At 68.0% G+C, this 56,424-nt stretch carries 52 protein-coding genes and 1 pseudogene (1 of these 53 only partly in view); 20 read left to right on the top strand and 33 right to left on the bottom strand.

Annotated features, from left to right (window positions below):
• The 11 genes from xrtA to FHR21_RS12555 form a co-directional block, all read right to left on the bottom strand.
• On the bottom strand, window positions 1–377 hold the start of the coding sequence (gene xrtA / locus FHR21_RS12605; protein WP_184098828.1) for an exosortase A. It extends 1,135 nt beyond the left edge of the window; only the first 377 of its 1,512 coding nucleotides appear in the window; the start codon lies at window positions 375–377; its stop codon lies beyond the left edge, outside the window.
• On the bottom strand, window positions 374–1,579 hold the full coding sequence (locus FHR21_RS12600; RefSeq protein ID WP_184098826.1) for a TIGR03087 family PEP-CTERM/XrtA system glycosyltransferase: 1,206 nt from the start codon (window positions 1,577–1,579) through the stop codon (window positions 374–376). The genes xrtA and FHR21_RS12600 overlap by 4 nt, the downstream gene beginning before the upstream one ends.
• The gene (locus tag FHR21_RS12595; RefSeq protein ID WP_338113148.1) at window positions 1,579–2,655 is read right to left on the bottom strand and encodes a FemAB family XrtA/PEP-CTERM system-associated protein; all 1,077 of its coding nucleotides are present in this window, start codon (window positions 2,653–2,655) and stop codon (window positions 1,579–1,581) included. The genes FHR21_RS12600 and FHR21_RS12595 overlap by 1 nt, the downstream gene beginning before the upstream one ends.
• Window positions 2,652–3,512 (bottom strand): XrtA system polysaccharide deacetylase, encoded by an 861-nt coding sequence (locus FHR21_RS12590; RefSeq protein ID WP_184098822.1) that lies wholly within the window; start codon window positions 3,510–3,512, stop codon window positions 2,652–2,654. Before FHR21_RS12590 ends, FHR21_RS12595 begins: the two co-directional genes overlap by 4 nt.
• A gap of 46 nt (window positions 3,513–3,558) precedes the next feature.
• Window positions 3,559–4,701, bottom strand: a complete 1,143-nt coding sequence (locus FHR21_RS12585) for an XrtA/PEP-CTERM system-associated ATPase (RefSeq protein WP_184098819.1) — start codon at window positions 4,699–4,701, stop codon at window positions 3,559–3,561.
• Between the two features lie 23 nt (window positions 4,702–4,724).
• Entirely contained in the window at window positions 4,725–6,437 is a 1,713-nt protein-coding gene (locus FHR21_RS12580; protein WP_184098817.1) for a hypothetical protein, read from the bottom strand.
• A complete protein-coding gene (locus FHR21_RS12575; RefSeq protein ID WP_184098815.1) occupies window positions 6,437–7,444 on the bottom strand; it encodes a P-loop NTPase in 1,008 nt (335 codons plus the stop codon). The genes FHR21_RS12580 and FHR21_RS12575 overlap by 1 nt, the downstream gene beginning before the upstream one ends.
• A gap of 12 nt (window positions 7,445–7,456) precedes the next feature.
• Window positions 7,457–9,001: an XrtA system polysaccharide chain length determinant gene (locus tag FHR21_RS12570; protein ID WP_184098813.1), complete on the bottom strand. Its 1,545-nt coding sequence runs from the start codon at window positions 8,999–9,001 to the stop codon at window positions 7,457–7,459.
• A gap of 65 nt (window positions 9,002–9,066) precedes the next feature.
• Window positions 9,067–9,720 (bottom strand): XrtA/PEP-CTERM system exopolysaccharide export protein, encoded by a 654-nt coding sequence (locus tag FHR21_RS12565; RefSeq protein WP_184098811.1) that lies wholly within the window; start codon window positions 9,718–9,720, stop codon window positions 9,067–9,069.
• Window positions 9,721–9,996: 276 nt separating this feature from the next.
• Entirely contained in the window at window positions 9,997–11,226 is a 1,230-nt protein-coding gene (locus FHR21_RS12560; protein ID WP_184098809.1) for a pyridoxal-dependent decarboxylase, exosortase A system-associated, read from the bottom strand.
• Window positions 11,223–12,755, bottom strand: coding sequence for an acyl-CoA ligase (AMP-forming), exosortase A system-associated (locus FHR21_RS12555; RefSeq protein ID WP_184098807.1), 1,533 nt, complete (start codon window positions 12,753–12,755; stop codon window positions 11,223–11,225). Before FHR21_RS12555 ends, FHR21_RS12560 begins: the two co-directional genes overlap by 4 nt.
• 35 nt (window positions 12,756–12,790) lie before the next feature.
• Here FHR21_RS12555 and FHR21_RS12550 point away from each other — a divergent pair, with 35 nt between their 5' ends.
• The 4 genes from FHR21_RS12550 (at window position 12,791) to FHR21_RS12535 (ending at window position 15,672) form a co-directional block, all read left to right on the top strand.
• Window positions 12,791–13,789 (top strand): GNAT family N-acetyltransferase, encoded by a 999-nt coding sequence (locus FHR21_RS12550; RefSeq protein WP_184098805.1) that lies wholly within the window; start codon window positions 12,791–12,793, stop codon window positions 13,787–13,789.
• Between the two features lie 5 nt (window positions 13,790–13,794).
• Window positions 13,795–14,076 carry an acyl carrier protein gene (locus FHR21_RS12545; protein WP_184099054.1) on the top strand — a complete coding sequence of 94 codons (282 nt, stop codon included), beginning with the start codon at window positions 13,795–13,797 and terminating at the stop codon, window positions 14,074–14,076.
• Between the two features lie 136 nt (window positions 14,077–14,212).
• On the top strand, window positions 14,213–14,887 hold the full coding sequence (locus FHR21_RS12540) for an alpha/beta hydrolase family protein (RefSeq protein WP_246427202.1): 675 nt from the start codon (window positions 14,213–14,215) through the stop codon (window positions 14,885–14,887).
• Window positions 14,872–15,672, top strand: a complete 801-nt coding sequence (locus tag FHR21_RS12535; protein ID WP_338113146.1) for a hydrolase 1, exosortase A system-associated — start codon at window positions 14,872–14,874, stop codon at window positions 15,670–15,672. The genes FHR21_RS12540 and FHR21_RS12535 overlap by 16 nt, the downstream gene beginning before the upstream one ends.
• 242 nt (window positions 15,673–15,914) lie before the next feature.
• On the opposite strand, the gene trxB is transcribed toward FHR21_RS12535, so the two are convergent.
• Window positions 15,915–16,880 (bottom strand): thioredoxin-disulfide reductase, encoded by a 966-nt coding sequence (gene trxB, locus FHR21_RS12530; RefSeq protein ID WP_184098801.1) that lies wholly within the window; start codon window positions 16,878–16,880, stop codon window positions 15,915–15,917.
• Window positions 16,881–17,092: 212 nt separating this feature from the next.
• Between trxB and FHR21_RS12525 the strand changes: the two genes are divergently transcribed.
• Window positions 17,093–17,719 carry a class I SAM-dependent methyltransferase gene (locus FHR21_RS12525; RefSeq protein ID WP_184098799.1) on the top strand — a complete coding sequence of 209 codons (627 nt, stop codon included), beginning with the start codon at window positions 17,093–17,095 and terminating at the stop codon, window positions 17,717–17,719.
• Here FHR21_RS12525 and trhO read toward each other — a convergent pair.
• The gene (trhO, locus tag FHR21_RS12520) at window positions 17,716–18,453 is read right to left on the bottom strand and encodes an oxygen-dependent tRNA uridine(34) hydroxylase TrhO (RefSeq protein ID WP_184098797.1); all 738 of its coding nucleotides are present in this window, start codon (window positions 18,451–18,453) and stop codon (window positions 17,716–17,718) included. The two genes, FHR21_RS12525 and trhO, sit on opposite strands and share 4 nt — an antisense overlap.
• 204 nt (window positions 18,454–18,657) lie before the next feature.
• On the opposite strand from trhO, the gene FHR21_RS12515 reads away from it, so the two are divergent.
• Complete coding sequence (locus FHR21_RS12515) at window positions 18,658–19,317, top strand: cation efflux transmembrane domain-containing protein (RefSeq protein WP_184098795.1); 660 nt, start codon at window positions 18,658–18,660, stop codon at window positions 19,315–19,317.
• Here FHR21_RS12515 and FHR21_RS12510 read toward each other — a convergent pair.
• From FHR21_RS12510 to FHR21_RS12500, 3 genes are all read right to left on the bottom strand, one after another.
• A complete protein-coding gene (locus FHR21_RS12510; RefSeq protein WP_184098793.1) occupies window positions 19,314–19,964 on the bottom strand; it encodes a DJ-1/PfpI family protein in 651 nt (216 codons plus the stop codon). The genes FHR21_RS12515 and FHR21_RS12510 overlap by 4 nt on opposite strands.
• A gap of 73 nt (window positions 19,965–20,037) precedes the next feature.
• Window positions 20,038–22,131, bottom strand: a complete 2,094-nt coding sequence (locus FHR21_RS12505) for a malate synthase G (RefSeq protein WP_184098791.1) — start codon at window positions 22,129–22,131, stop codon at window positions 20,038–20,040.
• A gap of 632 nt (window positions 22,132–22,763) precedes the next feature.
• Window positions 22,764–24,530 carry a chloride channel protein gene (locus FHR21_RS12500; RefSeq protein WP_246427201.1) on the bottom strand — a complete coding sequence of 589 codons (1,767 nt, stop codon included), beginning with the start codon at window positions 24,528–24,530 and terminating at the stop codon, window positions 22,764–22,766.
• Between the two features lie 344 nt (window positions 24,531–24,874).
• On the opposite strand from FHR21_RS12500, the gene FHR21_RS12495 reads away from it, so the two are divergent.
• Window positions 24,875–25,294, top strand: a complete 420-nt coding sequence (locus FHR21_RS12495) for a MarR family winged helix-turn-helix transcriptional regulator (protein WP_184098789.1) — start codon at window positions 24,875–24,877, stop codon at window positions 25,292–25,294.
• A 6-nt stretch (window positions 25,295–25,300) separates the two neighbouring features.
• Here the strand turns inward: FHR21_RS12495 and FHR21_RS12490 are convergent, their stop codons facing one another.
• Window positions 25,301–26,473, bottom strand: a complete 1,173-nt coding sequence (locus FHR21_RS12490) for a GGDEF domain-containing protein (RefSeq protein WP_184098787.1) — start codon at window positions 26,471–26,473, stop codon at window positions 25,301–25,303.
• Window positions 26,474–26,821: 348 nt separating this feature from the next.
• On the opposite strand from FHR21_RS12490, the gene FHR21_RS12485 reads away from it, so the two are divergent.
• From FHR21_RS12485 to FHR21_RS12475, 3 genes are all read left to right on the top strand, one after another.
• Window positions 26,822–28,030 carry a hydrolase gene (locus FHR21_RS12485; protein ID WP_184098785.1) on the top strand — a complete coding sequence of 403 codons (1,209 nt, stop codon included), beginning with the start codon at window positions 26,822–26,824 and terminating at the stop codon, window positions 28,028–28,030.
• Complete coding sequence (locus FHR21_RS12480; protein ID WP_184098783.1) at window positions 28,027–29,028, top strand: arginine N-succinyltransferase; 1,002 nt, start codon at window positions 28,027–28,029, stop codon at window positions 29,026–29,028. The genes FHR21_RS12485 and FHR21_RS12480 overlap by 4 nt, the downstream gene beginning before the upstream one ends.
• 153 nt (window positions 29,029–29,181) lie before the next feature.
• Window positions 29,182–30,435 carry an N-succinylarginine dihydrolase gene (locus FHR21_RS12475; RefSeq protein ID WP_184099048.1) on the top strand — a complete coding sequence of 418 codons (1,254 nt, stop codon included), beginning with the start codon at window positions 29,182–29,184 and terminating at the stop codon, window positions 30,433–30,435.
• 3 nt (window positions 30,436–30,438) lie between these two features.
• Here the strand turns inward: FHR21_RS12475 and FHR21_RS12470 are convergent, their stop codons facing one another.
• On the bottom strand, window positions 30,439–31,089 hold the full coding sequence (locus FHR21_RS12470) for an MAPEG family protein (RefSeq protein ID WP_184098781.1): 651 nt from the start codon (window positions 31,087–31,089) through the stop codon (window positions 30,439–30,441).
• A gap of 168 nt (window positions 31,090–31,257) precedes the next feature.
• Here FHR21_RS12470 and FHR21_RS12465 point away from each other — a divergent pair, with 168 nt between their 5' ends.
• Window positions 31,258–31,509, top strand: a complete 252-nt coding sequence (locus FHR21_RS12465) for a hypothetical protein (RefSeq protein WP_184098779.1) — start codon at window positions 31,258–31,260, stop codon at window positions 31,507–31,509.
• Window positions 31,510–31,558: 49 nt separating this feature from the next.
• Window positions 31,559–32,317, top strand: a complete 759-nt coding sequence (locus tag FHR21_RS12460; RefSeq protein ID WP_184098777.1) for an alpha/beta fold hydrolase — start codon at window positions 31,559–31,561, stop codon at window positions 32,315–32,317.
• Here the strand turns inward: FHR21_RS12460 and FHR21_RS12455 are convergent.
• Entirely contained in the window at window positions 32,265–33,305 is a 1,041-nt protein-coding gene (locus tag FHR21_RS12455) for an alpha/beta fold hydrolase (protein WP_184098775.1), read from the bottom strand. The two genes, FHR21_RS12460 and FHR21_RS12455, sit on opposite strands and share 53 nt — an antisense overlap.
• A 322-nt stretch (window positions 33,306–33,627) precedes the next feature.
• Between FHR21_RS12455 and acs the strand changes: the two genes are divergently transcribed.
• Window positions 33,628–35,592 carry an acetate--CoA ligase gene (acs, locus tag FHR21_RS12450; protein WP_184098774.1) on the top strand — a complete coding sequence of 655 codons (1,965 nt, stop codon included), beginning with the start codon at window positions 33,628–33,630 and terminating at the stop codon, window positions 35,590–35,592.
• 84 nt (window positions 35,593–35,676) lie between these two features.
• On the opposite strand, the gene FHR21_RS12445 is transcribed toward acs, so the two are convergent.
• The 4 genes from FHR21_RS12445 to FHR21_RS12430 all read right to left on the bottom strand — a co-directional run bounded on the left by FHR21_RS12445 (window position 35,677) and on the right by FHR21_RS12430 (window position 39,721).
• The gene (locus FHR21_RS12445; protein WP_184098772.1) at window positions 35,677–36,408 is read right to left on the bottom strand and encodes a proteasome-type protease; all 732 of its coding nucleotides are present in this window, start codon (window positions 36,406–36,408) and stop codon (window positions 35,677–35,679) included.
• A 46-nt stretch (window positions 36,409–36,454) separates the two neighbouring features.
• Window positions 36,455–37,258, bottom strand: a complete 804-nt coding sequence (locus tag FHR21_RS12440) for a transglutaminase family protein (protein ID WP_184098770.1) — start codon at window positions 37,256–37,258, stop codon at window positions 36,455–36,457.
• Window positions 37,259–37,260: 2 nt separating this feature from the next.
• Window positions 37,261–38,202, bottom strand: a complete 942-nt coding sequence (locus FHR21_RS12435; protein WP_184098768.1) for an alpha-E domain-containing protein — start codon at window positions 38,200–38,202, stop codon at window positions 37,261–37,263.
• Window positions 38,203–38,323: 121 nt separating this feature from the next.
• The gene (locus FHR21_RS12430) at window positions 38,324–39,721 is read right to left on the bottom strand and encodes a circularly permuted type 2 ATP-grasp protein (RefSeq protein ID WP_184098766.1); all 1,398 of its coding nucleotides are present in this window, start codon (window positions 39,719–39,721) and stop codon (window positions 38,324–38,326) included.
• Window positions 39,722–40,055: 334 nt separating this feature from the next.
• Here FHR21_RS12430 and FHR21_RS12425 point away from each other — a divergent pair, with 334 nt between their 5' ends.
• On the top strand, window positions 40,056–40,475 hold the full coding sequence (locus tag FHR21_RS12425) for a hypothetical protein (protein ID WP_184098764.1): 420 nt from the start codon (window positions 40,056–40,058) through the stop codon (window positions 40,473–40,475).
• A 320-nt stretch (window positions 40,476–40,795) separates the two neighbouring features.
• On the opposite strand, the gene secA is transcribed toward FHR21_RS12425, so the two are convergent.
• From secA to FHR21_RS12410, 3 genes are all read right to left on the bottom strand, one after another.
• Window positions 40,796–43,531 carry a preprotein translocase subunit SecA gene (gene secA, locus FHR21_RS12420; RefSeq protein WP_184098751.1) on the bottom strand — a complete coding sequence of 912 codons (2,736 nt, stop codon included), beginning with the start codon at window positions 43,529–43,531 and terminating at the stop codon, window positions 40,796–40,798.
• A 106-nt stretch (window positions 43,532–43,637) separates the two neighbouring features.
• The gene (locus tag FHR21_RS12415; protein ID WP_221235158.1) at window positions 43,638–43,904 is read right to left on the bottom strand and encodes a hypothetical protein; all 267 of its coding nucleotides are present in this window, start codon (window positions 43,902–43,904) and stop codon (window positions 43,638–43,640) included.
• A 107-nt stretch (window positions 43,905–44,011) separates the two neighbouring features.
• Window positions 44,012–44,524, bottom strand: a complete 513-nt coding sequence (locus FHR21_RS12410; RefSeq protein WP_184098749.1) for a hypothetical protein — start codon at window positions 44,522–44,524, stop codon at window positions 44,012–44,014.
• Window positions 44,525–44,928: 404 nt separating this feature from the next.
• Here FHR21_RS12410 and FHR21_RS12405 point away from each other — a divergent pair, with 404 nt between their 5' ends.
• Window positions 44,929–45,732, top strand: coding sequence for an SDR family oxidoreductase (locus FHR21_RS12405; RefSeq protein ID WP_184098747.1), 804 nt, complete (start codon window positions 44,929–44,931; stop codon window positions 45,730–45,732).
• A 721-nt stretch (window positions 45,733–46,453) separates the two neighbouring features.
• On the opposite strand, the gene FHR21_RS12400 is transcribed toward FHR21_RS12405, so the two are convergent.
• Together FHR21_RS12400 and FHR21_RS12395 are read right to left on the bottom strand one after the other, a co-directional pair.
• Entirely contained in the window at window positions 46,454–47,170 is a 717-nt protein-coding gene (locus tag FHR21_RS12400; RefSeq protein ID WP_184098745.1) for a head GIN domain-containing protein, read from the bottom strand.
• A 43-nt stretch (window positions 47,171–47,213) separates the two neighbouring features.
• Complete coding sequence (locus FHR21_RS12395; RefSeq protein WP_184098743.1) at window positions 47,214–47,969, bottom strand: head GIN domain-containing protein; 756 nt, start codon at window positions 47,967–47,969, stop codon at window positions 47,214–47,216.
• A gap of 147 nt (window positions 47,970–48,116) precedes the next feature.
• Between FHR21_RS12395 and FHR21_RS12390 the strand changes: the two genes are divergently transcribed.
• The 5 genes from FHR21_RS12390 (at window position 48,117) to FHR21_RS12370 (ending at window position 53,296) form a co-directional block, all read left to right on the top strand.
• Entirely contained in the window at window positions 48,117–48,593 is a 477-nt protein-coding gene (locus FHR21_RS12390; protein WP_184098741.1) for a GreA/GreB family elongation factor, read from the top strand.
• Entirely contained in the window at window positions 48,590–48,769 is a 180-nt protein-coding gene (locus FHR21_RS12385; protein ID WP_184098739.1) for a hypothetical protein, read from the top strand. Before FHR21_RS12390 ends, FHR21_RS12385 begins: the two co-directional genes overlap by 4 nt.
• A 210-nt stretch (window positions 48,770–48,979) precedes the next feature.
• Window positions 48,980–50,161 carry a BaiN/RdsA family NAD(P)/FAD-dependent oxidoreductase gene (locus FHR21_RS12380; RefSeq protein ID WP_184098737.1) on the top strand — a complete coding sequence of 394 codons (1,182 nt, stop codon included), beginning with the start codon at window positions 48,980–48,982 and terminating at the stop codon, window positions 50,159–50,161.
• A gap of 146 nt (window positions 50,162–50,307) precedes the next feature.
• Window positions 50,308–52,131 (top strand): DEAD/DEAH box helicase, encoded by a 1,824-nt coding sequence (locus tag FHR21_RS12375; protein ID WP_184098735.1) that lies wholly within the window; start codon window positions 50,308–50,310, stop codon window positions 52,129–52,131.
• Between the two features lie 187 nt (window positions 52,132–52,318).
• Entirely contained in the window at window positions 52,319–53,296 is a 978-nt protein-coding gene (locus tag FHR21_RS12370) for a quinone oxidoreductase family protein (protein WP_184098733.1), read from the top strand.
• Window positions 53,297–53,422: 126 nt separating this feature from the next.
• Here the strand turns inward: FHR21_RS12370 and fghA are convergent, their stop codons facing one another.
• The 5 genes and pseudogenes from fghA to FHR21_RS12345 form a co-directional block, all read right to left on the bottom strand.
• Complete coding sequence (gene fghA / locus FHR21_RS12365) at window positions 53,423–54,271, bottom strand: S-formylglutathione hydrolase (protein WP_184098731.1); 849 nt, start codon at window positions 54,269–54,271, stop codon at window positions 53,423–53,425.
• Window positions 54,268–54,750 carry a prolyl-tRNA synthetase associated domain-containing protein gene (locus tag FHR21_RS12360; protein ID WP_246427200.1) on the bottom strand — a complete coding sequence of 161 codons (483 nt, stop codon included), beginning with the start codon at window positions 54,748–54,750 and terminating at the stop codon, window positions 54,268–54,270. The genes fghA and FHR21_RS12360 overlap by 4 nt, the downstream gene beginning before the upstream one ends.
• Window positions 54,751–54,779: 29 nt before the next feature.
• On the bottom strand, window positions 54,780–55,157 hold the full coding sequence (locus FHR21_RS12355) for a VOC family protein (RefSeq protein WP_184098726.1): 378 nt from the start codon (window positions 55,155–55,157) through the stop codon (window positions 54,780–54,782).
• 123 nt (window positions 55,158–55,280) lie between these two features.
• Window positions 55,281–56,126, bottom strand: coding sequence for a formyltetrahydrofolate deformylase (gene purU, locus FHR21_RS12350; protein ID WP_184099044.1), 846 nt, complete (start codon window positions 56,124–56,126; stop codon window positions 55,281–55,283).
• A gap of 160 nt (window positions 56,127–56,286) precedes the next feature.
• A pseudogene (locus FHR21_RS12345) lies at window positions 56,287–56,424 on the bottom strand (S-(hydroxymethyl)glutathione dehydrogenase); the annotation flags it as partial.

The following is a 56,424-nucleotide window of genomic DNA, read 5'->3' as shown; positions in this document are numbered from 1 at the left end:
ACCAGCTTTTCGCCGAGCGCCGCGGCGACCGCGCCCTGCAGCATCAGGACCAGGCCAAGCTGGCGAAACAGCCCGACTCCCGCCGCTTCGCCCACCAGCCACACCAGCCCGCCCCCGCCGAGCCAGACGAGTGCCGGCCACCACCACGCCGGCGCCAGCGTCTTCAATTGCGGCGTCCGCTGCACCACCAGCCAGCCGATCATCGGCACCATCAGCAGGCAATGGGTGAAGGTCGAGCTGTTCCACCAGATGCCCGCCATGTCGGCGGCGTCGCGGTGAAACAGGATCAGGATCGCGGCGCAAAGCCCCATCAGCCCGGCGATATGACGCTGCCAGCGCGTCCAGCCGCGCGGATGCGAGAGCGAATGGGCGGTCATGCCGCCAGCCCCAGCAGCCGGCCGAGCGGCGCAAGCTGCGCCTCCCAGCCATAGCGCGCGATCATCCGTTCGCGCGCCGCGGCGCCCATCCGCACCGCCAGCGCACGGTCGTCGAACAGCCGGCACAGCGCGTCGGCCATCGCCGCGCCGCCTTCGGCGACGATCAGATGCTCGCCATCAACCGCGTCGATTCCGGTCGCCGCGGCGGGGCTGGCGACCACCGGGCGCGCCATCGCCATCGCTTCGAGCAGCTTGTTCTGCACCCCGCGCGCCAGCAGCAGCGGCGCCACCACGGCGTCGGCCGCGGCCAGCCAGGGCCGCACGTCGGGCACTTCGCCGGTGACGATAACGCCGGGCAGCGCGCCAAGCGCGCGCACCTCGTCCGTCGGCGCGCGTCCGACGATCGCGAAGCGTGCCTGCGGGTGGCGTCCGCGCACCTGCGGCAGGATGTCCGCCGCGAACCAGCGCACCGCGTCGATATTGGGGCGATAGTCCATCTGGCCGGTAAAGACCGCGAGCGGGCCGTCCCCCCGCCCCACCGCCTCGAACGGCTGCGCGGGGTCGAAATATCCCGTGTCGATGCCATTGCCGACCGCGTGCACCCGATCGGCATCCAGCCCGCTGCGCTCGCGGAACAGCATCGCCTCGGCCTCGCTGACAAACAGGCTGGCATCGACCGCGCGCGCCACCCGCGCTTCATAGGCGCCCAGCTTGACGGCTTCACGGGCATGAACCCAGTGGAGCGGCTGGCGTCCGTCCTGTTCGGCATAGGTCGCGAATTTCGCCGAATCGACATCGACGAAATCCATCACCACCGGCCCCGCGAAGTGCTCCGGCAGATATTGCGCCATCTGGCCCGAAAAACCGACGATATGGGTCACCGTCCCCAGCGCCAGCAGCGCGCCGACATGCTCGGCCAGCGCGGCGCTCCGGAACAGCCGGTTCGACACCGGCTCACCGCGCAGCACCGCCTGCGCCAGCGCGATCGGGCGCGACGCCCTGCGCACTTCGATGCACAGGCTCTTGCAAAGCGGCGCCATCTTGCCACGCGCCAGCGCCGCATCGGCTTCGCTGTCGGCCAGCGCCGCGACATGCACCGGCGCCAGCTTCGCCAGCGCCTCGACCATATGCCAGCTCCGGATGCGGTCGCCCCGGTCGGGCGGCCAGGGCGCGCGGTGCGCCAGAAACAAGATTTCGGCCATCAGCCCAGGCCGCGCGCGATCAGCGGCCCGATCCGGTTCGCGGCCCACAGCGGCAGCCTTTTCCACAGATCAACCTGCAGGCGGTATCGGGCGCTGTTGGGGTTGGTGTCGCGCGGCGTCTCGCCGGGCGCCAGCCAGCGCGCATAGACCAGCGGCCGCGGCTCGAACCCCCAATTCTTCTTGTAGGAAAAGGGACCGGTTCCCAGTTTCGAGCGCCCGAAATCGAAGCGCGTGCAGCCGCGCGACCGGGCATGACCCATCAGGGCGTAATACATCATCTCGTTCGCGCGCAGCCCACGCGCGGCAAAGGTCCCGCCGCCCCAATAGGGCATCACCGTGCCGCGCCAATAGAGGCTGAGCACGCTCGCCACCGGCTGCCCGCCCGCGCGCACGGTCAATATGTCGGCATCGGCGCCGAAAGCGTCCAGCACCGCATCGAACAGCGCCTTCGGAAAGACCGGGGTGCCCAGGTTGCGGACGCTTTCCGCATAGACGCGATAATGATCGCGGCGTTCCTCCACGCCACGCCCCGTGGTGACCATCAGCCCGCCCGCCAGCGCCTTGCGCACCTCGGCGCGCTGCTTGCGCGGGATGGCGAGCAGTTCGGCGTCGTCGTCGGCCGCCAGATCGCGCGCGAAGCCGGCATAGGTGGCTTCCTCGCGGTGCCAGCCCTCGCCTTCGGGCGGTTGGCCGCCGCGCAGTTCGACCGACGGCACGCCGCGCGTCCGCGCCAGCGCCGCCACTGCCTCGGCGAGCGCGTCCGCCACCGCCGGATCGTCGGCAAGAATGCCGCCGCCGACCGCGAAACCGCTCGCGACGAGCGCCTGTCCGAACAGCGGCGAGCGGACATGGTGCAGCGGCAGCAGGCCGACGACCGCACCCGCCGTGTCGAGCGCCGCTAGCGCGTGACAGCCATGCCCCGTCGCCCGGCTCACCGCCTCGCACCACGCGCGGCTGTGAAAGGGTGTCGCGTCCGGGTGCGCCGCAACGAAACCGTCCCATACCGCCGGGTCGGCGAGCGGCGCGACGCGCACCGCAGCGGCCGCCGGCACCAGATTTTGCACGGGCGCGCTCACGCCGCCGCGCGCCACGACGCCGCCCGCTGCTGCTGCGCGGGCAGCAGGGCGTCGGCGCGGGTCCATTCGAAATCGGCCAGCAACTGCTTCAGCTTGCCAGCCATGGCCGACAAGCCGCTGTAATGCCGTATCTTCGACTTGAGCGGCGCGTCCGCGACCCGCGGCTGGCCGGGGTCGATCTCCCACGGATGGAAATAGAGGATGGCGGGATGCCCCTCGGCATTCATCCGCGCAATCGCCCAGCGCGTGAAGCGATAGGGCAACAGCCGCATGAAGCCGCCGCCTCCCGCCGCCAGCGTGCGCCCGGCAAAGCGGGCGGTCGTCACCGGCCACTCGACCAGATCGCTCCCTTCGACCGGCCGCCACGCATGGCGCGGGCTTTGCGGCCAGCCATAATGATCGTGAACCACCGGAGCGACGCTCGACGAATAGGCATAGCCCTGTTCGGCCAAGACCGGATGCGCCCAGGGCGTGCGCGCGTCGATCGAAAAGCTCGGGGCGCGATAGCCGCGCACCGGCGCCCCGCCCAGATCCTCAAGGATCGCTCGCGTCTTCTGAAGGTCGGCCGCGAATTCGTCGGCGGTCAGGGTGAAGACGCGCCGATGATCATAGCCATGGCTGGCCAGTTCGTGCCCCGCCTCGACGATCCGCCGAATCAGCGCGGGATAGCGTTCGGCGACCCAACCCAGGGTGAAGAAAGTGCCGGTGGCCCCCGCTTCGGCGAACATCGCCAGCACCGCGTCGCAATTACCCTCGACCCGGCATTCGAGCGCCGGCCAGTCGGCACGGTCGATCGTGCGCTCAAAAGCGCCGACCTGAAACCAGTCCTCGACATCGACCGACAGGCCGTTCTGCATCGTCCCTCACCTCACACACCATCCATAGCCGAAACGGCGCCGGACGTCAGGCCGCCCAGACCTTTGAATTGGCGGGATTGGGGGCATTCTCCGGATCGCGCTCGACCCATTCGATCAACAGGTCGAGCACGCGACGCAGCGCCGCGTCCTGCTCGACCAGCCGCGCCTCCAGTTCGGCGATCTGCGCCTTCAGCCCGTCGATATGCGCCGCGTCGGCCCGCGGCGCGGCGGGGGCTTCGGCTGCCGGCTGCGCGAAGGGCGCGCGGTCGGGCCCGGCCGCGGCGGGAACCGCCACCGGCCATTCGGGCGATGCTTCGGCGGCCGCGGGCGCGGGCGCCTCGACCGGCGGCGGCACCAGCGTCGTCTCGTCGATGCCGCGATCGGCCTCGATCTCGCCGATCACCTCGCGGACGTGCGCCGCGGTGATCCGCGACAATTGCTCGACCGCGCCATAGAGGAGCAGCCGGCTGACCAGCACGTTGAGCTTGCGCGGCACGCCCTCGCTGTAATCGAAGATTTCCTCGAAGGCGTCGGGGCTGAACGCCGGATTGCCGGTCCAGCCCACCTTGCCGAGGCGGTGGAGAATATAAGGCTCGACTTCCTCGGGCTCCATCGGGTCCAGATGATGCGTCGCGATCACCCGCTGGCGAAGCTGCTCGAGCGTCGGCGAATGGAACAATGTCTGGCGGAATTCGGGCTGGCCGAGCAGGAATATCTGCAACAGCGAATGACCGCCGAGCTGGAAGTTCGACAGCATCCGCAACTCTTCGAGCGCCGAGATGGCCAGATTCTGCCCTTCGTCGACGATCAGCAGCGTGCGGCGCCCGGCGCGCGCCTGTTCGCGCAGATATTGTTCCATCGACCGCAGCAGTTCGGCCTTGCTTTCCCCCTCCCACGCGATGCCGAACTGTTCGGCGACCAGGCGAAGGAGATCGTCGCCCTCGACCTGCGTCGACACCAGCTTGACCGCGGTCAGGCGGTTCGGATCGATCGTGTTCATCAGATGCCCGACCAGCGTCGTCTTGCCGGTCCCGATATCGCCGGTGATGACGATGAAGCCCTCGCCCTGCGCCAGGCCATAGCCCAGATAGGACATTGCCTTCCGGTGCGTGCCGCTTTCGAAATAGAAAGCGGGATCGGGCGTCAACTGGAACGGGCGTCCGGTGAAGCCATAGAACTGATCGTACATCGGAAATTCCCTTTGGGTCTGGATCAGAAGGCGTAGCGCAAGCCGACGAAGGCCGACCCGATCAGTTGGTTGTTGAAACCATCCTGGTCGAAAGCGTTGAGCGCCGCCGAAGCATTGCCGGTGAGGTTGCGCCACAGGCGCCGCGAATAGGAAGCCGAAATGCCGGCCGACTGGACGTCGGCGGCACCCGGCGCGCCATTGTCGAAATAGTTGACGAAGCCCGAGAAGCCGAGGCTCGAATCCGCGTCGAGCTCGCGGGCCGCGGTCATGAAGAGATAATAGCTCTCGTCCTTCGTGCCATCGAGCGCCGCAATCACCGAGGTCGCGGGCACGAGCAGGCGGCGCTGGTCGTAGCCGATACCAACGCCATAGCTCCAGCGGCCATAGCGCGACGACAGCAGGGCCTGAACGCCGCGATTGCGATACTGGATGGCGGTCGTGCTGCCGAGTTGCGGAGTCAGGCAGCCGCCCCCGTCCTGGCCGAAGACGCAAGGGTCGATGCTGCCATCGATCGGGTTGCGCGTCGGGTCGAACTGGGTCGGCAGCGCCGCAAGGCCGCGCGACAGGCCCCGCCCGAAGCTCGACATCCCGTCATAGACGCCGACCTGCAGCATCGTGGCATGGTCGGGACGATAAGCGAAACTGCCGGTATAGATCGTATCGCCATAGCGTCGTCCCACCCGCGCCGTGAGCGAGGTCCGACGGCTCGGCCGCCACATCACGCCGGCGTCCCAGATCAGCCCGTCGGTATCGAAGGCAAGCTGGCGCGGCTGCGTCTTGTCGGTGACGAACCTGCCGTTCGAATCGACCACCGGCACGCCGTTCGCGTCGAGCAGGGGATCGCGCTGGCCGATCTCGATATCCTCATAACCGACGCCGCCGAGCAGCGCGACGGTCGGGCCGATCGGCACGGTCACGTCGGCGCGCGCATATTTGCCCTCGAAGCGCTGGTCGAGCTGGCTCGCATCCTCGCGCTCATAGCCGCCCGAGACCTGCCAGCCGAACGGCAGCTCGCCCGGACGCTGGCCGACGCTCGCCCAGGCAACATGGTTGGTCGAACTGTCGAAGCTGCTGCCTCGCGGAATTCCCGGCGTCACCACGTTCGGCGTGTCGATGTCGACCTTGGTATAGCCGAAGCGATAGCCTGCGCCGACGTCCAGATTGCCGATCCGCCGCGCGAACGTCGGCCCGGCATATACCGAATAGAGATCGGCGCTGTTCGTCCCGCCGCCGAAGATATTGGCGCCGCCGCCGCCATCGGCGCGGGTGCGCGTCGCGAGCGCACCGCCCTCGATATTGAAGCCCTGCGCGACCTCGATCCGGCCGCGTGCGATGCCGCTGATGGCATCGGAATCGCCCTGTCCACCCGCCTCGCTGATGCGATGTTCATAGCGCAGCGACGCCGCGACTTCGGCGCGGCGGGTCACGATCGCGGCATCGACCCCGGCGGCGAGCATCGTGTAGGTGAGCACGTCACCGCCGTTCTTGAGATCGGCGCTGAGTATCTGCCCGACCTCCAGATAGGGGCTGACCTCGATCTTGCGCTGCCTGCGATCTTCGCTGCGCCGGCTCCCGTCGCGCGGGCCGTCCTGGGCAGCGGCATCCGCCGCGCCCGGAGCGTCGGAACCGGGTCCGGCGTCCCCCGACCATTGGGCGTGCGCGACGGTCGCTGTCCCGGCGAGCAACAGCGCGGCGAGCGCCGTCGTGCGGCGCAAGGTGACGAAGCTGGTGCGCATCAGGACGCGCCTCCCTGACCATAATAGGTGCCGAAGCGGCGGCCGCCCGGTGAATATTTGACGCCGTTCAGCAGCAACTGGATGTGCGGGCAGGCCCCCATCAGCCCGATCGCGTCGCGCAGCGCCGATTCGAGCGTCTCGTCGGCGCGCACGACCATGATGAGCTGGCCGACATGCCCCGCGAGCACCGCGGCGGGCGACGCCGCGAGGACCGGCGGCGAATCGAGGATCAGGATGCGCCCCGGCGCCCCCTGTTCGAGCTGCGCGAGCAACCCCTCGGTGCGCGCCGAGGCGAGCAATTCGGTGTCGTTCATATGCTGGGTGCCCGCGGGCATCACCTTCAGCCCCGCGATGTCGGTCTGGATCAGGCAGTCGCCCAGCGGCAGGTGCGGATCGGCGAGTGCGTCCATCAGCCCCGGCCCCTCGTCGAGCCCCAGCATCGGCAGGATGCTCGGCTTGGCGATGTCGGCGTCGATCAGCAGCACGTCGTGATCGGCCTCGACCGCAAGGCTGAGCGCGAGGTTGACGGCGGAAAAGGTCTTACCCTCGCCCGGATTGGCCGAGGCGATCAGGATGCGGTGACCGCGCGGCACGACCGGGCGGTTCGCGGCCCCCGCGAAATTGCGGATCAGCTCGCGCTTCACGATGCGATATTCCTCGGAGATGCCGGTGACCGGCGCGCCGGGTACGATCATGCCGCGCGCCGCGAGGCCTTCGCGGTCGATCGTGCCCTGCCGCGTCGGCACGATGGCCGGCGCGGCGCGCACGACATCCTTGCGCGGCGAAGGCTTGATCGTCGGCGCGGCCTCGACCTCGGCGGGGGCCGGGGCGGACGCCGTTTCCTCCACGGATGGTTCGGGGCTGGCTTTCGCCTTCTTCTTCTCGGGCTCGGGCGGCAGCTTGCCGACATCGATGGTCGGCGCATGCGCGCTCGCGTCGATGCCGAACATGTCGGCCGCGCGTTCGAGCAGCGAGGGCTGGCGCTTGACGGGGCGGTGTTCGTTCATAGTCTCTTCCCCTCAGGCGACCATGCCGCGCTGGACGAATTCGGCGATCAGCAGCAGGGCATAGAGCGCCACGAGCGCGCCCCCGCCGCTCGCCAGCCAGACCAGCCTCTTCTTACGCTCGACCTGGCGCTCGGGCGTCACCACCTCGGTGATCGAACCGATCACGGGAAGGCCGCTCGCGCGCTCCAGCCGCGCCGCGGTCGGATAGCTGACCCGCACCTGCGCGAGGCCAAAGGCGGCGCCGACCCCGCCTGCCAGTCCGGCGAGCAGCACGATGCTCAGGAACAGCGGCCGGTTTGGTGCCGACGGGCTCGTCGGCTTCGAGGGCGGGTCGAGCAGTTCAATCTTGATCGCGTCGGCCTCGGTTCGCACCTCGCCGCGCAGGCGCACCTGTTCGCGCTGGGTCAGCAGCTTGTCATATTGCGCTTTCAGCGCGGTATATTCGCCGTTGATCCGGTCATATTCGGCCGCGATGCCGGGGTTCTGGATCTGCTGCGCGGTGATTTTCGCGACGTCGCCCATCAATTGGGCCTTGCGCGCCGACAGCGCGCTCACCGTCGCCTGGCGCTCGGCGCGCATCGCGGCGAGCGAGGCATAGGCGGGGTTCTGGGCATTGCCGCCGCCTCCGCCGCTGCCTTCGCGGTCGGCCTGCGCTTTCAGCGATGCGATCTGGCTCTTGATCGCGATCATGTCCGGATGGGCATCGGTCAGGCCGCGGGCCCGCATCGCCGACAGTTCGTTCTGCGCCCCGGCAAGCTGCTGCCGCGCGACGCCGGCGCCGGTCGCGGCGACGCCCGGCACGTTGATCGTCGCCGGGGTCTGCGCGAGTTGGCCGTTGGCCGCCGCCAGCGCCGCCTGCGCGGCGACGAGCTGGCTATCGATCTGGTTGATTTCGGCGCGGGCCGCGTCGACGCGCTGCGCCGGCGATCCGGTGCCGCCGGGGATCAGGCCGATATTCTGCGCCTCGAAAGCGGCGCGGCGCCCCTCGACTTCGCGCAGCGCCTTTTCGCGGTCGGCGATCTGCGCGTCGAGGAATTTCAGGCTCTGGCGCGCGTCGAGCCGGCCACCGCGAAGCTGGTCGTCGCGGAACACGGTAATCAGGCTGTCGAGCACGCCCGAGGCGAGCTTGGCATTGTCGGCATCGGACAGGCTGCCGACGCCGATCGACGAGGTGACCTCGAAGATATTGTCCTGCTGCGGCACGACCTTGATATTCTTTTGCAGCATCGCGACCGCGCCCGCCTTTTCGCGATCGCTGGCGCCTGCGGGCAGCAGGCCGGTCGTCACCGCCACCTTTTCCAGGTTGCGCGCGCTGGTCAGCGTTTCGCGGATCTGGTCGATCTGTCGCCGGTCGCCCAGACCGCCGGACCGCGCCTCGTCGGGCAGGATCTGGTTGACGTCGACAAGCAGGCGCGTGCGCGAATCATAGCGGTTGGGGATCGCGGCGATCGCCAGCCAGCCCAGGATGCAGATACCCCAGGCGATGCCCAGCACCAGCCAGCGGCGCGACCAGACGCTGTGCAACGCCACCCGGAATTCGTCGTAGAGGCTGTTCATGGTCGGCTATCGATCCTTGGCAATCGGCATCGGGGCGGCGTGGAGTCCGGGCGCGAACATCCGCGTCAGAACATGCTTTCGGGAATGATGATGACGTCGCCCGGCTGAAGGCGGACGTTCGCCTTGATGTCGCCGCGCTTGATGAGGTCGTTCAGGCGCAGCGCATATTCGTGCTGCTTGCCGCTGCCCTTGTCGAAACGGATGAGGCGCGCCTTGTTGCCCGCCGCATATTCGCCCAGGCCGCCGACCGCGATCATCGCGTCGAGCACGGTCATATTGGCGCGGAACGGGATCGACGCCGGCTTCTCGGTCGCGCCGACGACGCGCACCTGCTGGGAAAAGGTGCTGTTGAAACTGGTGACGATGACGCTGACGATCGGGTCCTTGATATATTGGCTCAGCGCCAGTTTCAGGTCCTGCTGCAACATCGTCGGGGTCTTGCCGACCGCGGGCATGTCGGTAATCAGCGGCGTGGTGATCCGGCCGTCGGGGCGCACCTGCACCTTGCCGCCCAGCTCGGGGTTGCGCCACACGAAGACCTGCAGTTCGTCGAGCGGGCCGATGATATATTCCTCGCCCGGTCCTTCCTGGTTCGCGACGAAATTGGCGCTCGGCAGTTCGGGCGCGGCGCTGCCGGTGGCGCAGCCGGTCAGCGCGGTGGCGGCGATACCGGAAACCAGCGCGGCGCGCGCGGCACGAAGCGAGGGGAAGACCGTCATTACACATCACCTTTCGACCGGCCGGGGGAGGCCGCCGCGGGCCAAAGACCTGCGGCGACAGCCATTGCGTCAGGGTCAGCCATCGCCGGAAAGGGTGAAGATACCGTTAGTATTGGGTTAGGTTCGCGCCCGGTTCGTCGCACTCTGTTCCGATGCGGGACAGCTTCTCCACCGCCGGCAAAGGTCAATCACCGTAGCCCTGAACCCGTCGAAGGGCGCTTCTCGGATAGGCGCCTTTCGACGGGCTCAGGACTACGGTGACGATCCGGTCAGCCGTTACACCAGCATCTCGCGCGCCGGCCCCTGCCCCAGAAAGGCGGCGGGGCTCGCCGTGGCGCCATAGGCCCCGGCCTGGAAGATCGCGACCAGATCGCCAACCGCGGCGCGCGGCAGCGCAACCTGGTCGCCCAGCCGGTCGAGCGGCGTGCAGAGGCAGCCGACCACCGACACCGTCTCGGCCGGCTCCGCGCCGAAGCGGTTCGCGAGTGCGATGGGATAATTGCGGCGGATGACCGTGCCGAAATTGCCGCTCGCGGCGAGCTGGTGGTGCAGGCCGCCATCGGTGACGAGGAAAGTCTCGCCATGGCTCTGCTTGCGGTCGACGATACGGGTCAGATAGACGCCGGCCTCGGCGACCAGCCAGCGGCCGAGTTCCATCGCGAAGCGGCTGTCCGCCAGCGCCGCGTCGCGCGCTTCGAGCGTCGCGGCCAGCGCATCGCCGACCGCCTTCGCATCGACCGCGGCGTCGCCCGGAAAATAGGGCACCCCCATGCCGCCGCCCAGATTGACGAGCGGCGGCGTCGCGCCGATCTCGTCCGCCAGCCGCGCCGCGAGCGCGACCGTCTGCGTCTGCGTCTCGGCGATCGCGGCGCCATCGAGCGCCTGCGATCCGGCAAAGATATGAAAGCCTTGCCAGTCGGCCCCGGCGTCCAGCAGGCGGCGGACCAGCGCCGGCACCGCCTCCGCATCGACCCCGAAGGGCTTGGCGCCGCCGCCCATCTTCATCCCCGACCCTTTCAGGTCGAAATCGGGATTGACCCGCACCGCGAGCCGCGGCGTCCTGCCCAGGCGCGCGGCGATCGCCAGCGCGCGCTCGGCTTCCCCCGCCGATTCGAGATTGAGCGTCGCGCCCGCCGAAACCGCCGCCTCCAGTTCGCGGTCGCGCTTGCCCGGACCGGCGAAGCTGATGTGCCCGGCCGCCATGCCGCTCGCCAGCGCCGCCGCCAGCTCGCCGCCCGACGCGACGTCGAACCCGTCCACAACGCCCGCCATGAAGGCAAGCAGCGGCGCAAAGGGGTTCGCCTTCATCGCATAATGAAGCTGCACCGCGTCCGGCATCGCCGCGCGCCATTCGCCGGCGCGCGCCGCGAGCATCGCGCTGTCATAGACGAATAGCGGCGTGTCTCCGGCCGTGTCGGCGAGAGCATCGGCGCGATGGCCGGCGATCAGCAGCATCCCACTCTCGTCGGCGGCGTAGCCGGGCGGAATCGGGCCGTGCGGCTTCATGCCGTCACCCTTCCGTTCCACTCGGCGGCGATCGCCACCCGGTCGAGCTTGCCATTGGGATTGCGCGGCAGCGCCTCGCGCCATTCGATCGTCTGCGGCTGCATGAAGTTCGGCAGAGTCCGGCGCAGGTGAGCCGCCAGCCCATCGGCGTCCTCCGGTCCGCTCTTGCCGCGCACGATCAATATGATAGCCGCACCCAGCCGCGCGTCGGGCACTCCGAACGCCACCGCCTCATAGATCAGTCCCGAGGCGACCGCGGCATCCTCGACCTCGGTCGGGCTGACGCGGTTGCCTGCGGTCTTGATCATCGCATCGTCGCGGCCGACGAAGGTCAGCAGCCCCTCGGCATCGCGCCGCACGGTATCGCCCGACCAGACCGCCGTGCCGCCATGGATCGACGACGGCGGCGCGGGCCGGAAGCGCTGCGCAGTGCGCTCCGCATCCTGCCAATAGCCCTGCGCCACCAGCGGCCCGCAATGGACCAGTTCGCCCGGCTCGTCGTCGGCAGCAATGCTGCCGTCGGGGCGACAGACGAGGATTTCCGCATACGGGATCGCGCGGCCCATCGAGGTCGGATGGCTGGCGACCAGCGCGGGGTCGAGATAGGTCGAGCGAAATGCCTCGGTCAGCCCGTACATCGGATAGATGTCGGCCTTCGGAAAGGTGGCGCGCATCGCGTCGATCAGCGAAGGCGTCAGCGCGCCGCCGCTGTTGGTCAGGCGCCGCAGCAGCGCAGCGGTCTCGGCCGGCCAGTCGCTTTCGACGAGTTGCACCCACAGCGGCGGCACCCCCGCAAGCGTCGTCACCCCATGCCGCGCGACCGCCTTCACCACGTCGCGCGGAGTCAGATAGTCGAGCGGCGCGACCGCAGCGCCGGCATACCAGGTCGAAAGAAGCTGATTCTGCCCGTAATCGAAACTGAGCGGCAGCACCCCGAGCACCCGGTCGTCGGGCGCGATTGTCAGATAGGAGGCAACGCTCTCCGCCCCCAGCCACAGATTGGCATGGCTCAGCATCACCCCCTTGGGCCGCCCGGTCGAACCGCTGGTATAAAGAATGGCGGCAAGATCGCCGGGCTCGGCGAGCGACGGCGGCAGCCCCTCGCCGCCCGAATCGATCGCCGCTTCGGCGACCGTCAACTCCTGCACCGCGCAGGCTTCGGGCCGCCCCTCGCCCAGCGAGTCGGCCCGCGCGCCATTGGTGACCAGCAGCTTCGCACCGCTGTCGGCCAGGATATGCGTGACCTGCGGCGCCTTGAGCAGCGGATTGACCGGCACATGGATCAGCCCCGCGCGCGCCGCGGCGAGCGGCATCAAACAGGCGAGCCGCGTTTTCGCGCTCCAGCTCGCCACCCGCTCGCCCGGCCCGCCCGCCTGTGCGAGCAGCCACGACGCAAGCCGCCCGACCCCGGCGTCGAGATCGGCGAAGCGGGCGACCCTGTCGCCGATCAGCAACGCAGGCGCATCCGGCGCGCCGCGGCGCGCAAGATGGTCGATCGGACAGGAGGGTGGATGGAGGATCTTGGTCATCGGCTGTTAGGAGAGTGGTGATAGAGCGCCCCGTCATGCAAGGGAACGGTGAACATCGGGCTAATGACAAGGCGCTGCCCGCCGCGGCGCGCGGCGTCGGCTCCGCCTCGCCCTTCGACCGCGCGGCATGGTTCGACCTGCTGGCGGCGCACGGCTTCGCGTCCGGCGGGCGCTTCGATGCGTGCGGCGCGGCTGGCGATACGACCGCGTGGCTGCCGCTTCGGGTCGAGAAGCCGGGCGAGCTGGCGGGGCTGACCAACTGGTACAGCTTCGCGATCCGGCCGCTCTATGTCGGCGAAGAGGGTAGCGCCGCGGCGCTGAAAGACCTGTTCGCGCGGCTTCGCAAACGGGCGGCGCGCCTGACGCTCTACCCCGTCCCCGATAGCGAGAAGGACGGGGTCGCCGCGGCGATGCGCGATGCAGGCTGGTGGGTTCGCACCGCGCCCAGGGGCGACCGTCACTGGCTCGACCTCGCCGGACTCGACCATGACGGCTGGTGGGAGAGCCGCCCCGGCGCGCTGCGCAATACGGTCAAGCGCAAGGCGAAAAAGGGCGTCGTCGACATCGCGCTGCTTACCGCCTTCGACCCCGATGCCTGGGCGGCCTATGAAGAGATTTACGCCGCGAGCTGGAAGCCTGAGGAAGGCGACCCCGCGCTGCTGCGCGCCTTCGCCGAGGCCGAAAGCGCGCGCGGCACCTTTCGCATGGGGCTCGCACGGATCGAGGGTGCGCCGGTCGCGGCGCAATATTGGACGGTCGAGGACGGCACCGCCTTCATCCACAAGCTCGCGCATGTCGAGGACAGTCTGAAAGCGTCGCCCGGCACCCTGCTGTCCGCCGCGCTCTTCCGCCATGTGATCGCGGTCGACCGCGTCGCGCACGTCGATTTCGGCACCGGCAACGACGCCTACAAGCGCGACTGGATGAACCGGCACGAGCCGCTGTGGCATATCGAGGCTTTCAATCCGTCGCGCATCGCGGCATGGGGGCCGGCATTCAAGGCATTTGCGCGCTCGCCGCTCGGGCGCGGTTGAAGGATATGCTCGTGACCGATACGCCCGCCACCGCCGTCGATGCCACCTTGCGGGCGCTGCTTGCCGACGTCCTCGGCCTCGGCGAGGACCGCGCCGCGGCGCTGACCGCCGACAGCGGCCTGTTCGGCGAGCTGCCCGAATTCGATTCGATGGCGGTCGCGACCGTGCTCACCGAGATGGAGGACCGGCTCGGCATCCTGATCGACGACGACGAGGTCGATGGCGAGATTTTCGAAACCTATGGCCATCTGCTCGCCTTTTCGGTGCGCAAGGTCGCGGGCGAATAGTGACCACCCCTCCTTTCCCGTTCGCCCTGAGCTTGTCGAAGGGCTGTTCTTTCGTTCGGCGTTCAAAAGAAAAGAGCGGTCCTTCGACAAGCTCGGGGCGAACGGGGACGGGTGTAAATCCCTGAGAGGCGCATCAATGTCCGCCCTCGAACATGTCCTCCGCATCGCCCCCGCCGGCCCGCCGCGCGCGACCGTCCTGATCGTTCCGCCGCTGTTCGAGGAAGCGAACCGCACCCGGCGCACGCTGGTGCTGGCGATGCGGGCGCTCGCGGCCGAGGGCCTGTCGGCGCTGCTGCCCGACCTGCCGGGACAGAATGAAAGCCCGATCCCGCTGGTCGAAGCCGACCTGACCCGCTGGCGCGTCGCGCTCGCTCGGGTCGTGGACGGTATCGGCGGCCCGGTCGTCGTCGCCTCGCTGCGCGGCGGGGCACTGATCGACCATGCAGCCAGGGCCGCGGCGTGGTGGCGGCTCGCGCCGGCGGGCGGGGCGTCGCTGCTGCGCACGCTGCTGCGCGCCCGGGTGTCCGCCGACCGCGAGGCGGGGACCGTCTCGACGCTCGGCGGATTGCAGGCCGAGGCGGCGACCGCGCCGCTGCTGCTCGCGGGCAACCTGCTGTCGCCGGCGATGATCGCCGAACTGGGCGCCGCCGAAGTGCAGCCGGTCGAGCCGCTGCGCAGCGTCGCATTGGGCGCCGACGGCCTTGCCGGCACCCCGCTGTGGCTGCGCGCCGAGCCCGGCGAGGACGCCGGCATGGCAGAGGCGATCGCCGCCGATATCGCCGCATGGAGCCGGTCGTGCGGCATCATCTGACCTTCGCCTGCGAGGGCGCGGCACTCGCCGCGACGCTCGACGAGGCGCCGGGGACGACCGGGCTGCTGATCGTGTCGGGCGGAAACGAGATCCGCAGCGGCGCGCACCGCGGCATGGCGATGCTGGCGCAGCGGATCGCCGCGGCGGGCCATCCGGTCTTCCGCTTCGACCGCCGCGGCATCGGCGACAGCGAAGGCGAAAACGGCGGCTTCGAGGCGAGCGGCCCCGACATCGCCGCCGCGATTCCCGCCTTCCGCGCCGCCGCGCCGCAGCTCACCCGCATCGTCGCCTTCGGCAATTGTGACGCGGCGAGCGCGCTGCTGCTCCACCGGCCGTTACCGCTCGACGCGCTGATCCTCGCGAACCCCTGGACCTATGAAGGGGGCGAGGACGACGAGAGCGACGCACCCGCCCTGCCCCCCGCCGCCGCGATCCGCGCCCGCTATCTCGCGCGGCTTCGCGACCCGAAAAGCCTGCTGCGGTTGCTCAAGGGCGAGGTCGACCTGAAGAAATTGCTGCGCGGCGTCGCGGCGCTGGGCCGGAAGAAGCCGCAGGCCGCACCCGACAGCCTCGCCGCGCGCCTCGACGCAGCGCTGGCATCGCTCCCCTGCCCCGCCACGATCCTGCTCGCCGCCGGCGACCGCACGGCGCAGGCGTTCATCGAGAACTGCCGTCCCGGCACGGTTCCCGTCGAGCGGCTCGACAGCCCGTCGCACAGCTTCGCCGGCGCCGATGCCGACTGGCTGGCGGGCTGGATATTACAAATCCTCCACCCTACCCTTTAAAGCGGCGTGCGTTAAATCTGGATCACCCTTTTTTCCGTTCGTGCTGAGCTTGTCGAAGCACCGTCCTTTTTCTTGCTACGCTTGAAAGAAAGAACAGCCCTTCGACAAGCTCAGGGCGAACGGGGATGAGTGATGCAGATTCTACGGCACGCCGCTCTAGTCGCAGCGGGTGGGGGCCTGCGGCCTTGCGCAACCTCGACAGCCCCACCCCAACCCCTCCCCTGAAGGGGAGGGGCTAAAGCCTACGCATCCACCGTCGCGCGATACTCGGCCTCGGCCAGGAATCGCTCGGCGTCGAGCGCCGCCATGCAGCCCATGCCCGCCGCGGTCACCGCCTGGCGATAGACTTTATCCGTCACGTCGCCCGCCGCGAACACGCCGGGGATGGCGGTCAGCGAGGTGCCCGGCGTGACCTCCAGATAGCCGTCCGCGTCGAGCGGCAACTTGCCCTGGAACAATTCGGTCGACGGACTGTGGCCGATCGCGACGAAGCCGCCGTCGGTCGGCTCGTGGCTCGTCTCGCCCGTCACCGTGTCGATCAGGTCGACCCCGACCAGCCCCGCCGTGCCGTCGCCCGCGACGAAGCGGTCGACCGTCTTGTTCCACAGCAGCTTGATCTTCGGATTGGCGAACAGGCGGTCCTGCAAAATCTTTTCGGCGCGCAGCGAATCGCGGCGGTGGATCAGCGTCACGTCGTCGCTGTGGTTGGTCAGGTAGAGCGCTTCCTCGACCGCGGTGTTGCCGCCGCCGATCACCACCACCTTCTTGCCGCGATAGAAGAAGCCGTCGCAGGTCGCGCAGGCCGACACGCCCTTGCCGCCCAGCTCCTGCTCGCCCGGAACGCCCAGCCATTTCGCCTGCGCGCCGGTCGCGATCACCAGCGTCTCGGCGACATAGACGTCGCCGCCGTCGCCGGTCAGCCGGAACGGCCGCTCGCTCAGGTCGACATCGACGATCGTGTCCCAGATCATGCTGGTCCCGACATGCACCGCCTGCGCGGTCATCTGTTCCATCAGCCACGGACCCTGGATGACCTCGGCAAAGCCGGGATAATTTTCGACATCGGTGGTGATGGTGAGCTGCCCGCCCGGCTGCAATCCCTGCACGACGATCGGCTGCATCCCCGCCCGCGCGGCATAGATGGCCGCCGACAGGCCGGCGGGGCCGGAACCGAGAATGAGCATTTTCGTGTGGTGGGTGCTGGCCATGATCGTCCTGTTGCTGATTGATTGTGGGCGTTCCGACCGTTTTCTTATCCGTTCGCATCGAGCGAAGTCGAGATGCCCTTCGGCCTTGCGCGGCGACGATGGGTGTCTCGACTTCGCTCGACACGAACGGGACAATCGAACCGTCCGGTCGAGATGGGTGTTGCCAAGCGCGCTAGCAAGGGACAGGCTGCGCGCCAAGGGGAGAGCGCGATATGGCAAGTTGGTGGGACCGTCATGGCGTGCCGCGGCTGATCCGCTGCGCCTGTTCGCAGGGACAGATCATGAAGGCGCGCAGCAAGCTCGTCCCGCTCGCGACGGGCGACGTGCTCGAACTCGGCTGCGGCGGCGGCATCAACATGGAATTTTACGCGCCGGACCGCGTGACCGGCCTGTCGGGCCTCGATCCCTCGCCCGAACTGCTCGCGATGAGCCGCGCGGCGGCGCAGGCGCGCGACATCGACGCCGACATCCGCGGCGGCGTCGGCGAGGCGATGCCCTTCGACAGCGGGCGTTTCGACACCGTCGTCACCACCTTCACCCTCTGCTCGGTCGCCGACCAGGCGGCGGTGCTTGCCGAAATCCGCCGGGTGCTGAAACCCGGCGGCACCGCGCTGTTCCTCGAACATGGCGGCGCCCCCGACGCCGGCGTCGCCCGATGGCAGCGGCGGATCGAGCCGCTGTGGAAGCGCATCGGCGGCAATTGCCACCTGACGCGCCCGATCGCCGACGCCTATGCGGCGGCCGGCTTCGCGGTCGACCGGCACGGCGCCCACTATATGCCCAAAACCCCGCGCCCGTTCGGCTGGATCGAATATGGCACGGCGCGGTTGGCGGGTTAGGACGGGTCGCGGGCGTCCCCCACCTCGACCAGACCGTGCCCGACGCTGACGCGCTCGTCGAAGACAAAGCAGCTTCCGTGCCAGCGGCTCTCCGCCTCGGGGACCTGTTCCAGATAGGCGAGGATGCCGCCTTTCAGGTGAACGACGTCGGCGACGCCCTCGCCTTTCAGGAAGGCGGTCGATTTTTCGCAGCGGATGCCGCCGGTGCAGAACATCGCGACGCGCTTGCCGGCGAATTCGGCGGCATGGTCGCGCCACCAGGCGGGGAAGTCGCCGAAGCTTTTCGTGCGCGGGTTCACCGCGCCGGCGAAGCTGCCGTAGCCGATCTCGAAATCGTTGCGGGTGTCGATGACGACGGTGCCGGGGTCGTCGACCAGCGCGTTCCAGTCGGCGGGCGCGACAGTGGCCCCCGCCTCGCGCGCCGGGTCGAGGCCCGGCACCTTCATCGTCACGATCTCCGTCTTCAGCCGCACCTTCAGCCGGCCGAAGGGCATCGCGGCGGCGGCCGAATATTTGACGTCGAGATCGGCGCAGCCGGGGAGCGCGCGGATATGGGCGATCACCGCGGCGACGGCGGCGGCGCTGCCCGCGATGGTGCCGTTGATCCCCTCGCGCGCGAGGAGCAGCGTGCCCCTGATCCCCCGCGCCGCGCACAGGTCGAGCAGCGGCGCGCGCAGCGCGGCGGGATCGTCGAAGGGTGCGAAACGATAGAGGGCGGCGACGGTGACGGTCATGGCGCGCCTTTAGGGCCTGCCGTGCGGCTTGTCGAACCGATCGCTTTGCGTGGCAGCGCCGTTCGGAAAGCAGCGCGCGACTCCCCCAGCTTCGTCACCCCGGACTTGATCCGGGGTGATGAGGCGGATGAATGCCCCTCTTGACCCCGCAGTGACGACCGGGTCCATATAGGGCACCGCATCGCGGGAATCGAAGGTGACTTTATGGCAGGTGGATGTTGCTGCGGTCCAGAAACGCCGCCCCCGGACGACCGGGCGTGGCGGCGCGTACTGTGGATCGCGCTGGCGATCAACGCGGCCATGTTCGCGGTCGAGATCGCCGCGGGGGTCGCGGCGCAGTCGGCGGCGCTGAAGGCGGACGCGCTCGATTTCCTGGGCGACAGCGCCAATTATGCGATCAGCCTGGGGGTCGCGGGGCTGGCGCTTCAGTGGCGGGCGCGGGCGGCGCTGGTCAAGGGCGCGTCGCTGCTGCTGCTCGGCGGCTGGGTGTTCGCCAGCACCGTCTGGATGGCGGCGAACGGCACGCTGCCGCACGCCGAGACGATGGGGGCGATCGGCATCCTCGCGCTTGTCGCCAACCTGCTCTGCGCGCTGATGCTGTGGCGCCACCGCGACGGCGACGCCAACCGCCGCTCGGTCTGGATCTGCTCGCGCAACGACGCGATCGGCAATATCGCCGTCGTCGCCGCGGCGCTCGGCGTGTTCGGCACCGGCACCGGCTGGCCCGACATCGTCGTGGCGGCGATCCTCGCGATGCTGGGACTCAGCGGCGGCTGGCAGATCGTGCGGCAGGCGCTGGGCGAGTTGCGCGGCGATGCGGCGGCGGAAACCGCCGCGATCCGCGCCGAGAGCACCCTGCGTTAGAGCGCGGCCGCCTGCACCGCATGGGCCTCGGGCCCTGTCGCGGGTCCGGCGGTCAGGAACGGCCGCACCGCGTCCATCGCCCGCTCGACATAGAGGGCCTTCTCGCCGACCGGCGCGACATAGTGGAGCGCCTCTTCCGCCGTGCGCGGTCCCGCGCGGCGCGCGATGATCCAGGCGGCCAGATATTGCGAGGCGAGGCAGCCGCCCGCGGTCGCGACATTGCCGTGCGCGACGAAGGGCGCGTCGAGCACCTCGACCCCCGCCTCGATCACCCAGGGTCTGGTCGTCAGGTCGGTGCAGGCGGGAAGGTCGCCGATCAGGCCCAGCCTCGCGAGCAGCAGCGTTCCCGAACATTGCGCGCCGACGAGCTGGCGCGCCGGATCGAGCCGGATGCGCCCCAGCATCGCCGCGTCGGCGGCGATCTCGCGCGTCCGGATGCCGCTGCCGATGATGACGGCATCGGCGTCGGCCGCGAATTCGAGCGGCTGCTGCCGGTCGATCGTCACGCCGTTCATCGAGGTGACCTGCGGCGTCGGCGCCGCGATCTGCGCCGACCACCCCTGCCCGCGCAGCCGGTTCAGGATGGCGGCGGCGACGAAGCTGTCGAGCTCGTTGAAGCCGTCGAAGGTCAGAACCGCGATCTGCATGGGGAGGACTCCGCCGAAGGAAAGGGACGGAGCCTTACGACGGTCGGGAGCGATTGGAAACCGCGGCCGGAACCTATCCCGCCTTCTTCGCCTGCCGGAACTGGTGCAGCAGCGGCTCGGTGTAGCCCGACGGCTGCGTCGCGCCTTCGAAGATCAGCGCCCGCGCCGCGCGCCACGCGATGCCGTCCGGCGTCAGCGTCTCGTACAGCGGATCGCCGGCGTTCTGCGCGTCGACCTTGGCCGCCATGCGCGCGAGGGCGGCGTCGACCTGTTCGGCGGTGCAGACGCCGTGGAGCAGCCAGTTGGCAAGCGCCTGCGAACTGATGCGCAGCGTCGCGCGATCTTCCATCAGGCCGACGTCGTCGATGTCGGGGACCTTCGAACAGCCGACGCCCTGGTCGATCCAGCGCACGACATAGCCCAATATGCCCTGGCAATTATTGTCGAGCTCGCGCGCGACCTCCGCCTCGGTCCAGTTGCTGCCCGGCGCGACGGGAATGGTCAGCAGGCGCGACAGCGCCGGCACCGGCTCGCCCGCGATCTCCCGCTGCCGCGCGAAGACGTCAACGGCGTGATAGTGAAGCGCGTGGAGGGTCGCGGCGGTCGGCGAGGGCACCCACGCGGTGTTGGCGCCCGACCCTGGGTGGCCGATCTTCGCCTCGAGCATCGCCTTCATCATGTCGGGCATCGCCCACATGCCCTTGCCGATCTGCGCCTTGCCGCTGAGACCGCAGGCCAGGCCGATGCGGACATTGCGATCCTCATAGGCGGCGATCCAGTCCGACGCCTTCATCTCGCCCTTGGGGATCATCGGGCCGGCGCGCATCGAGGTGTGGATCTCGTCGCCCGTGCGGTCGAGGAAGCCGGTGTTGATGAAGACGATGCGGTCCTTCACCGCTTCGATGCACGCGCCGAGGTTGGCGCTGGTGCGGCGTTCCTCGTCCATCACCCCGACCTTGATCGTGTGGCGCGCGAGGCCCAGCATGTCCTCGGCCGCGTCCATGACCCGGTCGGTGAAGGCGCATTCCTCGGGCCCGTGCTGCTTGGGCTTGACGATATAGATGCTGCCGGCGCGGCTGTTGCGAAGGCTGCCCAGCTCTTTCAGGTCGTGGAGCGCGCAGAGGCTGGTCAGCACCGTGTCGCACAACCCCTCGGGCGCCTCGCCGCCATCGGGCAGGCGGATCATCGGCGTCGTCATCAGATGGCCGACGTTGCGGACGAACATCACGCTGCGGCCATGCAGCGTGAAGGGCGCGCCGTCGGGCGCGGTCCAGTCGCGGTCGGCCTCCATCGTGCGGGTCACCGTCCGGCCGCCCTTGGCAAAGCTTTCGACCAGATCGCCGCGCATCAGGCCGAGCCAGTTGGCATAGCCGAGCGCCTTGTCCTCGCCGTCGACCGCGGCGACGCTGTCCTCGAGGTCGATGATCGTGGTCAGCGCCGCTTCGAGCACGACATCGGCGATGCCCGCGGGGTCGGTCCGGCCGATCGCGCTGGCGGGGTCGATGACGAGTTCGATATGCAGGCCGTTGTTGCGCAGCAGCAGCCCGCCGGGCTTGCGACCGACGAGCTGCGCCGGGTCGGCGAGCGCCGGGTCGCCGCCCTGCCAGTCGGCCCATTGGCCCGATGCCAGCGGCACCGCCTCGTCGAGGAAGGCCTTGGCGCGCGCGATCACCGCCGCGCCGCGTTCGGGGTCATAGCCGCCGGGCTTCGCCGCCGGCGCATCGAGCGCGTCGGTGCCATAGAGCGCATCATAGAGGCTGCCCCAGCGCGCATTGGCGGCGTTGAGCGCGAAGCGCGCGTTGAGCGCGGGAACGACAAGCTGCGGCCCCGCCATCGTCGCGATCTCCGCGTCGACGTTCGCGGTGCCGACCGCGAAAGGCGCGGGCTCGGGCACCAGATAACCGATCTCGCGCAGATAGGCTTCATAGGCCGCGACGTCGTGCGGCTGGCCGGCGCGCGCCTCGTGCCAGGCGTCGATCTTTGCCTGCAACGCCTCGCGCCTGGCGAGCAGCGCCGCATTCTCGGGCGTGAAGCGCGCGAGCAGCGCGGCGAAATCGGCCCAGAAGCGATCGGCGTCGAGCCCGGTGCCGGGAAGCGCCCGATCCTCGACGAAGCGCGCGAGACGCGAATCGACGGAAAGGCCATGGCGGTCGAGGAAATCGGTCATGCGAAACACCCTTTGGTCTGCGCGGCTGCGCCTGTGGGACCCGGGGAGGAAAGGGCTCGGCGCCCTATGGCGCGAATGATGCGCGAAGGCAATGGGCGACTGGTCCGCTCCGCATCCCACCAGCCCTTCCCCCTTGATGAGGGAGGGATACGGAGCCTTATCGCGTAGCGATTAGGCGCAGTCGGATGGGGGTGAGGGTGCGTCATCGCACCGTCGCCAAAGGCCGCCACCGCACCCCCTCCGCTGCGACGAGTCCCCTGGAACAGACGTTCATCCCATAAAGATCGTCATGCTGAACTTGTTTCAGCATCCATGGCCAAGCCTCTTCTTCTACGCTGCCCTTCTTTCAAGGGCAGGCCATGGACCCTGAAACAAGTTGGCGCTTATCGCTTTCGCATCCGTCATCCCGTCATTGCGAGCGGAGCGAAGCAATCCAGAGTGCGCGCAAACCGCTCTGGATTGCTTCGCTCCGCTCGCAATGACGAAGTAAGGAGGCTTACGGATGCCAAGGGTATAATTGCCAAACAAGTTCAGGGTGACGATTGCTAATGTCGCGAACTTCATTTCCACAATCCCTGGGCGGCAAGCCGCCAAGTCTCGCTGCCTCCCCCCGTCAAGGGGGAGGGCTGGCGTCATCCCTCCCCGGCCGGCCCCGCCGTTCGCGTGCGTTCGGTTTCGGCGCGGCGGTGGGCGCGGCGGGCCTTGAGCAGGTCGTGGCGCGACAGGATGCCGATCACGCGTCGGGTCGCGGGGTCGACGACCGGGATGCGCCCGATGCCCGATTCGACGATCATGTCGGCGACCTGCCCGACCGGGGTTTCGGCCTGCGCGACCGGCTGCGCCGCGTCCGACACCAGATCGGCGAGACTGCTGTCGGTCGGCATGTCCGACACCCGCCAGTCGAGCGCATCGCTGCGCGAGACGAGGCCGAGCAACCGCCCTTCGCCGTCGACGACCGGATAGCTGCGGTGCCGCGCCTCGTCGGCGAAATAGCGCAGCGCGTCGCCCGCCGTCATCGTCCCCGGCAGCGTCGCGGGGTCGGCGGTCATCAGGTCGCGCGCCTGCATCAAATCCATCGGATCGACGACATATTCCTGGCGGATGTGCCGCCCGCGCCGCGCGATTTTCTCGGTCAGGATCGAGCGGCGCATGAGGAGGACGCTGACCGCATAGGCCGCGCCCGCGCTGGCGACGGTCAGCGGCAGCGCCTCGAACAGACCCGTCACCTCGACCGCGAACAGCGCCCCGGTCAACGGCGCGCGCATCGCCCCGCTGAGGATGCCCGCCATGCCGACGAGTGCCCAGACGCCGGGATGGCCGAGCCAGAGCTGCCCCGCGAGCGCCCCCGCGGCGCCGCCGAGGATCAAGAGCGGCGCGAGAATGCCGCCCGACGTCCCCGACCCCAGCGCGACGAGCCACACCACGCCCTTGACCAGCAGCAGCGCAACGACGACGCGCGTCGCAAGGCCGTTGTCGAGCAGCGCCTGAATAGTGCCGTAACCGGCGCCGAGCACATGCGCGTCGATCAGCCCGCCGAGCCCGACGACGATCGCGCCGAGCGCCGGCCACCACATCCAGTGGACCGGCAGGCGGTGGAACAGGTCCTCGATCCGGTAGAGGAGGTTCGACAGTAATGTCGCCTCCAGCCCCACCGCGACCCCGAGCACGGCGGCGATGCCGAGCGCGGATTCGAGGTCGGGCAGCGCGACCGCGAGCGGGAACATCGGCCCGGCGCCGATCAGGAGCGGGCGGCAGCCCATGGCGACGAGCACCGCGACGAGCACGGGGACAAAGCTGCGCGGCTTCCATTCGAACAGCAGCACTTCGAGCGCGAGCAGGATGGCGGCAAGCGGGGTGCCGAAGATCGCGGTCATCCCCGCCCCCGCGCCCGCGACGAGCAACGTCTTGCGCTCGGCGGCGCTCAGGCGGAAACGCTGCGCGAACAGCGACCCCAGCGCGCCGCCGGTCATGATGATCGGCCCCTCGGCCCCGAACGGCCCGCCGCTGCCGATCGAGATCGCCGAAGAGATCGGCTTGAGGATCGCGACCTTCGGCGACAGGCGGCTCTGGCCATAGAGGATCGCCTCGATCGCCTCGGGGATGCCGTGGCCGCGGATCTTGTCCGACCCGAAGCGCGCCATCAGCCCGATCAGCAGCCCGCCGACCACCGGGATCGCGACGACCGCGAGCCCGACCGAGGCATCGGTGATCGCGGCATGCGCGGTCGAGAAGCGCCCGAACCAGAAGAGGTTCGTCGCCAGCGCGATCAGCTTCAGCAACGCCCACGCCCCGACCGCGCCCCCCGCGCCGACCACCAGCGCCATGGCGGCGAGCAACAGCATGCGCCGGTCGGCGCTGTGGTCGGCGAGTTTCGGGGCGGCGGCCGGGGTCGCGGGCATGTTCGGTTCCAACGCTGGTTGTCGGGGCATGATGGCTTCGGTTCGGCCCGTTCGTGTCGAGCGAAGTCGGGACACCCATCGCAGTGGCGCGAGCCCGATGGGTGTCCCGACTTCGCTCGACACGAACGGAAAGAGGTGTCAGTCCGAAATCACCATGCCCTATGGATGCGGGCGCCATTATATCGCAATGCGATATAATTCAACGGAGCTTTGCCCATGCCTCCCCCGAAAGCCGCGCCCGCCGCTGCGCCGACCCTTGCCCGGTTCCATCCGCATCATAGCCCTGAGCCCGTCGAAGGGCGCCTATCCGGGAAGCGCGCTTCGACAGGCGCAGGGCTACGGTGATGGCCGATCCCAAAACCCCGGCCGAGCTGGCCGACGCCGATTATGCCGCGCTGGCCGATTTCCGCCACGCGCTGCGCCGCTTCCAGGCGTTCAGCGAAGCGCAAGCCGCCGAGCAGGGCCTGACCCCGCAGCAGCATCAGGCGCTGCTGGCGATCCGCGGCGCGGCGCCCGGTACGCCGAGCGTCGGCGATATCGCCGAGCGTCTGATGCTGAAACCGCACAGCGCGACGGGGCTGGTCAACCGGCTCGCCGATCATGGATGGATCGAGCGGATCGCCGCCACGGAAGACCGCCGCCGCGCGCGGTTGCGGCTGACCCGCAAGGCGCATGATGCCCTGGCGGCGCTGTCGGCGACGCATCGCGACGAGATTCGGCGCGTGCGTCCGATACTGGAGGATTTGCTCGCGGCGATCGGATGAAAATGGTCAGGCGACGCCGAACGTCGTCGTCGAGGACAGATCGCCCAGCGCGACGCGAACCCGGTTCCGCCCGCCCGCCTTCGCGCGATAGAGCGCGGTGTCGGCGCGATGGAGCAGGTCGGACAGACTTTCCGGCGGCATCCACTGGGCAACGCCGAAAGACGCGCTGACGCGATAGTCGATGCCCAGGTTCGGCAGTTCGATCGCCGCAAAGGCGTTGCGGACCGCTTCCGCATAGAGCCGCCCGTCGGACAGGTGCGCCGCGGGCAGCAGCACCGCGAACTCCTCTCCGCCAACACGGCCGACGATCGCCTCGGCCGGAGCGGTGTCGGCCAGCACCGCGGCGAAACGCGCAATAACGCCATCGCCGGCGGCGTGGCCGAAATTGTCGTTGATCTGCTTGAAATGATCGAGGTCGGCGGCGATCAGCACCATATCGCCTTCCCGCGCCAGCGCGGTTTCGGCATGATGCTCGAACCCGCGCCGGTTAAAGACGCTCGACAGCGGGTCGGTTTCGGACCGGGCGACCATTTCGGCGGTCGTATCGCGCATCGTCACGAGCAACAGGACGAGCCCGGTCGCGACCAGCACCACCACGGTGCCGCTTTGCGAGATCGCGGCATAGGTCGACATGATATAGTCCTGCGGCGAGGCGGCGGGTCCCACGATCATGGCGAACAGGGGTTTCAGCAGATAGAAAATCGCCGCGGCCGCCTGCAGCACGATCAACAGCAGGTCGAGCGCCTGCCGGCGCCCCGACCGCCAGATCGCCACGCCGAACAGCCCCTGCATGGCGAAATAGGGAAGCTGATAGAGGATGGACCGCGCCGGCGAACCATAGGTCATGCTGAAGACGACCGGCACCAGCAGGATCGCGACCAGCCAGACGGCCGTCATCGCGATCCAGGGCGGTTCTGCGCGATAATGACGCGCGATCCCGATCAGGACGAAACTGAGCGCGGACAGATAGACAAGAAATATCCCGATGCTGACCGGCACCGGATCGGTCTGCTGGCGAAGCAGAAACTCCAGGCCGATGTTGACGAGGCCCATGCCGCAGCCGAGCGCCAGCCACCATGCGCCGCGCGCGCTGCGGTTCATTACCGCGAGCACGGCGAAGGCCACGGCAAAAATGCCCGCAACGGCCATATTAATGCCCAGCACGAAGGCAGCAGTCATCGGTCCACTCATCATTGCCCCGGCCGGTGGTGGCTCAGTTTGGATTTGGAAGGTATAATTCCCTGTCTCGTCACCCCGGACTTGATCCGGGGTCCCGCTTTCTCCGTCGTTTAGCGGGACCCCGGATCAAGTCCGGGGTGACGAGGAAAGAGAATCACGCTCCTGCTTTCAAACTGCGTCGCCACCCCCCGGCCGGGGTAGGAGCATGGCCGCAAACTTTCGGTTAACGCTGAAGGATTCGCGCACCGACTTGCGCGCGTGGACCGCCGGCATCGGCGACTTGCGGCGTCGCGCAGAAAATGCCGGGCGGGGGTGCAAAAGCCGCTCGCCGCCCGCTATAGCCGTGCGATGACCAGCCTTTCGACAATCGAGGCCGCGACGCTCGAACGGGCCGCCGAGGCGCCGATGCTGGCGCAGGTCGAGCGCTGGGCGGCGGTGAACAGCGGCACGGGCAATCTGGCCGGGCTCCAGACGGTCGCGGTGCTGCTCGCCGATGCCTTCGCGGTGCTGCCGGGCGACATCCGCCTCGTCGCGCCCGATCCGGTCGAGAGCGTCGATGCGGCGGGGCGCGTGCAGACCATCGAGCGCGGCGCGCATCTGCACCTGCGGGTGCGGCCCGCGGCGCCGGTGCAACTGCTGCTGACCGGCCATATGGACACGGTGTTCGCGGCCGATCACCCCTTCCAGTCGCTGCGCTGGATCGAGGACGGCGTGCTCAACGGCCCCGGCACCGCCGACATGAAGGGCGGCCTCGCGGTGATCCTCGCCGCGCTGACCGCGCTCGAAGCCTCGCCGCTCGCGCCGCGCGTCGGCTATGACGTGCTCATCAACAGCGACGAGGAGACGGGCAGCCACGCCTCGGCGGCGCTGATTGCCGAACTGGCACAGGGCAAGACGGCCGCCCTGACCTACGAACCCGCGCTGCCCGACGGGACGCTGGCGGGCGCGCGGCCGGGAAGCGGCAACTTCAGCATCACCATCCACGGCCGTTCGGCCCACGCCGGGCGCAACCCGGAGGAGGGGCGCAACGCCCTTGTCGCCGCCGCCGACCTCGCGCTGCGGCTGAATGCACTCAAGTCCTTGGAATTAAAGGTTAATCCTGCCAAAATCGACGGCGGTGGGCCGAACAATATAGTCCCCGATCAGGCGATATTGCGCGTCAATATGCGCCCCGCCACGCCCGCCGCCATGGTGGCGGCCGAAGCGACGTTGCGCGGCACTTTAGCCAACATCGAGCGCGATCACGACGTCCACTGCCATCTCCACGGCGGCTTCAACCGCCCGCCCAAGCCGATGGGTCCGGCCGCGGCGCGCCTGTTCGCGCTGGTCAGGGATTGCGGCAGCGCGCTCGGCCTCGATATCGCGTGGAAGGCGACCGGCGGCGTGTGCGACGGCAACAATATCGCGGCGTGCGGTGTGCCGGTGGTCGACACCATGGGGCCGCGCGGCGGCGCGATCCACTCGTCGGACGAATTTCTGATCGCCGACAGCCTGCCCGAACGCGCGCGGCTGTCGGCGCTGACCTTGTCGAGACTGGCAGAACGGGGGACTGTGTGAGCTATGTGATCCGGGCGGCAAAGCCGGGCGATCTCCAGAGCATCTATGAAATGGCGAAATTGACGGGCGGAGGCTTCACCAACCTGCCCCCCGACAAGAAGGCGCTGCGCGGCAAGCTGGAGCGCGCCGAGGCGAGCTTCGCGTCCACCAAGGACTATCCGGCGGACGAATTGTATCTGCTCGTCCTCGAGGACCGCGCGACCGGCGAGGTGCGCGGCACCTGCCAGATTTTCGGGCAGGTCGGGCAACGCTGGCCCTTCTATAGCTATCGCATCGGCACCGACAGCAAGCATAGCGAGCAACTGGAGCGCACCTTTCACGCGCAGATCCTGATGCTGAGCAACGACCTCAACGGCGCGAGCGAGGTCGGCGGGCTGTTCCTCCACCCTGCCGCGCGCGCCGGCGGGCTGGGGCTGCTGCTCGCGCGGTCGCGCTATTTGTTCATCGCGCGCCACCGCGCGCGCTTTGGCGACCGCATCCTCGCCGAGCTGCGCGGCGTGATCGACGAGGCGGGCGGGTCGCCCTTCTGGGACGGGGTCGCGGGCAAATTCTTCGGCATGAGCTTTCAGGAGGCCGACCAGTTCAACGCGGTCCACGGCAACCAGTTCATCGCCGACCTGATGCCCAAGCATCCGGTCTATGTCGCGATGCTGCCCGAAACCGCGCGCAGCGTCATCGGCGTCCCGCACCCGAGCGGACGCGCGGCGATGCGGATGCTGGAGAATGAAGGCTTCGCGTTCGAAAATTACATCGACATCTTCGACGGCGGCCCGACGATGACCGCGCGCACAGACCAGGTCGCGAGCATCGCGGGTGCGCAGCATATTGCGGTGGCGGGGATCGCCGACGAAGGCGAGGACGCGCTGATCGCGGCGGGGCGGCTCGCGGATTTCCGCTGCTGTTTCGGCAAGGTGGGAGCCGGCGGGACGATCGACGCCGCGAGCGCGGACCTGCTGGGAGTCGCGGATGGCGACGAGATAAGCTGGATCGGGCGGTAGAACGGGAAAAGTCCCTCCTCTTCAGAGGAGGGGTTGGGGTGGTGGCGCGCGAGAGCGCGCATGAAGCCATACACCACCCCGCTGCGACTAACGCGCAAAGCGCGTAAGTCTCGCTGCCCTCCTGTCGAAGAGGAGGGGAAGGATAGGACGGACATCATGCTCACCGAGATCAATTTCGACGGCATCATCGGCCCGACGCATAACTACGCCGGCCTCAGCCGCGGCAATATCGCGTCGGCATCGAACGCCGGCGGCGTGTCGCAGCCGCGCGCCGCGGCGCTGCAGGGCATAGAGAAGATGCGCCGCAATCTGGCGCTCGGCCTGCCGCAGGGTTTCTTCGTGCCGCTCGACCGGCCCGACGCGGCGTGGCTCGAAACGCTGGGGACGGCGCTCGACGCCGCCGAGCCGCATCTGCGCGCGCAGGCGTGGTCGGCCTCGTCGATGTGGGCGGCGAACGCCGCGACCGTCTCGCCCGCGCCTGACAGCGCCGATGGCCGCTGCCATCTGACCGTCGCCAATCTGATGACGATGCCGCATCGCAGCCACGAATGGCAGGGGACACTGGCGCAGCTTCGGCTCGCCTTCGCCGATTCCGCCTTTTCGGTGCACGGTCCCGTTCCCGCGCCCTTTGGCGACGAGGGGGCGGCGAACCATATGCGACTGTGCGACGGGCACGACGCGGCGGGGATCGAGATCTTCGTCTATGGTATCGGCGGCGGGCGCTTCCCCGCGCGCCAGCATCTCGACGCGTCGAAGGCGATCGCGCGGCGCCACCGGCTCGACCCCGCGCGCACCCTGTTCCTGCGCCAGTCGGACACGGCGATCCAGGGCGGCGCCTTTCACAACGACGTCGTCGCGGTCGCCAACGAGCGGGTGCTGTTCACCCACGAGACCGCCTTTCAAGACCGCGATGGGGCGCACGCCGAAATCCGCGCCGCCTTTCCGACGGTCGAGATCGTCGAGGTGCCGGCGAGCGCGGTAAGCCTGGCCGATGCGATCCAATCCTATCTGTTCAACGCCCAGCTCGTGACGCTACCGGGCGGCGACGGCATGGGGCTGGTGCTGCCGACCGAGGCGCGGGAAACCCCGGCGGTGTGGCGCTGGCTGGAGGGCATGATCGCCGGCAACGGGCCGATCCGCAGGCTGCTCCCCGTCGACGTGCGCCAGTCGATGGCAAACGGCGGCGGTCCGGCCTGCCTGCGGCTGCGCGTCGTCGCCGACCCGGCGCGCGTTGATCCGCGCTTCCTGGCCGACGCGGCAAGGCTCGACCGGATCGCGGCGGTGGTCGCGGCGCACTGGCCCGAAGCGATCGCGCCCGACGCGCTGGCATCGGCAGCGCTGGCGGTCGACGTGCGGCGGGCGCGCGCGGCGCTGCTGGAAGCCCTCGACCTGACCGAACTCGGCTGACGCTCAGGTCCGCGCGCGGGTGGTGCGGAACAGGACGAATTCGATGGCGACGAACAGGGCGATCGCCGCCGCCGCCGCGACCGGCCCGCCCAGATCGAAGGCGATGCGCGCGACCAGATAGATCAGGACGATCAGCACCAGCATCACCCCGGCAGCGCCCAGCCCACGCATCGCGGCGCTGCGATGATAGCCGATCCAGAAGGCGAAGCGGCAGAGGGTCCACACGATCGCGGTTGCCTGGACCGCGCGCATCGCGTCGCCGCCATCGCTGTAGAGCGCCAATCCGAACAGCGCCGCCGTGAACAGCAGAAATTGTTCGAGCGTATTCTGCAAATAGCGCAGATTGACGCGCAGGCGCCGGGTTTCATAGCCGGTGAGCGGGTCGAAGGCGGGCGACTGCAGGCGTTCGTGAGCGACCGCCTCTACCCCCATCGCGAAACAGAAGAACAGCGCGAGACACCACCATTTGAAGGCGTAGATCAGCCGGTCGGCAAGCGCTTCCATACCAGGGATGGTCGGGGCAATCCAGCGGAGCCCGAACCACAGCAGCGCGGCGATCAGGACCGATCCCGCGATCGAGATCATGCCCGCGCGGCGCCGCCGGCGCCAGTCGCCGTCGCCCGCAGGTTCGGGAAGATCGTCCATCTCCGCCATGACGCGCACTATAATCGAATCGTGCCGATTGGCCAACGACGGCAGGCCCGCCCGCGCACACGACGCCCCTTCCCTCGCCTGTCGGATTAACTTACAGTTCACCATATTGTCCGCGCGCCGGATCGCCGATTTGCGCCGCTGGCACGCCCCTTGCTTCGGATCATCGTGATGCTGAAAAAAATCGGACGGCTGTTCATCATCAAGACGCGCTTCGAGGCGTGCCTGATCATCTATGCGCTGGCGATGGGGGCGATGGCGCGGGGAACCGCCTATCTGCACGAATATCCGGGGTTGGGCGGCAAGCTGTTGATGGCCGCGTGCAGCGGGTCGGTGTTTCTGGCGGGGGCCAAGATCTTCGACTGCCTGCGCCACGAAACGGCGGCTCGCGAGGCGGAGGCGCTGTCCCGGCCCGCGACATAGCGCCCACGCGGGGTTTCGCATACCGCCGCGCTGTGGCAAGGCGTGCGCGATGAGCAGGATCGCCGGGCAGCCCCTTGTCACTACCGAGCATGTGTCGGGCCTCAGCCTGCGCGTCGCGCGCTGGCGGGCCGGGGCGCCGGGTGCGCCGCTCTTGTTCCTGAACGGCATCGGCGCTGATATCGCCGCCGCCGCGCCGCTGCTGGCGCAGGTGAGTGGGCGCGAGGTGTGGACGCTCGACATGCCGGGGGTCGGCGGCTCGCCCGACGCGCTGATGCCCTATGGCGCACCGACGATGGCGGCGAGCGTGATGGAGATCGCCGAACGGCTGGGGCACCAGCGGCTCGACCTTGCTGGTTTCAGTTGGGGCGGCGCGCTCGCGCAGCAGATCGCCGTACAGTTTCCGGGGCGCATCCGCCGCCTGATCCTGATGGCGACGACGCCGAGCGTCTCGGCACCGGGGATCGGCTGGGCGGCGCTGCTCGACGACGACATGCTGGCGAGCGGGCTCAAGCTGCCGACCGCGACCCCGCTCGGCCTCGCCTATCAGGCGGCGGCGATGGCGGGCTGGTCGAGCGCGGCGATGCTGCCGGCGCTGCGCAACGTGCCGACGCTGATCCTGATGGGCGAGCGCGACGGCGTGGTCCCGGCGTGCCACGGCCAGACGATCGCCGATCTGATCGACGGCGCCGAGTTGGAGGTCGTGCCGGGGTCGCACCTCTTCCCCTTCACCCACGCCGCGGCGGTCGCCGCGCGGATCACGGCGTTTCTGGACCGGCGGCCGGCGGCGAAGCGACAAGCCGCCGCTTGAGAAAGTCTGCGATCGCCGCGGCAGTCGCGTCGGGCGCCTCCTCCATCGGCAGATGGCCGATGCCATCGAGCAGCACGACCTCCGACCCCGCGATACGTTCGTGGAAGGTCTCTGCCGCGCTTGGGTTGATGAGGCGGTCCTGCCGGCCGAAAAGGATCAGGGTCGGCGCGGCGATGGCGCCGATGTGGTCCGCCATTTCGGGCTCGCGGTTCAGCGTCGCGCGCAGCGAGGTCGCCTCGCGGTTGCCGGGAAAGCGCAGCAACTCCCAATAGCGGTCGATCATCGCATCGTCGACGATGCCCTGCCGCGCGACCGAACCGCGAAGCGACTTCTCGACCAGCGAGCGCGGGGTAATCTGGCCCGCGAGCCAGCGACCGAACGGATATTTCAGCAGGCGGAAGCCGACGTTCGACGGCGCGGCCTTCTCGCCGGGGCGCAGCGGCATGCCCGCGGCGTCGAGCAGCAGCAACGCGTCGACCCGGTCGGGCTGGGCCAGCGCATATCGCCACGCGACCCAGCCGCCCATCGAATTGCCGCCGAGGATGAAATGATCGAGCCCCAGCTTCGCCGCGACGACGTCGACCGCTGCGATCATCCCGCTCGCGTCATAATCGCGGTCGGGCGTCGCACCGGTCAGGCCATGGCCGGGCAGGTCGAGGGTGACGATGCGGTACGCGCCGCCGAGCCGCTTCACCAGCGGCTCCCACGTCTGGAGGCTGGCATTCGAGCCGTGCAGCAGGATCATCGCCGGCCCGTCGCGGCGGCCCTGGTCGCGATAATGGATGCGCTGGCCGGCGGGACCGGCGGCGAAGGCCGCCTGCGCGCCGCCATATTTGGCGATCATCGCATCGCGGTCGGTATCGGGCGTGCGCAGCAACAGAAAGGCGACGAGGATCGCCAGCAAGACGCCGAGCGGAATCAGGACGCGCTTGCGCCGCAGCAGCGGACGCCGCGGCGGCGGCGCCTCATAATCGTCGTCGTCGATCATTCCATCCTCCCCGACCCGGCCTGCGACCCTAGCGGGCGGGGCGGCGCGGTCAATGCGCGGAACCATCCTTTGGTATCATGCCCCTGCCCGATGGTGACGCAGTTTGAAAGCAAGCGCGTGCGTTTGCCGTCTTCGTCACCCCGGCCATGATCCGGGGTCCCGCTTTTCGGGCGTCGCTGAGCGGGACCCCGGATCAAGTCCGGGGTGACGGGACAGGGAATGCCCCCTCCGAATCCAAACTGAGACCCCCCCGCCCTTGCAACTTGCGGCCCGGGGAGTATCGCAGGGAGCGAGAAACATCGAAAAGCGGGAGAATCCCCCAATGTCCGATCTGCCCCCCTCCGAACCCCTGATCCCTGTCCCCGCCGAAGCGGCGGCGAACACGCATTGCAGCGCGGCCGATTACGACCGGCTCTATGCGCAGAGCATCGCCGATCCCGACGCCTTCTGGGCCGAACAGGCGAAGCGGCTCGACTGGGTGACGCCGCCGACGACCATCGCCAACTGGTCGTTCGATCCGGTGAGCATCAAATGGTATGAGGACGGCGTCCTCAACCTCTGCCACAACGCGCTCGACCGCCATGTCGCCGCGGGGCATGGGGAGCGCACCGCGATTATCTTCGAGCCCGACGCCCCCGACGGCGAGACGCGCCATATCAGCTATGCCGCGCTGCTCGCCGACGTGATCCGCTTCGCGAACACGCTCAGGAAAATGGGCGTCCAGCGGGGCGACCGCGTCACCATCTATATGCCGATGATCCCCGAGGGCGCGGTCGCGATGCTCGCCTGCGCGCGCATCGGCGCGGTGCACAGCGTCATCTTCGGCGGTTTTTCCCCCGACGCGATAGCCGGGCGGATCGAGGATTGCGCGAGCAACTGGGTGATCTGCGCCGACGAGGGGCTGCGCGGCGGCCGCACCATCCCGCTGAAGGCCAATGTCGACAAGGCGCTGGAAAAGGTGGACGTGAAGGCGGTGCTCGTCATCGCCCATACCGGCGGCGATGTCGCGATGCAGGAAGGCCGCGACCATTGGTACGACGCGCTGTCGGCCGACGTCGATACCGATTGCCCGTGCGAGCCGATGGGCGCCGAGGACCCGCTGTTCATCCTCTATACCTCGGGCTCGACCGGCAAGCCCAAGGGGGTGCTGCACACCACCGGCGGCTATGCGGTGTGGACGGCGTCGACCTTCTTCTACGGCTTCGACTATCGCCCGGGCGAGATTTTCTGGTGCACCGCCGACATCGGCTGGGTCACGGGCCACTCCTATGTCGTCTACGGTCCGCTGATGAACGGCGCGACGACCCTGATGTTCGAGGGCATTCCCAATTACCCCGACCACGACCGCTTCTGGCGCGTCGTCGACAAGCATCGGGTCGACATCCTCTATACCGCGCCGACCGCGATCCGCGCGCTGATGCGCGAGGGCGATCATTATGTGACCCGCCATGACCTGTCGTCGCTGCGCCTGCTCGGCAGCGTCGGCGAGCCGATCAACCCCGAGGCATGGCGCTGGTATCACGACACCGTCGGCAAGGGCCGCATCCCCGTCGTCGATACCTGGTGGCAGACAGAGACCGGCGGCATCATGATCACCACCCTGCCCGGCGCGCACGCGATGCAGCCGGGAAGCGCGGGGCGCCCCTTCTTCGGCGTCCGCCCGCAGCTCGTCGATGCCGAGGGCGGGGTGCTGGCCGACGAACAGAGCGGCGGCGTGGCCGAGGGCAATCTGTGCATGACGCATAGCTGGCCGGGGCAGGCGCGCACGCTTTACGGCGACCACGACCGCTTCGTGTCGACCTATTTTTCGACCTACAAGGGCAAATATTTCACCGGCGACGGCTGCCGCCGCGACAGTGACGGTTACTGGCGGATCACCGGACGCGTCGACGACGTCATCAACGTGTCGGGCCACCGCATGGGCACCGCCGAGGTGGAAAGCGCGCTGGTGCTGCACGACTTGGTGGCCGAGGCCGCGGTGGTCGGCTTCCCACACGACATCAAGGGCCAGGGCATCTATGCTTATGTGACGCTCAACGCGGGGGTCGAGCCGACCGACGAGGTCGCCGCCGCCTTGAAGCAGCAGGTCCGCACCGAAATCGGTCCGATCGCCACCCCCGACCACATCCACCTGACCCCCGCGCTGCCCAAGACCCGCAGCGGCAAGATCATGCGCCGCATCCTGCGCAAGATCGCGGAGAACGACTTCGGGTCGCTGGGCGACACCTCGACGCTGGCCGATCCGAGCCTGGTCGACGGGCTGATCGAGGGACGGAGGAACAAGTAAACACCCGTCGCCCCCGCGAAGGCGGGGGCCGCTGGCGGCCTTTCCGAACGATAGCGGCCCCCGCCTTCGCGGGGGCGACGGTGATCAGAAATGAAAGTCCGGCAATTCGGCCAGCGCGATTCCCAGCGCTTCGGCCCAGCCGTCGGAGACGCTTTGATAATAAGCGTCATCGCGTTCGAAGCGGCGCTCGCGCACCGTGGTGAAGTCGTCGCGCGAATGGACCTTCAGGTCGATCGGCAGATCGACCCCGGCATTGGCCTGGATCGTCGAATCGAACGAGACGCAGAGCAGTTTCACCGCATCCTCGAACGACATGGCGGGGTCATAGGAGCGGACGATCATCGGGCGGCCATATTTGGTCTCGCCGATCTGGAAGAAGGGATTGTCCTCGCCCGATTCGATGAAATTCCCCTCGGGATAGATCATGAACAGCCGCGGTTCGGAGCCCTTGATCTGGCCGCCGACGATCAGCGAGGCGCGGAAGATCGATTCGGCCATCGGCCCTTCGTCGCCATGGCGCATGACGATGCCGCGCAGCGTTTCGCCGATCGTCATCGCGACCTGGAACATCGACGGCGCGGACAGGATCGACGGGTGGCGGTCCTGCGGCGCCTTGGTCCGCTCGTCGAGCAGGCTGACCACCGCCTGCGTCGTCGCGAGATTGCCCGCCGACATCAGCGTGATGACGCGCTCGCCCGGCACGTGCCAGCTCCGCATCTTGCGGACCTGCGAGATATCGTCGACGCCGGCATTGGTGCGGGTGTCCGACATGAACACCAGCCCCTTGTTCAGCCGCATTCCGACGCAATAGGTCATCGATTCCTTCTTCCCCGGCCCCAGCCCGATCCCGGCCCCGCCCCGCTTATTGCTGGACCTGCAATTGAACAACCAGATTTTCCTGCGCCGCGCCATAGCGCATGCCGCGAACCGGGGCGGCATCCCGATAGTCGAGGCCCGTCGCGACGCGGATATAGCGCTGGTCGGGCGAATGGCCGTTGCTGATGTCGAAGCCGATCCAGCCGATATGGTCGAAATGCGCCTCCGCCCACGCATGGGTCGCATCCTGCTGCGTCCGGTCGTTCATCATCAGATAGCCCGAGACATAGCGCGCCGGATGGCCGAGGTGACGCATCGCGGCGACGAAGATATGGGCATGGTCCTGGCAGACCCCGCCCTCGCCCGCCAGCGCCTGCTCGACCGTTGTGTCGGCATCGGTGATCCCGGCGCGCCACGGCAGCCGGTCGAGGATCAGCGCCGACAGCGCGTGCGCGCGCTCGATATCGGAGGCGAAGTCGCGGCCGAGATTCGCGGCCAGCGAGCGGACCTGCCGTCCGGCGCGGGTCAGCGGGGTCGGGCGCAGGAAGGTCCACAGCGGCATCGCCCCGCGGTGCGCGCCGATCACGCCGTCCCACGTCACCAGTTCGACCTCTCCGGTGCAATGGATGACCAGTTCCGGCGCGCCGCTGTCGACCGACACCAGATCGACGCCATTGCCGTGATGGTCCGTATAGTGGAGCTGCCGCGACCCGCCCTCGACCTCAACCGTCCAGTCGTGGATCACCTGCTGCCCCGGCCGCTCCTTCGGCGTCAGGCGAAGCTGTTGCAGCGCATAGGCGACATGGCCGTCGAAATGATAATGGGTGCTATGGTCGACGGTCAGGCGCATGGTCACTCCACGAAGCGGTAATCGCGCTCGACCTGCCGGGCGAGCGCGGCATTGGCGGTCAGGAAGCCGCGCAGATATTCGTGCAGCCCGCCGTCGAAGATCGACTGGATCGGCCCGGCGAGCCGCTCGCGGCACAGCGCCGCGGCCATCCGCCCCGCCTCCGTCTCCTCGGCATAGATATGCTGAATCTGCCCCAGATGCTCCGCCATCCGCTCGCAGCAGAAGGCGAGGCTGCGCGGCATCTGCGCATAGAGGATCAGGAATTCGGCGATCTTGAGCGCGCTGATCTCCGCGCCATAGAGCCAGCGATAGGCGCGGTGCGCCGAGACCGAGCGCAAAATCGTCTCCCACTGCACATTGTCGATCGAACTGCCGATGTGCGCGACCGAAGGCAGCAGCAGATAATATTTGACGTCGAGGATGCGCGCGGTGTTGTCGGCGCGCTCGAGGAAGGTGCCGAGCTGCGCGAAATGAAAGCCGTCGCCGCGCAGCATCGTACCGGTCAGCGCGCCGCGCACCTGCCCGTTCTGGCGCCGGATCGTCGCCAGCACGTCGGGCAGGTCGTCCTCGCGCACCGGACGCTTGAGCAACGCGACAAGCGTCATCCAGCCGGTATTCACCGCCTCCCACACCTCGCGGGTCAGATAGGTGCGCGCGGTGCGGGCATTGTCGCGCGCCTGCTTGACGATCGACAAGATGCTCGACGGGTTGGCGGGATCGCGCAGCAGAAAATCGACGACATGCGCCGAGGTGAAATCGGCGTTCGCAGCGATATAGGCGTTCGCCACCCCGGCGGTTTCGAGCACCGACTTCCATTCGGCGGGCGCGGTCGCCGAACGGGTAAGCGCGATGTGGAACCCCGCGTCGATCAGCCGGGCGGTATTCTCGCTGCGCTCAAGATAGCGCGCCATCCAGAAGAGCGAACCGGCGGTCTTTCCTAGCATGACCGCTCGCAGAAATATCCTTCGTCATTGCGAGCGCAGCGAAGCAATCCAGAGCGGTTTACGCTACTCTGGATTGCTTCGCTGCGCTTGCAATGACAAAGAAACGTGATACCCACCCCCATCAATCCTCCAGCACCCAGGTATCCTTGGTCCCGCCGCCCTGGCTGCTGTTCACCACCAGCGAGCCCCGGGTCATCGCGACGCGGGTCAGGCCGCCGGGGGTGATCGTCAGGCCCTGCGGCGACATCAGGACGAAGGGACGCAAATCGACGTGGCGCGGGGCGAGGCCGGCCTTGGTGAAGATCGGCACGGTCGAGAGCGACAGCGTCGGCTGCGCGATATAATTGCCGGGATTGGCCTCCAGCTTGGCACGAAAGGCGGCGATCTCCTTCTTGCTCGCGGCGGGGCCGACCAGCATGCCATAGCCGCCCGAGCCGTGGACCTCCTTGACCACCAGCTCGGGCAGGCGGTCGAGCACCTCGCGCAGATGGTCGGGGTCCGAACAGCGCCACGTCGGCACATTGGGCAGCAGCGCCTTTTCGCCGGTATAGAATTCGATGATGTCGGGCATGTAGCTGTAGAGCGCCTTGTCGTCGGCGATCCCGGTCCCCGGCGCGTTGGCGATGGTGATGCCGCCGGCGCGATAGACGTCCCAGATGCCCGGCACGCCGAGCAGCGAGTCGGGGCGGAAGTTCAGGGGATCGAGATAATCGTCGTCGACGCGGCGATAGAGGACGTCGATCGGCCGATAGCCCTGCGTCGTCCGCATCGCGATGCGTCCCGCGACGACGCGCAGGTCGTGCCCCTCGACCAGTTCGGCGCCCATCTGGTCGGCGAGGAAGCTGTGCTCGAAATAGGCGCTGTTGTGGATGCCGGGCGTCAGCACCGCGACGGTCGGGGTGCCCTTGCAGGCGGGCGGCGCGCAGGCCGACAGCGATTTCAAGAGGTTGATCGGATAGTCGCCGACCTCGCGCACCGCGACGCGGGCGAAGAGTTCGGGGAACATCTGGAGCATCGTCTCGCGATTCTCGAGCATGTAGGAGACCCCCGAAGGGGTGCGGGCATTGTCCTCCAGCACGTAGAATTCGTCGGCGCCGGTGCGCACGATGTCGATGCCGCTGATGTGGGTATAGACGCCGCCGGGCGGATCCATGCCCATCATCATCGGCAGGAAGGCGTCGTTGCGCGCGACGAGATCGGTCGGCACGCGGCCGGCGCGCAATATCTCCTGGCGGTGATAGATGTCGTGGAGGAAGGCGTTGAGCGCGCGCACCCGCTGCTCGATCCCGCGCGCGAGGCGGCGCCACTCGCCCGCCGCGATGATCCGCGGCACGACGTCGAAGGGGATCAGCCGCTCGTCGCCGCCGTCGGCGCCATAGACGTTGAAGGTGATGCCGATGGTGCGGAAAAAAGCCTCGGCTTGCTGCGCCTTGCGGTGGATACGCGCGGGGTCCTCGCCGTCGAACCAGTCGCAGAACTCGCGATAGGGCGCCCGAACCTCGCCCCCTTGGCCCTGCATCTCGTCGAAGAAGCGAATGAAGCCGGCCCCTTTCGCTGCATTGCTGGCCGGCGGTGCGGCCGGAGTCGATGCTAGCACTACGGCACGGGAAGGCAAGATGCGGGAAAAGGGGGGAAAGTCGGGGATGGCGGGTGTTGGGGGCACGAGATTGGGCCAGCTATCGGACGTCATTGCGAGCGGAGCGAAGCAATCCAGAGCGGTTTATACTACCCTGGATTGCTTCGCTCCGCTCGCAATGACGATTCAGATGAACCCTTCGCGAGGGTTTGGGGATGGCGGTGTGTCTGGGGTCTGCCTTATAGAGGGACGAAATCGCCGCTGCCGGAGCTTTCCCATGTCCTTGTCTGCTACTCTCCTTGCCGCGCTGCTCGCCGTGAGCGCCGAGCCGGCGGTCTGCTCCGCGCCCACGGACCTCTCCGCGACCCCGCTCGCCGCCTGGACCGCGACGGACGGCGACGCGAACGCCGCGGTCGCACCGGGGCAGCCGGTCACGCTGACGATGACGGACGGCGCGGCGGCGCGGACGCTGACCGTCGACGCGGCGGGCCGCTATGGCGTGGCCGCCGACGGGCGCGTGTGGATCGACCTGACCGCGAACGGCGAACCGCTGACCTCGGTCGAGCATGGGCATGGCCCGGCCTGTTCGGGAATCCGCAAGATCGTCTGGTTCGACCTGACGCCGGGAACCTATGAACTGGCGCTGTCGAAGGCAGCGGCGGACCGGGTGCGCGTGCTGGTCTTGCAGGAGCGCTGAGGAAAAACGAAGGGCGTGATCCCCGGCGAAAGCCGGGGTTCAGGGCGTTGGAAAGCCGATGCTGCCTGGTCGCGCTCTGGACCCCGCAGAGGATCACCAAATGGCTATCCACCGGAGCACGCGCCTGTCTTTCATCGTCACCCCGGACTTGATCCGGGGTCCCGCTTGACCTTCCGAAGCCAGTCGATGCCTCAAAAAGCGGGATCCCGGATCAAGTCCGGGATGACGAAAGAGGGGCAGTGTCTGCCCCCCATACCAAAGCCGCCATCTACCCCTTGCGTTCGCAACCGATATGATCGCCTTCGGGAGGGGCGGCTAAATTACAAAGCTCCGTGGCAGTGCTTGTATTTGCGGCCCGAGCCGCAGGGACACGGGGCATTGCGGCTGATTTCCAGGCCGGCATAGGGGTTTTCACCCTCGGGCAGGTCGGGGCGCGGGGCGGCCATCGGGGGCAGCGTGTCGGCGATCACGCCCAGCGCGCCACCGTCGATATCGGCGCTGTTGTCCTCGCCTGTGAACGGGTCGATGTGGGTGGTCAGGAAATCGGGCAGGTCGGGGAGCGGCATCGGCTCCGGTTCCTGGAACTGGAAGTCGATCCGCGCGACGGTGCGCGTCACATCCTCGCGGATATTCTGCAGCATCCGCTCGAACAGCGCGAAGGCCTCGGCCTTATATTCGTTGATCGGCTGCTTCTGCGCATAGGCGCGCAGGAAGACGACCTGGCGCAGCGCGTCGAGGGTCGAAAGATGTTCCTTCCAGTGATGGTCGAGCGTCTGGAGCAGGATCGACTTCTCGATGCCGCGCCACGTCTCCGGGTCGACCTGCGCTGCCTTGCCGGCCGCGGCGGCGTCCGCCATCTCCTGGATGCGCTCCTCGAAGATTTCGGAATCGACCGCATCCTCCTGCATCCAGTCGTCGATCGGCGGCGACAGTTCGAGGACGCCCGCGAGGCGCTCCTTCATGCCCCCGATATCCCATTGCTCGGGATAACTGCCTGGCGGGCAGGCGTCGGCGATGATCGAATTGACCGTTTCGGCACGCATCGCGGCCATCGCGTCGTCGACCGTCTCGCTGTCGATCACCTCACCGCGCTGTTCATAGATCACCTTGCGCTGGTCGTTCATGACGTTGTCATATTCGACGACCTGCTTGCGGATATCGTAGTTGCGCGCCTCGACCTTCTTCTGCGCGGTCTCGATCGCCTTCGACAGCCATTTCGATCCGATCGCCTCGCCATCCTCCAGATTCTTGTTCATCATCTTGGAAAACAGCGTGTCGGGGCCGAAGATGCGGAGCAGGTCGTCGTCGAGGCAGAGGTAGAATTTCGACAGGCCGGGGTCGCCCTGGCGCCCCGAACGGCCGCGGAGCTGATTGTCGATGCGGCGGCTTTCGTGGCGTTCGGTCGCAAGCACGAACAGCCCGCCCGCCGCCTTCACCGCCTCGCGCTCGGCCGCGACCTCTTCGTGGATGCGCGCGACCGCCGCTTCGCGTTCGGGGCCTTCGGGCATGTCCCTCAGCTCGTCCTCGATGCGGAATTCCTCGCTGCCGCCGAGTTTGATGTCGGTGCCGCGACCCGCCATGTTCGTCGCGATGGTGACGGCGCCGGTGCGGCCCGCCTGCGCGACGATATGCGCCTCGCTCTCGTGGAAGCGCGCGTTGAGGACGCTGTGCGGCACATTTTCCTTTTCGAGATAGGACGACAGCAGCTCCGACTTCTCGATCGACACCGTGCCGACGAGCACCGGCTGGCCGCGTTCGTTCGCTTCGCGGATCGTCTTGGCGATAGCGCCGAACTTGTCGGTGATATTCTTGTAGAATTCGTCCTCCTCGTCGAGCCGCGCGATCGGGCGGTTGGTCGGGATGGTGACGACGTTCATCTTGTAGATTTCGAAGAATTCGGCCGCCTCGGTCGCCGCGGTGCCGGTCATGCCGCTCAGCTTCGGATACATGCGGAAATAATTCTGGAAGGTGATCGAGGCGAGCGTCTGGTTCTCGGGCTCGATCTGCACGCCTTCCTTGGCCTCGACCGCCTGGTGCAGGCCGTCGGACCAGCGGCGGCCGTCCATCATGCGGCCGGTGAATTCGTCGATGATGACGACCTTGCCGTCCTTGACGATATAATCGGTGTCGAGCTTGAACATCACGATGGCCTTGAGCGCCTGGTTGACGTGATGGACGATCTGGGTGTTCTCGATATCGTAGAGATTGTTGCCCTGGAGCAGGCCCGCGGCCTCAAGCAGCCGCTCGACATGCTCGGTGCCCTCCTCGGTCAGGCTGATCGACTTCGCCTTCTCGTCCTTCTCATAATCCTCCTCGCCGAGCTGGTGGACCACCTCGTTGACGCGGATATAGAGTTCGGACTTGTCGTCGGTCGGGCCCGAAATGATGAGCGGGGTGCGGGCTTCGTCGATCAGGATCGAATCGACCTCGTCGACGATGCCGAAGTTGAATTCGCGGTGCACCATCTGCACCCGCTCGAACTTCATATTGTCGCGCAGATAGTCGAAGCCCAGCTCGTTATTGGTCGCATAGGTAATGTCGCTATTATAGGCCTCGCGCCGCTGCATCTCGTTGAGGTTGGGCACGATGACGCCGGTGGTCAGGCCCAGGAAGCCATAGACCTGCCCCATCCATTCGGCGTCGCGGCGGGCCAGATAGTCGTTGACGGTGACGACGTGGACGCCCTTGCCTTCGAGCGCGTTCAGATAGCAGGGCAGGGTCGCCATCAGCGTCTTGCCCTCGCCCGTCGCCATCTCCGCGATCTCGCCGCGGTGGAGGACGATGCCGCCGATCATCTGGACGTCGAAATGGCGCATCCCCAGCACGCGCCGCGCCGCCTCGCGCACCGTGGCAAAGGCTTCGGGCAGGATGTCGTCGAGCGTCTCGCCGGCGGCGAGGCGTTCGCGGAACTTCGGCGTCTGCGCCTGCAGCGCGGCATCGTCGAGCGCCTCCATCTGCGGCTCGAAGGCGTTGATCTTGTCGACGATCTTGCGGAGCGAGGCGACGTAGCGGTCGTTGGACGAGCCGAAAAGGCTTTTGGCAATGCTGCCGAACATGGCGATTTTCCTTGGATATCTATGCTGGAGCGGCCGCGCGAACGCCGCCGGAGCCGCACGGGGCGGCCGTGAAACGGAGGTCAGGCGAGGATCGCCCGCCGCGAAGCTATTCGAGTGCGCGCTCGAACCGGCCGAGAATACCCGGCAGATAGGGGGGAGCCGGACGCGCCAGCTTGCGGCAGGTGCACGACGCGCGGCGCGTCGGCGTCGGGTCGACAGGACGGCGCGCCTTGTCCGCATTGTCGGATTGGTTCGCCGTCTCCGCGAGAAGGATGAGCGCGCCCATCGCCACCGGCGTCGCCGGTGCCGCCTGCGCGCGATCGGCGCCGGCAAGGCCGGTCAGCAGCGCGAGCAAGGTCAGGATCAAACGCAAGTGATGCCCCTCTTACGGTTCAGCGCGCACAGGATGCACGCTGGCGGCTGAACATAGGGTGAAAGGAGCCCGGCGTCCAGAGGACGCTGTGCGGAACAAAGCGCACGCTATTGCAATTGCGGGTTCAGCTCCTTCACTTCCAGCAGAAAGCTCTTCGGCTTCTTGAAGAAAGCGCTTTGATGATTGACCTTGAGCCCGACGATCTCGGCCAGCTCCATCACGAAATGAACGCAATTGCGGGTGCCGAGGTCATAGCTCGGCTGCTGCGCGTCCTGCCATGCGCGCACCCGGTCGAGCAGCCGGCCATAGGTCGCATCGTCGACGGTGACGCTGAACTGCTTGTCGCTGCTCGCGATATATTTGGCCTCCTTGGTCTGGACATAGCCCTTGACCGCGCCGAACAGGATTGCCGGGCTGACCGCCCGCGCCGTGAAGCCGTAATTATAGTCGACCGCCTGGCCCGTCGCATCGACCCGCCCTTTCAGCGTGACGAAGGCGTGCGGGAAACGCTCGCCGAAATCATGACTGTAAAAGCTGACGACGACCTTGGCCTGAACCGGACCGGCGATGCCGAGGGCGAGCGCAAAGAGCGCGGCGAGCAGCAGGCGCAGGCGAGTCATGCCGCGCTGCTTGCCAGCGGCGGCGCGGCTTGCCAACCCCCCGGCGGAGACTCTCCTCCTCCCCGTCACCCCGGACTTGATCCGGGGTCCCGCTTTTCGGACGCCGCTGAGCGGGACCCCGGATCAAGTTGGCAATTATACCCTTGGCATCCGTAAGCCTCCTTACTTCGTCATTGCGAGCGGAGCGAAGCAATCCAGAGTGCGCGCAAACCGCTCTGGATTGCTTCGCTCCGCTCGCAATGACGGGATTACGGATGCGAAAGGGATAAGCGCCAAACACGTTCAAGGTGACGAAGCGGGCAGAACCACGCCGCAGCTTTTCAAACTACGCGCGCCATTGTCCCTTGACCTTTGCCCCGGCTTCGCATCTTGTCCCGCTGACATTGATGTAAGGAGGGTGCGGGGTGACACGAAAGGCGATCTTCATCACCGGCGGCGGATCGGGCATCGGGCGCGCGACGGCGCGGCATTTCGCGGGTCATGGCTGGTTCGTCGGACTCGCCGACGTCAACGCGCAGGGGATCGACGAAACCGCCGCGCTGCTGCCCGAGGGGGCGTCGTCGCGCCACGTCATGGACGTGCGCGACCGCGACCAGTGGGCGCAGGCGCTCACCGATTTCGCAGCGGCGAGCAGCGGCCGGCTCGACGTGCTGTTCAACAACGCCGGCATCGGGTCGGGCGGCCAGTTCCTCGACATGGAACCGCAAGAGGCCGACCGGCTGATCGCGATCAATTTCGGCGGCGTCGTCAACGGCATCTACAGCGCGATGCCGCTGCTCCGCGCGACGCCGGGGTCGACGATCCTCAACACCGGGTCGGCGTCGGGTTTCTATGGCGTCGCGGGACTCGCGGTCTATTCGGCGACCAAATTCGCGGTGCGCGGGCTGACCGAGGCGCTGGAGATCGAATTTTCCAAACATGGCATCAAGGTGCGGTCGCTGATGCCGGGCTTCATCGACACGCCGCTGCTCGACCAGGTAAGCGCCGACAGCAACGAACCGGCGCGCAGCCGCCTGGCGGCCGGCGGCTTTGAAATCTCCCCCGTCGACGACGTCGCGCGCGCGGCATGGGACGCCGTCCACGGCGAGCGGGTGCATGTGCCGGTCGGCAAGATGGCGAAGCGCCTGTCGCGCCTCGCCCGCTTCTTTCCGGGGCTGATCGCGAAACAGTCGAAGAAGATCGACCGGCTGGGCGCAGCGGGGCACTGAAGGGCCGGGACGCGGGAGGTGACGGTCGAGGTCGGCTTTGGGGTAGTGAGCAGCCATACCCCACCTTCGTCATTCCCGCGAAAGCGGGAATCCAGTGTGGGGTCAGCCGGCGCACGCTCTGGATTCCCGCCTTCGCGGGAATGACAACCTTATAATGCGCCGATCGTCGTATAACGGTCGTTTCCAGTCATTCGATCCAGATAGGCATGAAGGACGGAAACGGGGTGGGAAGCTGCCGCTTGATTTTTCAGACTTCTGGAAGTGGGACGGTCTATCCGGCATTTCGCGACAACATCTCTACAAATTGCCATAGATTCCCGACTGCGACTAAACTGCAAATGATCACGGCAATCCAAAATCCGTGAGGATCGGATACCCGAACCAGACTGAATTTTCCGAAGGTAAAAGGAAATCTGCCCGCTCGAAATGCGGAAAATAAGATGTTCACCGGGATCATAAACAAGCAAAACTTACCGACTAAGTGGAAACCGAATTGCCACGTCGCAGCCGCCAGCGCGATCAGAGCAATCGCGGTGATCAAATTCGCCCGAGAAATGTTCCATGAAGGCAACACGGAACTAGATTAGCGTCTATTCCGAGGTCCGCAACCGGACGCTTTCCGACCTTCGTCATCCCAGACTTGATCCGGGATCCCGCTTTTTCAAGGCATCGACTGGTTTCGGCATCCAACGGCCGTGTCGCAGCGAGGGTGAGATCGCCGCTACCGGCCGCCGCCAGCTCCGCAATCCACCGTGCCGCTGCCGACGTTGCGCACCGTGCACACCGGCCGGCCGAGCACCACGGTCCTGCCGACCCCCCGCGCGGTAATCGTCGCGCTTTTGGTCGCGTTGAACAGATGGTCGCCGGCGCCTTCGCTGTCGCTCTTCAGGTCGCCGACCGCCAGCTTGCCAGCATCGACCGCGCCGGCGCCGGACAGCAGAAGGCTCGCCTGCTTCGCCTCGCCGCCGAGGGTCATGGTGCCGTTGCCGATCATCGCGACCTCGAGTCGGTCGGCTTCGACATGGGCAACGGTCAGGCGGCCGGGGCCGCGCAGGCCGATGGCGACGCGGGCGCCGCGCAGCCGGTCGATGGCGAGCGAGCCCGCCCCGGCTAGCATCGCCGAGGCGAGGCCCGCGGCGTTGACGCGCACGACGACCGGCGCCGCGCCTTTGCCTTTTTCCCCGTCGCCGGCGAAGCGCCGCATCTTGATGACCAGCTTGCCGTCGCGCGCCTCGACCAGCAGGCGGTCGAGCGCGTCCTGCGATCCGCTGGCGACCGCGCTCACCGGCGCGCGCGCGCTCACCTCGACCGTCACGTCGGCATCGACCTCGATGCTCTCGAAGCTGGTGAGGCCATAGCGCTTTTCGGCGGCGTTCGCCGTGCAGGTACAGAAGAGGGCGGCCGCCGCGAGCGCGGCCCATCGCGAAAGATGCGTCATGAACGCGCCTTACCCGCTCGCCGGACCCTGCGCCAGCATGGCTTTATTTGCAGTTGACGCTGCCCGATCCGGTCTTGCTGGTCGAACAGGTCGCGCCGCCGCCGATCGTCACGTCGCCCGAGCCGAGCAGGCTGACGTCGGCCTTGCCGGTCGCATTCGCCTCGACATTGCCCGAGCCGGTGACCGAGACGTCGAGCGTCTGCGCGACGAGCCGGTCGGCGTCGATATCGCCCGAGCCGGTCACGTGGATCTCGCCCGATTCCGCGGTGCCGCCCTCGACGTCCAGGTCGCCCGAGCCCGCCATGGTCAGTTCCACCCGCTTCGCGGTGAGCTTCACGATCTTGAGCTCGCCCGAGCCGGTCACGGCCGCCTCGACCGTGTCGCCGTCGGCGCTGTCGGCGGTGATCGAGCCCGAGCCGGTCAGCTTGACCGTACTGAGCCGGGGCATGGTGATCGCGATGTCGACATCGTCATGATCGCGGAAGCTCCAGCCGGTCCGCTTGCGCTCGATCGACAGCGTCGAGCCGTCGGTTTCGATCTCGAGCTGGTCGAGTTCCGCCTGCGGCCCGGTGGCGCTGATCGCAAAGCTGTCGCCCTGGCGGATCGTCACGTCATAGGGGCCCGCGGCCTCGACGCCGGTGAAGCCACTGAGCGACCAACTCTTGCTGCCCGCCGGCCCCGAATCGGCGGGGCGCGTCTCGCCGCTGCGGTTTCCGCCATCGCGGTCGCGGTCGGCGCCGCTGCATCCGCTCGCCGTCGCCAGCATCAGCGGCAAGATCGCCATCGTCCAGTTTCGCATCGCCAAATCTCCTGCGTGTATTATCCATATAACACGGGTGCCCGACACCTGTCCAGCCCGCGCGCGACGGCTGCGGCGCTTCGCCATCTTGTCGCCACCTTCGCGGTGCAGGGTCGATGTTTCTCCCCGATCCGAAAGCCTGACGAGATGAGCGTAGCGTTTCGCCGCGAAAGCGACGACGAGCATAAGGAACCCGAATATGAGCTGCCGATCCCGGTCGGCGCCAACCTCGTCACGCCGCACGGGGCCCGCCTGCTGGCCGAAGAGGTCGCGCGGCTCGAGGCGTTGGTCGCGGCGGCTCCCGACGACGAGGCGCGCAAGAAGCTGATGCGCCAGCTCCGCTATTTCGGGACCCGCAAGGCGACTGCCGAAATCCAGCCGGCGCCCGCGGCCGATGTCGTCGGCATCGGCAGCCGCGTCGCCTATCGCCTGAACGGGACCGAGCGTCACGTCACCATTGTCGGCCACGACGAGGCCGAGCCCGCCGCGCATCGCATCGCCTTCACCGCGCCGCTCGGCCGCGCGCTGATGGGCGCCGAGGCTGGCGAGATGGTCGCATTCCAGGGCCGCGAGGACGCGATCGCCATCCTCGCCGCCAGCGCCGATGCAGAGGTCATGGCATGAAGGACCGCTTCGAACGCCACAAACAGCCATGGACTGCGGCCGAGATCGACAAGCTGCATATGCTCGCGAAGAAGGGCATGGCGCTGAAGGCGATCGCCAGGGCGCTGACCCGCAGCGAGGAATCGGTGAAGATTCGCGCCAAGGCCGATGGCCTGTCGATCGCGAAGCTGCACTAAGGTCACCATGGAACTCTGGTCTCATCCGACCCTCCCCCTTGATGGGGGAGGCCGCGAGACTTGGCGACGCCGTCGCCTAGTCGCAGCGGAGGGGGTGCGACCTCGACCTGAAGCGGCGGTGCAAGGACGCAACCTCACCCCCATCCAACTTCGCCTAGCCGCTGCGCAGCAATGCTTCATATCCCTCCCCCATCAAGGGGGACGGCGCGGATGACCGGCATCGCCGATTACGACGCCATCGTGCTGGGCGCCGGCGCGGCCGGGCTGATGTGCGCCGCGACCGCGGGGCAACGCGGGCGCCGCGTGCTGCTGCTCGACCAGGCCGATCAGGTGGGCAAGAAGATCCTGATCTCGGGCGGCGGACGTTGCAACTTCACCAACATCCACACCGGCCCCGAGCGTTATCTGTCGGCCAACCCGCATTTCGCCAAGTCGGCGCTGGCACGCTACACGCCCGCGGATTTCATCGCGCTGGTCGACCGCCACGGCATCGCCTGGCACGAGAAAACGCTGGGACAGCTCTTCTGCGACGGCTCGGCGCGGCAGATCGTCGCGATGCTGCTGGCGGAAACCGCGAAGGGCAAGGTCGACATCCGCTGCGGTCAAAGCTTGAGTGAGGTTGAGCATTCGGATGCGACGTTCCGTGGCACTTTCGGCAACTTCCGCTTCACCGCCCCCAATCTCGTCATCGCGACCGGCGGGCCGTCGATCCCCAGAATGGGCGCGACCGGTTTCGCCTACGACCTCGCGCGTCGGTTCGGGCTGAAGGTGGTCGAGCCGCGCCCGGCGCTGGTCCCGCTGACCCTGGGCGGCGCGGATGTGCTGTTTCGCGAGCTGTCGGGCGTCGCGACGCCGGTGGAGGCACGCGCGGGCAAGGCGGCGTTCCGCGAGGCGGCGCTGTTCACGCACCGCGGGCTGTCCGGCCCCGCGATCCTGCAGGCGAGCAGCTATTGGCGCCATGGCGAGCCGGTCACGATCGACTTTCTGCCCGACGCCGCGCCGGGCTGGCTGGTCGAAGCGAAACGCGCGCGGCCGCGCGCGACACTGGCGGCGGCGCTAGGGGGCGCCCTGCCCGACCGCCTCGCGCAGGTGCTGACCGAGCGCCTCGCCCTGCCCGGCGAACTCGGCGCGCAGAGCGACCGCAAGCTCGCGGACGCCGAGGTGCGACTGAAGCGTTGGACCTTCCATCCCAACGGCACCGAAGGCTTCGCCAAAGCCGAGGTCACCGCGGGCGGCATTTCGACCGCCGGTCTGTCCTCGCAAACAATGATGGCCAAAAGCCTCCCGGGCCTCTATGCGATCGGCGAAGCCGTGGACGTCACCGGATGGCTGGGCGGCTATAATTTTCAATGGGCCTGGGCCAGCGGATATGCGGCAGGCCAGACCCTTTAGGAAACGGACACCCTATCACCCTCGTCATGCCGGACTTGATCCGGCATCCATGGCCTGACGCTGCACTTTCGGGCCATGGACCCCGGATCAAGTCCGGGGTGACGATAATTCGGCGGCGAGGCAGTGCCGCAAGGAATATGAAAACCATGTCTTTCGATCATCTTTCGCCCGTCCTTGTGGAGGCTCTGACCGCGCGCGGCTATGAGTCGCTGACCCCCGTCCAGGCGCAGGTCACCGAAGCCGAGGCGCATGGTCGCGACCTGCTCGTCTCGGCGCAGACCGGATCGGGCAAGACCGTCGCCTTTGGCCTCGCGATGGCGGACGAGCTGTTCGACGACGGCCGCCTGCCCTTCGCGACCGCGCCGCTCGCGCTGATCGTCGCGCCGACGCGCGAGCTGGCGCTGCAGGTCAGTCGCGAGCTCGGCTGGCTTTATGCCAGGGCCGGCGCGCGCATCGCGACCTGCGTCGGCGGCATGGACGCGAGCCGCGAGCGCCGCGCGCTGAATCAGGGCGTGCATATCGTCGTCGGCACGCCGGGGCGGCTGCGCGATCATCTCGAACGCGGCGCGCTCGACCTCGAAAACCTGCGCGTCGCGGTGCTCGACGAGGCCGACGAGATGCTCGACATGGGGTTCCGCGAGGACCTTGAGGAAATTCTCGACGCGACGCCCGAAACGCGCCGCACTCTGCTCTTTTCGGCGACGATCCCGAAACCGATCGCGCAGCTCGCCAAGCGCTATCAGCGCGATGCCCTGCGCATCTCGACCGTCGGCGAGGACCGCGGGCACGGCGACATCGCCTATCAGGTCGTCACCGTCGCCCCCGCCGATATCGAAGGCGCGGTCATCAACCTGCTGCGCCTGCACGAACCCGACACGGCGATGCTGTTCTGCGCGACGCGCGACAATGTCCGCCGCCTTCACGCGCGGCTGGTCAATCGCGGTTTCGCCGCGGTCGCGCTGTCGGGCGAGCATAGCCAGAACGAGCGCAACCACGCGCTGCAGGCGCTGCGCGACCGCCGCGCGCGGGTGTGCGTCGCGACCGACGTCGCTGCGCGCGGCATCGACCTGCCGAGCCTGAGCCTCGTCATCCATGTCGAGATTCCGCGCGATGCCGAGACGCTTCAGCACCGTTCGGGCCGCACCGGGCGCGCGGGCAAGAAGGGTACGGCGGTGCTGATCGTCCCCTATCCGCGCCGCCGCCGCGTCGACGGCATGCTGCGCGGCGCACGGATCGAGGCCGAGTGGATGAACGCGCCGACCGCGAACGATGTCCGTCACCGCGACCAGGAACGGCTGATCGAGAAATTGCTGGCTCCCGTCGAGCATGAGGCCGACGACCTCGAACTCGCGCAGCGACTGCTCACCGAGCGCTCGGCCGAGGATATCGCCGCCTCGCTCGTCCGCGCGCACCGCGCGACGCTGCCACCGCCCGAGGATCTGCTCGACGCCGGGCAACCGCCGCGCCGCGAGCGGGGCGAACGCTTTGAGCGCGAGGGCGGACATCAGGAGCGCGGAGAGCGTGGCCCGCGCCGCGAGCAGTTCGACGACAGCGTCTGGTTCCGGCTCAACATCGGCCGCCGCCAGAATGCCGACCCGCGCTGGATCCTGCCCCTGCTCTGCCGCCGCGGCCATGTGACCAAGCATGAGATCGGCGCGATCCGCATCGGGCCGAGCGAGACCTTGTTCAACATCCCGCTCGCCATCGCCGACCGCTTCGCCGAGGCGATCCAGCGCAGCGCCAACGCCGACGGCGAGGACGACAGCGGCGTCGCGATCACCCCGGCGCCCGGCGGCGCGGCCTATCCGCCGCGGCGCGAGAAGGCGCCGCGCGACAAAGCGCCGCGCAATACGCTCGGCCGCGCGCCCGGCAGCGACCGCGGCCCGCGCGGCCCCGGCGGCCCGCGCGACAAGACCGAGCGCTACAAGCCCAAGCCCTACGGCCAGCGCAGCCCGCGTCGGCCGAAGTAAACCAGCCATTACCTTCCCGTCATTGCGAGCGTAGCGAAGCAATCCAGAGCGGCTCTGCGTCGCCCTGGATTGCCGCGTCGCCCCGGATCAGGTCCGGGCCTCCTCGCAATGACGACGTCAATGGACGACTCCCTCTTGCGCCTCACTCTCCGGCCCACCAGATGGACGGAACAGCAGGAGATGCGCGATGCAAGCGACCCAGGCCTTTATCGAGACGCAGGGCGGCCCCGAGGTCATCGACTGGCGCGAAGTGACGCTCGGCGAGCCCGGCCCCGGTCAGGTGCTGGTGCGCCAGACCGCCGTGGGGCTCAACTATCTCGACACCTATCATCGCGACGGCACCTATCCAGTCGAGCTGCCGAGCGGATTGGGCGTCGAGGCGGCTGGCGAGGTCGTCGCGGTCGGGCCCGAGGTGCATGGGCTCCGGCCCGGCGACCGGGTCGCGACCTTCGGGCCGCAACGCGATGCCTATGCGAGCGCGCGGATCGTCCCCGCCGCGTCGCTGTTCAAGCTGCCGGCGAACATCGACGACGACACCGCCGCCGCCGCGCTGCTCAAAGCCTGCACCGTCGAAGCACTCGTCGAGCGCTGCGCGAAGGTCGAGGCGGGCTGGCCCGTGCTGGTCCACGCCGCGGCGGGCGGAGTCGGACTGATCCTCGTCCAGTGGCTGAAGGCGGTTGGCGCGACCGTGATCGGCACCGTCAGCACCGAAGCCAAGGAACAGGCAGCGCGCGACGCGGGCGCCGACCATGTCATCCGCTACAAGGAGGAGGATGTCGCGGCGCACGTCCGCGAGATCACCGACGGGCAAGGCGTGCCCGTCACCTTCGACGGCATCGGCATGACGACATGGGACGTGTCGCTGAAAGCCACCGCGCGGCGCGGGTTGATCGTCAGCTACGGCAATGCCGGCGGACCGGTGAGCGGCGTCAACCTGGGCGTGCTGGCGCGCCACGGGTCACAGTTCGTCACCCGGCCGACGCTGTTCGACTATTATCTGGACCCCGGCGAGCGCGCGGCGGGCGCGGCGCGGGTGTTCGAGATGATCGCGGACGGCACGGTCGCGGTCACCGTCGGGCAGCGCTATGGCCTGCAGGACGCGGCGCGGGCGCACGCCGACCTCGAAGCGGGCAGAACGACGGGGTCAACGCTGTTGATTCCGTGAACCGCCACCAGACATAAAACTTGAGTGCTCCCGCGAAGGCAGGAGCCCGGAGCCGCCAAGAGCAAAGGTGTGCGCAAGAGCGCACGGGGTCCCCGCCTTCGCGGGGACGCACATTTTCCGGCCGGCTTACCCCTTCAACCGCTCGGCGTGCCACGCGACATGCTCGGCCATGAAGGTCGAGATGAAATAATAGCTATGATCGTAGCCCGGCTGCATGCGGATCGTCGCTTTCTGTCCGGCGCGCTCGCACGCCTCGACCAGCAGCTCGGTCTTGAGCTGCCCGGCCAGAAAAGTATCGGCATCGCCTTGGTCGACGAGCAGATCGGGCAATCGCGCGCCGGCCGCGATCAGCGCGCAGGCGTCGTAGGCGCCCCAGGCCTCGCGATCCTCGCCCAGATAGCCCGTCAGCGCCTTTTCGCCCCACGGGCACTGCGTCGGCGCGACGATCGGCGAAAAGGCCGAGACCGAGCGGAAGCGGTCGGGGGTTCGCAGCGCGACGGTCAGCGCGCCGTGCCCGCCCATCGAATGACCGGTGATCCCCTGCCGCGTCAGGTCGGCGGCGGGAAAGTCGCGCAGGATCAGCGAGGGCAGTTCGTCCTCGATATAGGAGCGCATGCGATAATGCTGGGCCCACGGCTCCGCGGTCGCATCGACGTAGAAGCCGGCGCCGAGCCCGAAGTCCCACGCGCCGTCGGGGTCGTCGGGAACCCCCTCGCCGCGCGGGCTGGTGTCGGGGGCGACGAAGATCACCCCATGCTCCGCGCAGGCAGCGCGATATTCGCCCTTTTCCGTCACATTCGCGTGGGTGCAGGTCAGCCCCGAGAGATACCAGAGCACGGGCAGCTTCGCGCCCGCTTCATGGTCGGGGACGAAGACCGCGAAACTCATGTCGGTGCCGGTCGTGTCGCTGCGGTGTCGATAGACGCCCTGCGTGCCGCCATGGCTGCGGTTGGTCGAGACGGTTTCGAGAGTCATCGGGGGTCCTGCATCGGGATGGGAGCGGTTCGCGGATCATGGCCCCAATGGCGGAGCAGGTCCAGTATCGCCGCGCCCGACAGCCCGAGCGTTCCGGTGTTGCGCAGCGGATGGACATTGACGCGACCCTCCGCCGCGAGCCCCGCGTCGAGCACCACGCCGATGCTGCCGGGCGGCGCATTGATCGCGGCGAGCGGGGTCACCGATCCCGGCGCGATACCGAGCAGGCGCTGCATGTCCTCGGCCTTGCCGAAGCTGACGCGCTTGCAGCCGATGGCGCCGGGGAGCGCCTTCAGGTCCACGCGCGCCTCCGCCGGCACGGTGACGAGCCAGAAGGCGCCAGCGGCGTCCTTCAAAAACAGATTCTTGGTATGGGCACCCGGAATCACGGCGGTCACCGCATCGCTTTCGGCAACGGTGAACACCGCGACATGCTCGTGCGCGGCGAAAGGGACGGAAAGCGCATTCAAATCCGCCATCAGGCCCGCTTCGCCGCGCATGATCGGTCCTACATCCGGTGCAGCGCGCAGAGCTTGTTGCCCGAGGGATCGCGCAGATAGGCGAGATACATTTTCATGCCATTGCCCTCGCGCACGCCCGGCGGGTCTTCGATCGCGGTGCCGCCGGCCTCGACGCCCGCCGCATGCCAGGCGTCGGCCTGCTCCGGATTCGCCATCGCGATACCGATGGTGCAGCCGTTGCCGACCGTCGCCGGCTGGCCGTCGATCGGCTTGGTCACCAGGAACAGGCCGCCGTTGTGCACGTAGATGAGGCGCCCCTTGTCGTCGACGATCCCCGGCTTGCCGCCGATCGCCTGAAAGGTCGCGTCGTAGAATGTCTTCGACGCGTCGAGGTCGTTCGACCCGACCATATTGTGACTGTACATGATGTCCGCTCCTCCGGTTTTGGTTGCGAATCGCCACCTACTCTGCCCCGCCGGTCAGGACCAGCCGCCATGATGTTTTGCATTCCCCGAAAATGACGAACCCGGAAGCATAGCGAGCCCGCCCTAGCGGAACACCACCGTCTTGCGCCCGTCGATCAGCACCCGCTGCTCGGCGACCCAGCGCACCGCGCGCGCGAGAACCTGCGCCTCGATGTCGCGCCCGGTGCGGATCAGGTCGTCGACCGACTGGCGGTGGTCGACGCGCTCGACCGCCTGTTCGATGATCGGCCCTTCGTCGAGGTCACCGGTGACGAAATGCGCGGTCGCGCCGATCAGCTTCACCCCACGCTCGTGCGCGCGGTGATAAGGCCGCGCGCCCTTGAAGCCGGGCAGGAAGCTGTGGTGGATGTTGATGCAGCGCCCCGCGAGCTGTGCCGACAGGTCGCCCGACAGCACCTGCATATAGCGCGCGAGCACCAGATAATCCGCCTGCCCCCGCGCCATCACGTCCAGGATCGCGGCCTCTTGGTCAGCGCGATTGGCGTCGCTGACCGGCAGATGATGAAAGGGCACGCCGTGCCATTCGGTCAGGCGGCGCTGATGCTCGTGGTTCGAGACGACGGCGACGATGTCGATCGCGAGATTGCCGGTCGACCAGCGGTGGAGCAGGTCGTTGAGGCAATGGCTGCCCTGCGACACCGCGATGACGAAGCGCGGCTTGGCGGCGCGGTCGCGGAGCCGCGCGTCCATGGTGAAGCGCGCGACGATTGGCGCGAATGCGGCCTGCACTCCGGCCAGCCCCTCAGGGAAGCGCGGTCCCGCGCCGCGGAACTCGACGCGCATGAAGAAGCGCCCCGAATCGAGGTCGGCATATTGCTGGCTGTCGAGAATGAAGCCGTCGCGTTCCGCGAGCAGACCGGTGACTGCGGCGACGATGCCGACCGTATCGACACAACTGAAGGTCAGGATATAGGACGCGGTCAAATCGTCGCTCCCCTCACAACCGGAACGGCCAACCTCAAAGTCCGTTCGTGTTGAGCTTGTCGAAGCATCGTCCTTCCTTCGCCCCGGTGCATGACGGAAGAACGGCCCTTCGACAAACTCAGGGCGAACGGAAAAGGGAGTCGGCTCAGAACACGACGACGCTGCGGATGCTTTCGCCCGCGTGCATCAGGTCGAAGCCCTTGTTGATCTCTTCCAGCCCCATGACGTGGGTGATCATCGGGTCGATCTCGATCTTGCCCTGCATATACATGTCGACGATCTT

It is taken from the genome of Sphingopyxis panaciterrulae (genome assembly GCF_014199295.1).
Lineage (GTDB): Bacteria > Pseudomonadota > Alphaproteobacteria > Sphingomonadales > Sphingomonadaceae > Sphingopyxis > Sphingopyxis panaciterrulae.
This window is presented reverse-complemented; position numbering and strand designations above follow the sequence as displayed.

Coding starts and splice junctions, on each gene's coding strand:
- FHR21_RS12510 (WP_184098793.1), bottom strand. CDS start 19,964: ATGCAGATCGCGGTTCTGACCTTCGACGGCTTCAACGAGCTCGACAGC.
- FHR21_RS12465 (WP_184098779.1), top strand. CDS start 31,258: ATGCTGAAAAAAATCGGACGGCTGTTCATCATCAAGACGCGCTTCGAG.
- FHR21_RS12570 (WP_184098813.1), bottom strand. CDS start 9,001: ATGAACAGCCTCTACGACGAATTCCGGGTGGCGTTGCACAGCGTCTGG.
- trhO (WP_184098797.1), bottom strand. CDS start 18,453: ATGACCGTCACCGTCGCCGCCCTCTATCGTTTCGCACCCTTCGACGAT.
- FHR21_RS12455 (WP_184098775.1), bottom strand. CDS start 33,305: ATGATCGACGACGACGATTATGAGGCGCCGCCGCCGCGGCGTCCGCTG.
- FHR21_RS12490 (WP_184098787.1), bottom strand. CDS start 26,473: ATGACTGCTGCCTTCGTGCTGGGCATTAATATGGCCGTTGCGGGCATT.
- FHR21_RS12360 (WP_246427200.1), bottom strand. CDS start 54,750: ATGGCGGATTTGAATGCGCTTTCCGTCCCTTTCGCCGCGCACGAGCAT.
- FHR21_RS12385 (WP_184098739.1), top strand. CDS start 48,590: ATGAAGGACCGCTTCGAACGCCACAAACAGCCATGGACTGCGGCCGAG.
- FHR21_RS12555 (WP_184098807.1), bottom strand. CDS start 12,755: ATGACCAAGATCCTCCATCCACCCTCCTGTCCGATCGACCATCTTGCG.
- FHR21_RS12355 (WP_184098726.1), bottom strand. CDS start 55,157: ATGTACAGTCACAATATGGTCGGGTCGAACGACCTCGACGCGTCGAAG.
- FHR21_RS12425 (WP_184098764.1), top strand. CDS start 40,056: ATGTCCTTGTCTGCTACTCTCCTTGCCGCGCTGCTCGCCGTGAGCGCC.
- FHR21_RS12590 (WP_184098822.1), bottom strand. CDS start 3,512: ATGCAGAACGGCCTGTCGGTCGATGTCGAGGACTGGTTTCAGGTCGGC.
- FHR21_RS12525 (WP_184098799.1), top strand. CDS start 17,093: ATGGCAAGTTGGTGGGACCGTCATGGCGTGCCGCGGCTGATCCGCTGC.
- FHR21_RS12505 (WP_184098791.1), bottom strand. CDS start 22,131: ATGACCGATTTCCTCGACCGCCATGGCCTTTCCGTCGATTCGCGTCTC.
- fghA (WP_184098731.1), bottom strand. CDS start 54,271: ATGACTCTCGAAACCGTCTCGACCAACCGCAGCCATGGCGGCACGCAG.
- FHR21_RS12545 (WP_184099054.1), top strand. CDS start 13,795: ATGCTCGTGACCGATACGCCCGCCACCGCCGTCGATGCCACCTTGCGG.
- secA (WP_184098751.1), bottom strand. CDS start 43,531: ATGTTCGGCAGCATTGCCAAAAGCCTTTTCGGCTCGTCCAACGACCGC.
- FHR21_RS12515 (WP_184098795.1), top strand. CDS start 18,658: ATGGCAGGTGGATGTTGCTGCGGTCCAGAAACGCCGCCCCCGGACGAC.
- acs (WP_184098774.1), top strand. CDS start 33,628: ATGTCCGATCTGCCCCCCTCCGAACCCCTGATCCCTGTCCCCGCCGAA.
- trxB (WP_184098801.1), bottom strand. CDS start 16,880: ATGGCCAGCACCCACCACACGAAAATGCTCATTCTCGGTTCCGGCCCC.
- FHR21_RS12375 (WP_184098735.1), top strand. CDS start 50,308: ATGTCTTTCGATCATCTTTCGCCCGTCCTTGTGGAGGCTCTGACCGCG.
- FHR21_RS12400 (WP_184098745.1), bottom strand. CDS start 47,170: ATGACGCATCTTTCGCGATGGGCCGCGCTCGCGGCGGCCGCCCTCTTC.
- FHR21_RS12470 (WP_184098781.1), bottom strand. CDS start 31,089: ATGGCGGAGATGGACGATCTTCCCGAACCTGCGGGCGACGGCGACTGG.
- FHR21_RS12560 (WP_184098809.1), bottom strand. CDS start 11,226: ATGAAGCCGCACGGCCCGATTCCGCCCGGCTACGCCGCCGACGAGAGT.
- FHR21_RS12540 (WP_246427202.1), top strand. CDS start 14,213: ATGTCCGCCCTCGAACATGTCCTCCGCATCGCCCCCGCCGGCCCGCCG.
- FHR21_RS12485 (WP_184098785.1), top strand. CDS start 26,822: ATGACCAGCCTTTCGACAATCGAGGCCGCGACGCTCGAACGGGCCGCC.
- FHR21_RS12440 (WP_184098770.1), bottom strand. CDS start 37,258: ATGCGCCTGACCGTCGACCATAGCACCCATTATCATTTCGACGGCCAT.
- FHR21_RS12430 (WP_184098766.1), bottom strand. CDS start 39,721: ATGCAGGGCCAAGGGGGCGAGGTTCGGGCGCCCTATCGCGAGTTCTGC.
- FHR21_RS12580 (WP_184098817.1), bottom strand. CDS start 6,437: ATGCGCACCAGCTTCGTCACCTTGCGCCGCACGACGGCGCTCGCCGCG.
- FHR21_RS12435 (WP_184098768.1), bottom strand. CDS start 38,202: ATGCTAGGAAAGACCGCCGGTTCGCTCTTCTGGATGGCGCGCTATCTT.
- FHR21_RS12550 (WP_184098805.1), top strand. CDS start 12,791: ATGCAAGGGAACGGTGAACATCGGGCTAATGACAAGGCGCTGCCCGCC.
- FHR21_RS12380 (WP_184098737.1), top strand. CDS start 48,980: ATGACCGGCATCGCCGATTACGACGCCATCGTGCTGGGCGCCGGCGCG.
- FHR21_RS12460 (WP_184098777.1), top strand. CDS start 31,559: ATGAGCAGGATCGCCGGGCAGCCCCTTGTCACTACCGAGCATGTGTCG.
- FHR21_RS12445 (WP_184098772.1), bottom strand. CDS start 36,408: ATGACCTATTGCGTCGGAATGCGGCTGAACAAGGGGCTGGTGTTCATG.
- FHR21_RS12395 (WP_184098743.1), bottom strand. CDS start 47,969: ATGCGAAACTGGACGATGGCGATCTTGCCGCTGATGCTGGCGACGGCG.
- FHR21_RS12565 (WP_184098811.1), bottom strand. CDS start 9,720: ATGACGGTCTTCCCCTCGCTTCGTGCCGCGCGCGCCGCGCTGGTTTCC.
- FHR21_RS12495 (WP_184098789.1), top strand. CDS start 24,875: ATGGCCGATCCCAAAACCCCGGCCGAGCTGGCCGACGCCGATTATGCC.
- FHR21_RS12370 (WP_184098733.1), top strand. CDS start 52,319: ATGCAAGCGACCCAGGCCTTTATCGAGACGCAGGGCGGCCCCGAGGTC.
- FHR21_RS12390 (WP_184098741.1), top strand. CDS start 48,117: ATGAGCGTAGCGTTTCGCCGCGAAAGCGACGACGAGCATAAGGAACCC.
- FHR21_RS12500 (WP_246427201.1), bottom strand. CDS start 24,530: ATGCCCGCGACCCCGGCCGCCGCCCCGAAACTCGCCGACCACAGCGCC.
- FHR21_RS12410 (WP_184098749.1), bottom strand. CDS start 44,524: ATGACTCGCCTGCGCCTGCTGCTCGCCGCGCTCTTTGCGCTCGCCCTC.
- FHR21_RS12575 (WP_184098815.1), bottom strand. CDS start 7,444: ATGAACGAACACCGCCCCGTCAAGCGCCAGCCCTCGCTGCTCGAACGC.
- FHR21_RS12600 (WP_184098826.1), bottom strand. CDS start 1,579: ATGGCCGAAATCTTGTTTCTGGCGCACCGCGCGCCCTGGCCGCCCGAC.
- FHR21_RS12585 (WP_184098819.1), bottom strand. CDS start 4,701: ATGTACGATCAGTTCTATGGCTTCACCGGACGCCCGTTCCAGTTGACG.